This window comes from Amycolatopsis minnesotensis (assembly GCF_039529815.1).
Classification (GTDB): Bacteria; Actinomycetota; Actinomycetes; order Mycobacteriales; family Pseudonocardiaceae; genus Amycolatopsis; species Amycolatopsis minnesotensis.
On record NZ_BAAANN010000021.1, the window covers coordinates 1 to 57,671 of the forward strand.

General features: G+C 70.6%; 45 protein-coding genes and 1 pseudogene (1 of these 46 running past the window's edge). 29 read left to right on the top strand and 17 right to left on the bottom strand.

From position 1 onward, the window contains the following. The 5 genes and pseudogenes from ABD256_RS25020 to ABD256_RS25040 all read left to right on the top strand — a co-directional run. Positions 1-3,505 (top strand): amino acid adenylation domain-containing protein (locus ABD256_RS25020; protein WP_344423585.1); only part of this gene is annotated, 3,505 nt, incomplete at its 5' end. A gap of 4 nt (positions 3,506-3,509) precedes the next feature. Continuing rightward, positions 3,510-4,811 (top strand): serine hydrolase domain-containing protein, encoded by a 1,302-nt coding sequence (locus tag ABD256_RS25025; protein WP_344423589.1) that lies wholly within the window; start codon positions 3,510-3,512, stop codon positions 4,809-4,811. A gap of 288 nt (positions 4,812-5,099) precedes the next feature. Continuing rightward, positions 5,100-5,708 carry a CGNR zinc finger domain-containing protein gene (locus tag ABD256_RS25030; protein WP_344423592.1) on the top strand — a complete coding sequence of 203 codons (609 nt, stop codon included), beginning with the start codon at positions 5,100-5,102 and terminating at the stop codon, positions 5,706-5,708. Then, positions 5,678-5,881 (top strand): ATP-binding protein, encoded by a 204-nt coding sequence (locus ABD256_RS25035; protein WP_344423595.1) that lies wholly within the window; start codon positions 5,678-5,680, stop codon positions 5,879-5,881. The genes ABD256_RS25030 and ABD256_RS25035 overlap by 31 nt, the downstream gene beginning before the upstream one ends. 149 nt (positions 5,882-6,030) lie before the next feature. After that, positions 6,031-6,168: pseudogene (locus ABD256_RS25040) on the top strand (helix-turn-helix domain-containing protein); the annotation flags it as partial. Positions 6,169-6,348: 180 nt separating this feature from the next. Here ABD256_RS25040 and ABD256_RS25045 read toward each other — a convergent pair. The 3 genes from ABD256_RS25045 to abc-f are packed head-to-tail and all read right to left on the bottom strand — an operon-like array spanning position 6,349 to position 10,046. After that, entirely contained in the window at positions 6,349-6,735 is a 387-nt protein-coding gene (locus ABD256_RS25045) for a hypothetical protein (protein ID WP_344423598.1), read from the bottom strand. 16 nt (positions 6,736-6,751) lie between these two features. Beyond that, positions 6,752-8,392 (bottom strand): ABC-F family ATP-binding cassette domain-containing protein, encoded by a 1,641-nt coding sequence (locus tag ABD256_RS25050; RefSeq protein ID WP_344423601.1) that lies wholly within the window; start codon positions 8,390-8,392, stop codon positions 6,752-6,754. A gap of 13 nt (positions 8,393-8,405) precedes the next feature. After that, positions 8,406-10,046, bottom strand: a complete 1,641-nt coding sequence (gene abc-f / locus ABD256_RS25055) for a ribosomal protection-like ABC-F family protein (protein ID WP_344423604.1) — start codon at positions 10,044-10,046, stop codon at positions 8,406-8,408. A gap of 642 nt (positions 10,047-10,688) precedes the next feature. Between abc-f and ABD256_RS25060 the strand changes: the two genes are divergently transcribed. Continuing rightward, positions 10,689-12,995 carry an ATP-binding protein gene (locus tag ABD256_RS25060; protein WP_344423608.1) on the top strand — a complete coding sequence of 769 codons (2,307 nt, stop codon included), beginning with the start codon at positions 10,689-10,691 and terminating at the stop codon, positions 12,993-12,995. A gap of 21 nt (positions 12,996-13,016) precedes the next feature. Here ABD256_RS25060 and ABD256_RS25065 read toward each other — a convergent pair whose 3' ends face one another. Together ABD256_RS25065 and ABD256_RS25070 are read right to left on the bottom strand one after the other, a co-directional pair. Continuing rightward, positions 13,017-13,868 carry a LysR family transcriptional regulator gene (locus tag ABD256_RS25065; RefSeq protein WP_344423612.1) on the bottom strand — a complete coding sequence of 284 codons (852 nt, stop codon included), beginning with the start codon at positions 13,866-13,868 and terminating at the stop codon, positions 13,017-13,019. 36 nt (positions 13,869-13,904) lie between these two features. Next, entirely contained in the window at positions 13,905-14,633 is a 729-nt protein-coding gene (locus ABD256_RS25070; RefSeq protein WP_344423615.1) for a methyltransferase, read from the bottom strand. Between the two features lie 194 nt (positions 14,634-14,827). Here ABD256_RS25070 and ABD256_RS25075 point away from each other — a divergent pair, with 194 nt between their 5' ends. The 5 genes from ABD256_RS25075 to ABD256_RS25095 all read left to right on the top strand — a co-directional run bounded on the left by ABD256_RS25075 (position 14,828) and on the right by ABD256_RS25095 (position 19,767). Further along, positions 14,828-15,724, top strand: a complete 897-nt coding sequence (locus ABD256_RS25075) for an MBL fold metallo-hydrolase (RefSeq protein WP_344423618.1) — start codon at positions 14,828-14,830, stop codon at positions 15,722-15,724. Between the two features lie 118 nt (positions 15,725-15,842). Continuing rightward, positions 15,843-16,595, top strand: a complete 753-nt coding sequence (locus ABD256_RS25080; protein ID WP_344423621.1) for an SDR family oxidoreductase — start codon at positions 15,843-15,845, stop codon at positions 16,593-16,595. After that, on the top strand, positions 16,592-17,377 hold the full coding sequence (locus ABD256_RS25085) for an SDR family oxidoreductase (RefSeq protein ID WP_344423624.1): 786 nt from the start codon (positions 16,592-16,594) through the stop codon (positions 17,375-17,377). The genes ABD256_RS25080 and ABD256_RS25085 overlap by 4 nt, the downstream gene beginning before the upstream one ends. Positions 17,378-17,450: 73 nt before the next feature. Then, the gene (locus tag ABD256_RS25090; RefSeq protein WP_344423627.1) at positions 17,451-19,103 is read left to right on the top strand and encodes an AMP-binding protein; all 1,653 of its coding nucleotides are present in this window, start codon (positions 17,451-17,453) and stop codon (positions 19,101-19,103) included. 49 nt (positions 19,104-19,152) lie between these two features. Next, a complete protein-coding gene (locus ABD256_RS25095) occupies positions 19,153-19,767 on the top strand; it encodes a TetR/AcrR family transcriptional regulator (RefSeq protein WP_344423630.1) in 615 nt (204 codons plus the stop codon). Positions 19,768-19,858: 91 nt separating this feature from the next. Here the strand turns inward: ABD256_RS25095 and ABD256_RS25100 are convergent, their stop codons facing one another. The 9 genes from ABD256_RS25100 to ABD256_RS25140 form a co-directional block, all read right to left on the bottom strand. Next, on the bottom strand, positions 19,859-20,902 hold the full coding sequence (locus ABD256_RS25100; RefSeq protein WP_344423632.1) for a helix-turn-helix transcriptional regulator: 1,044 nt from the start codon (positions 20,900-20,902) through the stop codon (positions 19,859-19,861). 38 nt (positions 20,903-20,940) lie between these two features. Continuing rightward, the gene (locus ABD256_RS25105) at positions 20,941-22,062 is read right to left on the bottom strand and encodes an acyl-CoA dehydrogenase family protein (RefSeq protein WP_344423635.1); all 1,122 of its coding nucleotides are present in this window, start codon (positions 22,060-22,062) and stop codon (positions 20,941-20,943) included. Then, positions 22,059-23,246, bottom strand: a complete 1,188-nt coding sequence (locus tag ABD256_RS25110) for an acyl-CoA dehydrogenase family protein (protein ID WP_344423638.1) — start codon at positions 23,244-23,246, stop codon at positions 22,059-22,061. The genes ABD256_RS25105 and ABD256_RS25110 overlap by 4 nt, the downstream gene beginning before the upstream one ends. Next, on the bottom strand, positions 23,243-24,466 hold the full coding sequence (locus tag ABD256_RS25115) for an acyl-CoA dehydrogenase family protein (protein WP_344423641.1): 1,224 nt from the start codon (positions 24,464-24,466) through the stop codon (positions 23,243-23,245). Before ABD256_RS25115 ends, ABD256_RS25110 begins: the two co-directional genes overlap by 4 nt. Next, on the bottom strand, positions 24,466-25,500 hold the full coding sequence (locus ABD256_RS25120) for a phosphotransferase family protein (RefSeq protein WP_344423644.1): 1,035 nt from the start codon (positions 25,498-25,500) through the stop codon (positions 24,466-24,468). Before ABD256_RS25120 ends, ABD256_RS25115 begins: the two co-directional genes overlap by 1 nt. A 94-nt stretch (positions 25,501-25,594) precedes the next feature. Next, positions 25,595-26,047, bottom strand: a complete 453-nt coding sequence (locus ABD256_RS25125; protein WP_344423647.1) for a MaoC family dehydratase — start codon at positions 26,045-26,047, stop codon at positions 25,595-25,597. Positions 26,048-26,058: 11 nt separating this feature from the next. Continuing rightward, positions 26,059-26,820, bottom strand: a complete 762-nt coding sequence (gene fabG / locus ABD256_RS25130) for a 3-oxoacyl-ACP reductase FabG (RefSeq protein ID WP_344423650.1) — start codon at positions 26,818-26,820, stop codon at positions 26,059-26,061. Between the two features lie 193 nt (positions 26,821-27,013). Beyond that, positions 27,014-28,231, bottom strand: a complete 1,218-nt coding sequence (locus tag ABD256_RS25135; RefSeq protein WP_344423653.1) for a cytochrome P450 — start codon at positions 28,229-28,231, stop codon at positions 27,014-27,016. 25 nt (positions 28,232-28,256) lie between these two features. Continuing rightward, positions 28,257-29,987, bottom strand: a complete 1,731-nt coding sequence (locus tag ABD256_RS25140) for a non-ribosomal peptide synthetase (RefSeq protein ID WP_344423656.1) — start codon at positions 29,985-29,987, stop codon at positions 28,257-28,259. Between the two features lie 244 nt (positions 29,988-30,231). Between ABD256_RS25140 and ABD256_RS25145 the strand changes: the two genes are divergently transcribed. Genes ABD256_RS25145 through ABD256_RS25185 form a run of 9 tightly spaced genes read left to right on the top strand, consistent with a single transcriptional unit; the run spans position 30,232 to position 41,492 of the window. Further along, entirely contained in the window at positions 30,232-31,179 is a 948-nt protein-coding gene (locus ABD256_RS25145) for a GHMP family kinase ATP-binding protein (RefSeq protein ID WP_344423659.1), read from the top strand. After that, positions 31,172-32,218, top strand: a complete 1,047-nt coding sequence (locus ABD256_RS25150) for a pyridoxal-phosphate dependent enzyme (RefSeq protein WP_344423663.1) — start codon at positions 31,172-31,174, stop codon at positions 32,216-32,218. Before ABD256_RS25145 ends, ABD256_RS25150 begins: the two co-directional genes overlap by 8 nt. Beyond that, the gene (locus tag ABD256_RS25155) at positions 32,215-33,414 is read left to right on the top strand and encodes an ATP-grasp domain-containing protein (RefSeq protein ID WP_344423666.1); all 1,200 of its coding nucleotides are present in this window, start codon (positions 32,215-32,217) and stop codon (positions 33,412-33,414) included. The genes ABD256_RS25150 and ABD256_RS25155 overlap by 4 nt, the downstream gene beginning before the upstream one ends. Next, positions 33,411-34,625: an MFS transporter gene (locus ABD256_RS25160; RefSeq protein WP_344423669.1), complete on the top strand. Its 1,215-nt coding sequence runs from the start codon at positions 33,411-33,413 to the stop codon at positions 34,623-34,625. Before ABD256_RS25155 ends, ABD256_RS25160 begins: the two co-directional genes overlap by 4 nt. Positions 34,626-34,641: 16 nt before the next feature. Continuing rightward, complete coding sequence (locus ABD256_RS25165) at positions 34,642-35,913, top strand: ATP-grasp domain-containing protein (RefSeq protein ID WP_344423672.1); 1,272 nt, start codon at positions 34,642-34,644, stop codon at positions 35,911-35,913. A gap of 33 nt (positions 35,914-35,946) precedes the next feature. Beyond that, complete coding sequence (locus ABD256_RS25170) at positions 35,947-36,399, top strand: cobalamin B12-binding domain-containing protein (RefSeq protein ID WP_344423674.1); 453 nt, start codon at positions 35,947-35,949, stop codon at positions 36,397-36,399. Next, positions 36,396-39,500, top strand: a complete 3,105-nt coding sequence (locus ABD256_RS25175) for an FAD/NAD(P)-binding protein (protein ID WP_344423677.1) — start codon at positions 36,396-36,398, stop codon at positions 39,498-39,500. The genes ABD256_RS25170 and ABD256_RS25175 overlap by 4 nt, the downstream gene beginning before the upstream one ends. Then, a complete protein-coding gene (locus ABD256_RS25180; protein ID WP_344423679.1) occupies positions 39,497-41,137 on the top strand; it encodes an AMP-binding protein in 1,641 nt (546 codons plus the stop codon). The genes ABD256_RS25175 and ABD256_RS25180 overlap by 4 nt, the downstream gene beginning before the upstream one ends. Continuing rightward, positions 41,130-41,492 (top strand): cupin domain-containing protein, encoded by a 363-nt coding sequence (locus ABD256_RS25185; protein WP_344423682.1) that lies wholly within the window; start codon positions 41,130-41,132, stop codon positions 41,490-41,492. Before ABD256_RS25180 ends, ABD256_RS25185 begins: the two co-directional genes overlap by 8 nt. Positions 41,493-42,018: 526 nt before the next feature. Here the strand turns inward: ABD256_RS25185 and ABD256_RS25190 are convergent. Together ABD256_RS25190 and ABD256_RS25195 are read right to left on the bottom strand one after the other, a co-directional pair. Beyond that, positions 42,019-42,726, bottom strand: a complete 708-nt coding sequence (locus ABD256_RS25190) for a DUF998 domain-containing protein (protein ID WP_344423684.1) — start codon at positions 42,724-42,726, stop codon at positions 42,019-42,021. A 150-nt stretch (positions 42,727-42,876) separates the two neighbouring features. Beyond that, positions 42,877-44,085, bottom strand: a complete 1,209-nt coding sequence (locus ABD256_RS25195) for an ROK family transcriptional regulator (protein ID WP_344423687.1) — start codon at positions 44,083-44,085, stop codon at positions 42,877-42,879. A gap of 106 nt (positions 44,086-44,191) precedes the next feature. Between ABD256_RS25195 and ABD256_RS25200 the strand changes: the two genes are divergently transcribed. The 7 genes from ABD256_RS25200 to ABD256_RS25230 all read left to right on the top strand — a co-directional run bounded on the left by ABD256_RS25200 (position 44,192) and on the right by ABD256_RS25230 (position 55,264). After that, complete coding sequence (locus ABD256_RS25200) at positions 44,192-45,661, top strand: APC family permease (RefSeq protein WP_425546518.1); 1,470 nt, start codon at positions 44,192-44,194, stop codon at positions 45,659-45,661. Continuing rightward, positions 45,658-48,570 carry a glycoside hydrolase family 2 protein gene (locus ABD256_RS25205; protein WP_344423690.1) on the top strand — a complete coding sequence of 971 codons (2,913 nt, stop codon included), beginning with the start codon at positions 45,658-45,660 and terminating at the stop codon, positions 48,568-48,570. Before ABD256_RS25200 ends, ABD256_RS25205 begins: the two co-directional genes overlap by 4 nt. Next, entirely contained in the window at positions 48,567-49,463 is an 897-nt protein-coding gene (locus ABD256_RS25210) for an ROK family protein (RefSeq protein ID WP_344423693.1), read from the top strand. Before ABD256_RS25205 ends, ABD256_RS25210 begins: the two co-directional genes overlap by 4 nt. A gap of 181 nt (positions 49,464-49,644) precedes the next feature. Further along, entirely contained in the window at positions 49,645-50,220 is a 576-nt protein-coding gene (gene idi / locus ABD256_RS25215) for an isopentenyl-diphosphate Delta-isomerase (protein ID WP_344423696.1), read from the top strand. A 276-nt stretch (positions 50,221-50,496) separates the two neighbouring features. Then, complete coding sequence (locus tag ABD256_RS25220) at positions 50,497-51,420, top strand: hypothetical protein (protein WP_344423699.1); 924 nt, start codon at positions 50,497-50,499, stop codon at positions 51,418-51,420. A 35-nt stretch (positions 51,421-51,455) separates the two neighbouring features. Then, positions 51,456-53,690 carry a heavy metal translocating P-type ATPase gene (locus ABD256_RS25225; RefSeq protein ID WP_344423702.1) on the top strand — a complete coding sequence of 745 codons (2,235 nt, stop codon included), beginning with the start codon at positions 51,456-51,458 and terminating at the stop codon, positions 53,688-53,690. 47 nt (positions 53,691-53,737) lie between these two features. Beyond that, the gene (locus tag ABD256_RS25230) at positions 53,738-55,264 is read left to right on the top strand and encodes a CYTH and CHAD domain-containing protein (protein ID WP_344423705.1); all 1,527 of its coding nucleotides are present in this window, start codon (positions 53,738-53,740) and stop codon (positions 55,262-55,264) included. A gap of 45 nt (positions 55,265-55,309) precedes the next feature. Here ABD256_RS25230 and ABD256_RS25235 read toward each other — a convergent pair whose 3' ends face one another. Beyond that, positions 55,310-55,435, bottom strand: coding sequence for a hypothetical protein (locus tag ABD256_RS25235; RefSeq protein WP_344423708.1), 126 nt, complete (start codon positions 55,433-55,435; stop codon positions 55,310-55,312). Between the two features lie 111 nt (positions 55,436-55,546). Between ABD256_RS25235 and ABD256_RS25240 the strand changes: the two genes are divergently transcribed. Both ABD256_RS25240 and ABD256_RS25245 read left to right on the top strand, forming a co-directional pair. Continuing rightward, positions 55,547-56,998: a DNA polymerase ligase N-terminal domain-containing protein gene (locus tag ABD256_RS25240; protein ID WP_344423711.1), complete on the top strand. Its 1,452-nt coding sequence runs from the start codon at positions 55,547-55,549 to the stop codon at positions 56,996-56,998. A gap of 176 nt (positions 56,999-57,174) precedes the next feature. Beyond that, positions 57,175-57,671: the 5' portion of a response regulator gene (locus tag ABD256_RS25245; RefSeq protein WP_344423714.1), read on the top strand. 163 nt of this gene lie beyond the right edge of the window; 497 of the gene's 660 nt are visible here — the first part of the coding sequence; its start codon is at positions 57,175-57,177; its stop codon lies beyond the right edge, outside the window.

Below are 57,671 nucleotides of genomic sequence, written 5' to 3' on the forward strand. Positions count from 1 at the left end.
CGACACCACCCCCTTCGAACGCATCGTCGACACCGCCACCCCCCACCGAGACCCCAGCCGCAACCCCCTCACCGAAGCCATGATCGTCCTCGACAACGTGGCGTCGCCGGAGTTTTCCCTTCCCGGGCTGGAAGTCGAGGAGCTGACGCCGCCCGCCGACGTGAGCACCCACGACCTGCAGGTCGAGTTCGCCCCGCAGGGCGGTGGCCTGGTGGCGCGGATCTCGTACAGCACCGCGCTGTTCAACAGGTCCACAGTGGAACGGATGGCGGATAACCTGGTGGTGCTGCTCGATTCCGTCGCCAGGGAGCCGGATCGCGAACTGCGGACGCTGCCGAACGCCATCGCGGGCCAACGGGATCTCGCGCTGGGCTGGAGCGGGACTTCGTCGGCCGTGGCTCCGGTGCGGACCTTGCCCGAGCTGTTCGCCGACCAGGTCCGGCGCTCGCCGGACGCGGCCGCGGTGGTCTTCGAGGGCAGGTCGGTGACCTACCGCGAACTCGACGAACGCGCGAACCGGATCGCCAACCGCCTCGTCGCCGCCGGAGTGCGTCCCGACGACCTGGTCGGGATCTGCCTCGATCGCGGGATCGAACTGGTGGCGAGCATGCTCGCGGTGCTGAAGTCCGGTGGCGCCTACCTGCCGCTCGACCCCACCAACCCCGCCGAGCGGCTGGCCTACCTGCTCGACGACGCCGATGTGGTGCTGGTGCTCACCGACGAGCGACTTCGGACACGACTGCCCTCGCGAGCTTCGCAGGTGCTCTGCGTCGACGCCGAGCGGATCGCTGACGAACCGAGCGCGGCACCGGCTCCGAGGCTGGCGGCGGCGAACCTGGCGTACGTCATCTACACCTCCGGTTCGACGGGGCGGCCCAAGGGCGTACCGGTGACGCACGGCAACGTGGCGCGGCTACTGGCCTCGGTGGAAGGGGACCTGGGGTTCGGGCCCGGTGACGTGTGGACGCTGTTCCACTCCTACGCCTTCGACTTCTCGGTGCTGGAGACCTGGGGCGCGCTGCTGTCGGGCGGCACGCTGGTGGTGGTGCCGTGGGAGACCAGCCGCTCGCCGAAGGACTTCCTCGCGCTACTGGTCGCGGAACGCGTGACCGTGCTGAACCAGACGCCGTCCGCCTTCTACCCGCTGGTGCAGGCGGATCGGGAAGATCCCGAACTCGGCGCCAAGCTCGCGCTGCGGCGCGTGGTGCTCAGCGGGGAGGCGTTGGACTTCGCCAGGCTCGGCGACTGGTACGAGCGGCACGACGGCTCCGCTCCGGTGCTGGTCAACATGTACGGCATCACCGAGACCACGGTCGTCACCTCCCAGCTCGCCCTCGACGAAACCTCGGGCAGGGCCGACGCCGGCTCTCTGATCGGTGCGCCGATCGACGGAATGCGGCTCTACGTAATGGATTCCGCGCTGCGACTCGCGCCGATCGGGGCGCCGGGGGAGCTGTACGTGGCAGGGCCCGGCCTCGCCCGTGGCTACCTCGGCCGGCCTGAGCTGACGGCGCACCGGTTCGTGGCGAACCCGTTCGCGGAGGGCGGTGACCGCCTCTACCGGTCCGGCGACTTGGCGCGCTGGCGCCAGGACGGCACGCTGGAGTACCTCGGCCGTGCGGACGACCAGGTCAAGATCCGCGGGTTCCGCATCGAACTGGGCGAGGTGTCCGCGGTACTGGCGGAGCAGCCGGATATCGGGGACGCGGCGGCGGTGGTGCGCGAGGACATGCCGGGGGACAAACGCCTGGTGTGCTACGCCACGGCGGCCGCCGGAGCCGAACCCGATGTCGTGGCGCTGCGCGCCCGGCTCGGGGAGTTGCTGCCGTCCTACGCGGTGCCGTCGGCGATCGTGGTGCTGGCCGAGCTGCCGCTCACCGCGAACGGCAAGCTCGACCGGCGCGCACTCCCCGCGCCGGACGGTCCGATCGCGGGCACGCCGTACGAGGCTCCCGACGGTGAAGCCGAAGCCGCGCTCGCCGAGGTGTGGGCGAGCGTGCTCGGGGTGCCGAGGGTGGGCAGGTGGGACAACTTCTTCGACCTCGGCGGCGATTCCATCCTCAGCATCCAGATGGTCACGCAGGCGCGGCGGGCCGGGTTCCTGATGTCCACCAAGGACCTGTTCCTGCATCCGAGCGTCAGCCGGCTCGCCGCGGTCGTCGAGACCGCGGCGGAGTCCGAAGAGGACACCGCGCCGGTCGTCGGAGCGGTTTCGCTGACGCCGATCCAGTGCGAGTACTTCGAGTCGGATCCCGTTGTCCCGCAGCACTTCAACCAGTCGGTCCTGATCGAGCTCGCCGAGGGCGCCGACTTCGGCCACCTCGGCAAGGCGCTGGACGCGGTGCTGGCCCAGCACGACATGCTCCGGGCCCGGTACCGGCGGGAAGACGGCGAATGGCGGCAACGGATCGATCCGGCCGAGGAAGCGGATCTGCTCACGCGGCACGATCTGTCCTCAGTGGACGACTCCGAGCTGGTCGCGACGATGGACGCGCTGGCGGCGCGGGCCGATGCGAGCTTCGCGCTGGCGGAGGGGCCGCTGGTCCGGGCGCTGCTGTTCGATCGGGGCGATCGCCGGGCGTGGCTGTTCGTCACGGTCCACCACCTGGTGGTGGACGGGGTGTCGTGGCAGATCCTGCTCGACGATCTGGACCGGGCCTACCGGCAGCTCGCGGCGGGGGAACCGACGGCGCTCGGCCCGAAGACCACGTCGTTCCAGACATGGGCGTCCCGGTTGGCCCGTCACGTCGCCGAAGGCGGTTTCGCCGGGGAGGTGGCCTTTTGGACGGAGGTCGCCGACCGCGCCACAGCTCCCGTCGACGCCCCGCGCCTCGCCGGTTCCGTCGGTGAGCTGTCGGTTTCCCTGACCGAGGCCGAAACGGAGGCTCTGCTGCGGTTGGCGCCATCGGCGTTCCGCACGCGCGTCAACGACGTTCTGCTCACCGCGCTTTCCTGGGCGCTGGGCAGGTGGGCCGACGAGGACGTGCTCATCGATCTGGAAGGGCACGGGCGGGAAGCGCTGTTCGACGAGGTCGACCTGTCACGGACGGTGGGCTGGTTCACCGCGAAGTACCCGGTCGCGCTTGAGGTGCCGGCGGCGGCGGAACCGGATTGGCAGGCCACCGTTAAGTCCGTGCGGCGCCAGCTCCGCCGGGTGCCCGGCAACGGCATCGGCTACGGCGCGCTGCGCTTTCTCGCCGGTGCCCTCCCGGCGCACCCGCGGCCGCGAGTGCTGTTCAACTACAACGGACAGCTCGACAACACGATGAGCGCTGGCGCGCTGTACCACGCCTTCCACGAACCCATCGGCAGGGCGAAGGACGCCGCGGAGCCGTTGTCGCACCCGCTGGAGATCGTCGGTTCGGTGCGCGCGGGCACCATGACATTCGCGTGGCTGTATTCGGCCGAGGTCTACGACCGGCAGGCCGTCGAGCGGGCCGCGGACGAGTTCCGCGGCGCGCTGCGCGCGATCGCACGCCACCTCGATCCCGCGCTGGAGGGGTGAACCGATGCCGTACGAGGATCTTGAGGCGCTGCTCGCCGGTTTGGCCGCGAAGCACCAGGTGCCCGGTGCGCAACTGGTGGTGCGCACCGCCGAGGGGGTCGTCGCGGTCGAGACCGGCGAGCGGGCGAGCGGTTCCGGGGACGTGGTCACTGCGTCGACGGCGTTCCCGATCGGCTCGATCACCAAGGCGTTCACCGCCGCGCTGGTGATGGTCCTGGTCGGCGACGGTGACATCGAGCTCGACGCACCGCTCGCCGAAACATTGCCATGGCTGGACTCCACGATCACGGCACGCCAGGTGCTCAGCCACACCAGCGGTCTCGCGGCGAACTCGGACCTGGCGGGGCCGCACGACGGGCCGCGCGCCCGGTGGGTCGGCAGGCACTGCCGCGCAGCGGATCTGGCCCACCGCCCCGGAACCGTGTTCTCCTATTCCGGTGACGGATACGTCCTGCTCGGCCACCTCGTCGAGGAGGTCACCGGGATGTCGTGGTGGGAGGCGCTCGACGCGATCCTGCTCCGGCCGCTCGGGATCACCGCGGGGTCCATTGTGGAGGACGGGCCGAGGGCGCGAGACGTGGCGAGCGGGCACACCGTCCAAAGCAGACTCGGGCGGGTGCTTCCCGTCGTCGGCGGTACCCTGCCGTCGATGTCCGCGCCGGAAGGCGCGCTCGCCCTCTCGGCGTCGGACCTCGTCACGTTCGCCCGCATGCACCTCGGCGACCCCGAGCTGCCGCGCCCGCTCGCCTCGGATGCGCTCGCCACGATGCGCCAGGACCAGACGGGGCATACGAGCGTGGGGCCGTACGGCATGGCCGACGGGTGGGGCCTCGGGTGGGGGCTGTACCGCCGGGACGGCGTCGAATGGTTCGGTCACGACGGCACGATCGACGGCACGTCCAGTCATCTGCGGTGCGCACCCGGCGACGGCACGGTGGTGGCGCTGACCACGAACGCGAGCAGCGGCGCGGCACTGTGGGACGACCTCGCCGAACACCTCTCCGTGGGGAGCCGCTCGCTGTCGAAGCTCGACGACGAGGGACCACCGGTGCCCGCGCCGCCCGACTGCGCGGGCCGGTACGTCAACGGCGCGCTGGAGTTCACCATCGACCACCGAGACGACGGGCTGTACCTGCTGATCGGCGGCGAACCGCAGTCGAAGGTGACCACCTTCGGCGGCCTGACCTTCACGCTGCACGACCTCAACGGGGGCGCGCCGCAGGTCGGCCGCTTCCTGCGAAGCACGGTGGACGGCCGCGTCGACCTGATCCAATGCCTTGGCCGCTTGGCGACCCGCGTCCCTTGAGCGAAGCCATTCCTCCGGTGACTTCCTTCGCGCCCGTCGCATGACGTCGTCGTCGCCGTACGTCGGCGGTGCCCACCAGCGCGCCGGGCGGGATCGGCTGGTCGTCGGTGTCTCATCGACCTCCTCTTCGGTGTCGTGGTCACCTTCGAAAGGTGCTTGCCTTCGGCGGCGAAACCGTGTCATCGGTATTCATAACCTGACAAGATGGTGACATATTAATGAGATCTGACGGCATGGCCGCGACGCCCTGGAATGCGGGCGCTATTCGTCACCTGTCAAACTGGTGGGATGGAGCACGCCTTTCCCTGTGGCAACCTCGCGCTGGACTTCGCGGGGTCACTCCGCGCCAGGCGCAACGCGGACCCGCGCGAGATGCTGCGCACGGCGCGAAGCCTCGACGCCTGGTTCCGCGAGTCGGGGGTGACCGACGTCGAGCCGAGAAGCGCTCCCGGCGATCTCGTCACGGCGGTGGCGCTGCGGGAGGCGATCTACGACCTGGTCCGCGCGCGCCTGGTCGGCGAGCGGGCCGATCCCGGATCGGTGGCCGTGGTCAACGAGACGGCGGCCCGGCCACCGGTGGTTCCCCGGCTCGTGCTGGGCGGGCGGGAGCTGACCGCCACGGCGGACCAAGCGCTGTCGTCCGTCGCGCGGGTGGCGGTCGAGGTGCTCGGCGGCACCGACGCCGAGCTGCTCAAGGAATGCGGCCGCCCGGAATGCACCCAGGTCTACCTCGACCTCTCACGGGGTTTTCGCCGCGAGTGGTGCGCGATGGCGACCTGCGGGAACAAGATGAAGGCGCTGGCGCATCGCGCGCGCCAGCGCGGCAACCCGACCATCGAGCCCTCGCGCCTCGGCACCCGGTGGGCGTGCCGCGCTACGGCAGGGAAGCCGAGCTGAAGGAACTCGCCGAACTCGTCGGCGGACCGGCTGGCCGCACCGCTGTCCTGGTGCGGGGTGCGGCCGGGATCGGGAAGTCGGCGCTCGTCGAAGCGGCGGTTTCGGCGGCGCCGGTCGCGGGGCCGCGCGCGCTGAAGACGACCGGGGCCGAGGCCGAGCGGAACCTTGCCTAGTTGCGGGACGCGGGACTCGCCCCGATCGTGCTCGGGTCGTTCGCGCGCGGCTGCTCAGCGACGCTGCGGGAAACCGCTCGCGCTGACCGACCTGCCGTCGGCCGTGGCCGATCTCGACCGGCTCGATCCCGTCCTGCCGCTGCCCGAACGCGGAGGGCCTGACGAACAAGGAGATCGGGCAACGGCTCTACCTGTTCCACCGGACCGTCGGCACCCGTCTACACCGGATCTTCCCGAAGCTGGGTGTGAGTTCGCTGGCCGATCCTGTGGATGTGCTGGAAAGGTGACGTGTTCTTTGCTTCTGCTGTGGTTGGTTCGTCGTGTTGGGCTGCGGTCTACTGACGGCTTTCGACGGGAAGCGCGGCTTCGTTGGCTGGGTGGCGGTCCGGCTCGATCGCGGGTGCTGATTTCGGTGGCGTGGCGCGATTTCCTTGTTTGTCCATTGTGGACTTGTTGGCTCCGGGTAACTATTCAGGTCGGGTGAGAGGTGGCAGGAAAGGTGACCGCCTTGTCCGTTCTGTGGGGAACTGTCGCTGGTGACCAACGACGCGACCGGCACCGAGGAGCGGCAGTTTCACTCGGCGCGCCGAAGGCGTGCCTGAAACCTTCACCGTGCCCGCCAAACACGTGAGCGCCAGGGGCGAATCGACCGACCAGACTGCCCTGCGGGTCAAGGGCTCCACGGTCCGTCCAGTGCGATGCCTGCGTCCGCGGCGATCCGCGCCCGTGAGCGCAGCGCGTTCCCGCAGCGCGTCGAGATCGACGCCGACCAGTACGCCGCCGCGGTTGACGACCTTTCCGGCGACGAGCACGGTGTTCACCAGGCCGCGCTGCACGCCGAGTGCGGTGCGCATGGTCGAAAACTGTCCGTTATGGACAGTCATCGGCGCTGGTGCGGAACGAAAGCACGCGCCCGTTCTCGACGCGCACTTCGGCTCCCCGCCACCGTGAGCGCAGCCAGCGGTCATGGCTGGCGAGCACGACCGAGCCCGGCCCGCTACCCAGTGCGTCTTCCAGCTCGTCGCACAACCGCGGGGACAGGTGGTTGGTGGGCTCGTCGAGCAGCAGGAGGTCGGGAGGCCGCGCCACGAGCAGTGCCAGCGCGAGCCGCCGCCGCTGGCCGACCGACAGGTCCGCGACCGGCTTGTCCAGGTCCCACGCGTGCAGCAAGCCCAGCGACGCCAACGGGACGGCTTCCGCCCGTTCCGCGCCGAGCGCGGAGTCGTAGGTTTCCCGCGCGGTGCGGGACGGCTCGCCGAACGCGGTGTCCTGGTCCAGCAACCCGATCCGGAGCCGAGGGCGGCGCCGCACACCGGCCGGATCGAGCCTGCCTGCCAGCACGAGCAGCAGCGTGGACTTGCCTGCGCCGTTCGGCCCGGTGACGAGCAGCCGCCCGGTGGCGCGCACGTCGAAGCGTTCGACCGCGAGCCGTCCCGGCAGGTCGACCTCGCGCAGGGACACCAGTATCCCGTCGGCGGCCCGGCCCGCGAGCGCGTCCGGGCGGAACCGCAACGGTCGCGGGGGAGCGGGAACCTGGCGGCGTTCCAGGTCTTCGAGCCTGCGCGCGGTGCTGCGCACGCGGCGCGCGATCTGGTTCTGCACCCTGCCGCCCGCGTGCCCGTACCCCATCTTTTCGTTGTCGCGCTTGGCTCGGTTCGGCGCGACCCCGTGCGTGGCCACGCCGAGAGCGTCGCGCAGCGCGGTGAGCTCCTCCTGCTCTTCGTCGTGGCGACGCTGCCAGCGCTCCCGTTCGGCGCGCTGGTAAGTCAGGTAGTCGCGGTAGGTGCCGCCGTACCGGACCGGGCCGTCGAGCGCGGGGTCGAGGTCGACGAGGTTCGTGCACACCGCGTCGAGGAACGCGCGGTCGTGGCTCGCCACCACGACCGTTCCCGGCAGGCCGCGCAACTGCTCTTCCAGGAAGGCGGCCGCGTCGTCGTCGAGGTGGTTGGTCGGTTCGTCCAGTACCAGCGCGGACGGGCGGCGGATCAGCAGCGCGGAGAGCGCGAACCTGCCGCGCTGGCCGCCCGACAGCGAGGAAAGGGTGCGATCGTGGTCGAGCGCGCCGAGCCCGAGCCCGGCCAGCACGATCCCGGCCCTGCGGTCGGCATCCCACGCACCGTGCCGCTGCGCGTGCTCCAGCCGCTCGGCGTACTCGGCGAGCAGGCCGCCGTCCTCCGGTTCCTCCGCGAGCGAGGCGGCGAGCCGGTCCAGCTCGGCGAGGTCCCGGCGCGCCTCGGCCAGTGCGTCGTCGATCACCTCGGCGACGGTGGCCTCGGGATCGAAGGGCATTTCCTGGTGCAGGTAGCCGAGATCCGGCGGACGTTCGACGGTGCCGCGATCGGGCTGGTCCGCGCCGGCGAGCAGTCGCACCAAAGTGGACTTCCCGGCACCGTTCTCCCCGATCAGGCCGATCCGGTGGCCGGGAGCCGCGGTGAGGGAAACGCCGTCGAGCACCCGCCGGTCACCGAGCACGCGCACGAGGTCGTGCGCGATCAGGGCTGCTTCAACCATGTCAGCCCCGGTTTCAGCGCGCCGGGACGGGCGCCGCCGTCTCCAGCAGTTTGCCGTCTTCGAGGCTGAGCCAGCGATCGATCCTGATCTCGGCGAGGAACCGTTCGTCGTGGCTGATCACGACGAACGCGCCCTGGAACGCGTCGAGCGCGCTCTCCAGCTGTGCCGCGCTGACCAGGTCGAGGTTGTTCGTCGGCTCGTCGAGCAGCAACAGCTGCGGCGCGGGCTCGGCGAACAGGATGCAGGCCAGCGTGGCGCGCAGCCGCTCGCCGCCGGAGAGGACGCCGACCGGGAGATGCACCCGCGAGCCGCGGAACAGGAAGCGGGCCAACAGGTTCATCCGCTGTTCCGGCGGCATCGCGGGGGCGGACGCGGCCAGGTTCTCCGCCACGCTGCGGTCGCCGTCGAGCAGGTCGAGCCGCTGGGACAGGTAGGCGATCCGGCCGTCGGCCCTGGTGACGTTGCCGCCGCCCGGTTCCAGCTCGCCGTGGACGATCCGCAGCAGGGTGGATTTCCCGGCACCGTTGGGCCCGGTCAGCGCGATCCGTTCGGGGCCGCGGATGGCCAGGCTCGCGCCGTCACCGCTGAACAGCGCGCGTTCGCCGTAGCTCATCCGCATCCGCTCGCCGAGGAACAGCGTCCGTCCGGACGGCACGGCGGTGCGGGGGAGGTCGAGCGCGATCTTCTGTTCGCTGCGCAGCGCTCGCTCCGCCTGGTCGAGCTTGGTCTTCGCCGCGCTGACCCGGGCCGCGTGCGTCCCGTCGGCCTTCGCGGCCGACTCCTGCGCGTTGCGCTTCATCGTCCCGGCGAAGATCTTCGGCAGTCCCGCGTTCCCGAGGTTCTTCGAGGCGTTGCTCGCCCGGCGGGCCGCGCGCTCACGGGCTTGCTGCATCTCGCGCTTCTCGCGCTTGACCTCCTGCTCGGCGTTGCGGATGTTCTTCTCCGCCACCTCGCGCGCGGCTTCGACGGCCTGCTCGTACTCGGTGAAGTTTCCGCCGTAGAACCGGACTTCACCGCTTTCGAGCTCGGCGATGCGGTCCATCCGGTCGAGCAGCGCGCGGTCGTGGCTCACCACGAGCAGGCAGCCGTGCCAGTCGTCGAGCACGGCGTAGAGCTTGCGGCGCGCGTCGAGGTCGAGGTTGTTGGTCGGCTCGTCCAGCAGCAGCACGTCGGGCCGTTTGAGCAGCTGCGCCGCGAGGCCGAGGGAGACGATCTGGCCGCCGCTGAGGGTGTCCAGCCCGCGGTCGAGATCGAGTTCGCCGAGCCCGAGCCGGTCAAGCTGGGCGCGGGTGCGTTCCTCGACGTCCCAGTCGGTGCCGATGGTGGTGAAGTGCTCCTCGTCGGTGTCACCGGACTCGACGGCCGTCAGCGCGCGCAGGATCGCGTCGACGCCGAGTACCTCCGCGACGGTCAGGTCTCCGGTCAGCGGCAGGTCCTGTGGCAGGTAGCCGAGCACGCCGTCGGTGGTGACGCTGCCGGACGAGGGGCGCAGTTCCCCGGCGAGGAGCTTGAGCAGGGTCGTCTTCCCCGCCCCGTTCGGTGCGACGAGCCCGGTGCGGCCACCGGGGACGCTGAAGGACAACCGGTCGAAGACGGGGGTGTCGTCGGGCCAGGAGAAGGACAGGCTGGAGACGACGACGCAGGTGTCGGACATGAAGGAGGACCTCGGATGTGGTGCGGGCAGGGCAATGCCCTGGAGCGGAAGGAGCGGACGACAACGCGGCCACGACGGCGACGCCGCATGACGGCGTACCGGTGGCCTGCTACCTCCGGGGCTCACCCGGAGATGTCGTCTTCACCTGCCACGTCGAGTCTCCTTCGAACGGCTCTCTGCATTCCGACGATAGCAGCCCATCGGCGCCGGAGGTGCAGGGTATTCCGGGAGTCACACGGCCGGGTGTGGGACGGGGCGGCGAATTTTTATGGAAAGACGGATACTGACACTCCCTGAAAAGGTTATGAATAACTGTCTTGACTGGTTACGAACAATCTGTGAATCGCCGCAGGCGAAGAACGCCGGTGAGGGGAGTGGCCATGAGTTCCAGACGCGCGTTCGGCTCGGCAGGGTGGTGGTGCCCTCCCTCCGCGGGCACGGCGCGACCCGGTTCCGCCGTTCTCGAAGCGGTCCGGCTCTGACCGCGTTGCTCCGGATGGGCTAACGTCTTCGTTCCCGGCCTGTTGTCCACATCGGACGGAAGGCGCCCGCGCCGCAACCGGCGTGCCGCGGGCTCGTTGGTAACGGAGGTGGTCCGGGGCAGTGACCGCGGCGAACGGTGCGGTGGGAGAGAGGGCGCGCATGGCGGGCAGGGGCGGTTCGCTCGCGGCGCGGCCGGGAGAACCGGCCGAAGCGACCAGCTATGTCGGCCGGAGCGCGGAGACCGAGGAGGCCCGCCGCCTGCTCGGGATCGCCTCGGTGGTGACGTTGACCGGCCCCGGCGGGGTCGGCAAGACCAGGCTGGCCTGGCGCGTCGCCGACGCCTGCCACGCGGCGTTCTCCGGCGCGGTCGCGTTCGTGTCGCTGGCCGAACTGCGCGAGCCCGCCTTGCTGGTGCCCACGGTGGCCAACGCGCTCGGCTTCGGCGACCGGTCGGTGAAGCCGGCCGTCGACGTGGTCGTCGAGGCGTTGCGGACACGCAAGCTGTTGCTGGTGCTGGACAACTGCGAGCACCTGGTGGACGACTGCGCTTGGTTCGCCGACACGATCGCCCGCGCCTGTCCCGAGGTGCGGGTGCTGGCGACCAGCAGGCAGTCGCTCGGGGTGGCGGGCGAGCGGATCCTGCCGGTGCCGCCGCTGGCGGTGCCGGAGGAAGGGGAGTCGCTGGAACGAGCGCGGGGCTACGACGCGGTGCGGCTGTTCGTGGACAGGGCGAGCGCGGTGGTGCCGTCCTTCCGGCTCACCGAGGACGACGCCGAGCACCTCATCCGGCTGTGCCGCAGGCTCGACGGGCTGCCGCTGGCGATCGAACTGGCCGCCGTGCGGTCGCGGGCGCTGTCCCCGCGCCAGCTGGCCGACCGCCTCGACCGCCGGTTCACGGTCCTGTCCGGGGGACACCGCGGCACGCCGGGCCGTCACGAGACGATGCGCGCGCTGATCGACTGGAGCCACGACCTGTGCACGGCGCCCGAACGGCTGCTGTGGGCGCGCGCGTCGGTGTTCTCGGGCAGTTTCGACCTGGACGCGGCGGAGCGCGTGTGCGACGGCGGGGACCTGCCGACCGACGAGGTGCTGGAAGTGGTCGACGGGCTGCTGGACAAGTCGATCCTGCTGCGCGAGGAGCACGCCGGCAGCGTCCGCTACCGGATGCTGGAGTCGGTGCGCGAGTACGGCGCCGACCGGCTGCGCGCCGCCGGCGAGCTGGCCGCCGTCCGGCTGCGGCACCGGGACTGGGTCGCCGAGCTGGCAGGCCGGTACGCCGCGGAGTGGCTGGAGACCGACCAGCTCGGCTGGATGGGGCGCCTGCGCCACGAGCACGCGAACCTCCGCGCCGCGCTCGACTACTGCGCCGAAGAGCCCGCGGAAGCCGTCGTCGGCCTGCGGATTCTCCGCGACGTCAAGGAGTTCTGGATCGTGCGCGGCCTGAACACCGAGGGCCGGATGTGGTTGCGGAGACTGGACGAGGCCGCCCCGCCGGGGGTGCCGGAGCGGGCACACGCGTGGTGGCTCTTCGCGTTCCTGGCCGTGGTGCAGGGCGATCCCGCCGCGTACCAGTCCGCAGTGGACAGTGCGACCGCGGAAGCGGAGGCGGCAGGCGACGACCACGCGCTCGCCTACGTGCACCACGTGCGGGCCTACGCGGCGTTGATCGGGGACGAGATGCCCGAGGCGGTGCGGCTGTTCGGCAAGGCCATCGAGATGTTCCGCGAGCACGGTGACGAAGGCGCGCGGTTGTGGTCGAGCTACAACTACGGCCTCGCGATCGCGCTGGCGGGCGACATGGACCGCGGCCGTGCGGTGCTGACCGAATGCGTCGAGACCTGCGTGCGACGGGGTGAGGTCTTCTGGCGCGGCTGGGCACTGTGGTCACGCGCCGCCGCCGAGTACCTCCGGGGTGATCTCGGGGTGGCCCGCGAGTGCTGCGAGGAGGTGCTCCGGCTGCACAACCAGGTCGACGACCGCGTGGTCATCGGGTTCACGCTCACCGTGCTGGCGGGCTGCGAGGCACGCACCGGCAGGCCGAACCGGGCCGCGATCCTGCAGGGCGCGGCGATGAGCGTCTGGCAGACGCTGGGCGCGTGGCCGACGCGCTACCGGGCCTTCGTCGAGCCGCGCCAGGCCGACACCGACGCGGTGATCGGCGCGCTCGGCTGGGACGCCGCCGCCAAGGAGTTCACCACGGGCGCCGCGATGCCGATCGATGCCGCCATCGCCTACGCACTCGGCGAGCAGGACGACGTCGCTCCGGCGCGGCTGCCCGGCGTTCTCACCAAGCGGCAGGCGGAGATCGCGCACCTGGTCGCCGAAGGGCTCACGAACCAGGAGATCGCCGACCGGCTCGTGATCGCCCGCCGCACCGTGGAGAGCCACGTCGACCACATCCTCACCAGGCTCGACTGCGCCAACCGCGCGCAGATCGCGACCTGGGTGGCCCGGGCGAAGTCCTGAGGCGGGCTGGGCCGAGGAGGATCACCGCGCGGCCAAACGGATGAAGGAGCGGACGAGCGGATCGGTGCTGGTGGTGTTCCAGGCGACGACGAGGCGGCTGGGCGGCACGTCGGCGAGCGGCACCGCGACGAGTCCGGCCGGCATCGTGTGGGAAAGGGGAGTCAGCCCGACGATTCCGTTCCAGAGCGCGGCCTGTACGCATTCCTGGACGGTGCGGATCACCGGGCCGTGGTGCGGTTCGCCGCCGGGCCGCGTGCCGTTCCAGTAGGCCCGCCACCGGGAATCGGTTCCTTCCGGAAGCTGGAACCACGGGCGGTCGGCGAGGTCGTGGACGCGGAGGGAGTCTTTGCCCGCGAGCGGATCGTCCGCGCGCAGGACCGCCCCGACGGGATCGGTGCGCAGTACGTGGGTGCCGATCCCGGTGTCGTCGAAGGGGGTGCGCGTGAGCGCGACGTCGACGAGCCCGGCACGGAGTCCCGCGGTCGGGTCGGTGAAATCGCCTTCGCGGACCCGGACGTCGATTCCGGGGTGGTGCCGGCGGAACGCGGTGACGAGACCGCTGCCGACGTGTTCGACGCTGTCGGCGAGCGTGCCGATGGTGATGCTGGTGGCGCCGGACGCGGCGGCGACCCTGGCGCGTGCCACCTCGGCCTGTTCCAGCAGGGCGCGCGCCTCGTCGTGGAGCGCACTTCCGGCGGTGGTGAGGGTGACCCCGGTGGCCGACCGGTGCAGCAGCACGGCGCCGAGCTCGGTTTCCAGTTGCTTGATGGCGCGGCTCAGCGGTGGCTGGGTCATGTGCAGCCGGGCCGCGGCGCGCCCGAAGTGGCGTTCTTCGGCGACGGCAACGAAGTAGCGCAGTGAGCGTAGGTCCATCAGCGGCGACGATACCCGCGCGGTATCAGTGCCGGATCACGACAAGCGGTACACGAAGAAGTTGACCCCCATGCCCGCGACGAGCCTGCTGCTCTGCGCCACCACTTCCTGGCGGAATCCTTCGGTGTCGATGAGCTGCTGGAGGTAGGCAAGATCCCCGGCGTTGCCGAAGAAGATGATCAGGCGGCCGTTCTCGGCCATGTACTGGCGAACCTCGCGGAAGAACCTGGTCAACGCGCTGTAGTTCTCGTCGGCGGTGGCGGCTTCCAGCATCGTGCGAGGCGTGAACCAGCGGAACGGCGGATTGAATATGATCAGGTCGAACACGCCTTCGACGGAACTGAATATGTCGCTGTGCCGGACCTCGAAATGGTCGGCGACGTTGTTCCGGACGGCGTTGTCCATCGCGTTTTCCAGCGCGTCGGGGTTGATGTCCACGGCCAGTACCTCCGCCGCCCTGGTGGCGGCGATGACGGCGTTGACACCGCATCCGGTGCCCATTTCCAGCACCCGGTCGTCGCTCTTGACCTCCGCCAGCACCGCCTCGCCGAGCAGTTCGGAGAGCGGGCCGATCCTCTTCACCTCCGGCGGCACCACGAAGGTCAGCCCGAGCAGCGAAGAGGTCTCGGTGTCCGCGGCCTTGGTCATGCTCACCATGTCCTCGTGCAGGTGCCGCATGCGTTCGGCGCGCTCTTCGGACATCAGCGGCCGGTAGACCCCGGCGCTCGCCTCGGTGACCTCGCCCTGAGCGTGATTTGATCTCATGGCGCCACAGTGAAGCACCCCCGGCTAGAGGTGACTTCGAGGCGGGATGGCCGGGTTCCGGCAGGCACCCGTGGTCCGTCAGCGGCGACGATACCCGCGCGGTATCGGGCCCGCGGAACAGGTGTTGGACGCGCCGGCGTGCGCCGCGATGGACTGGCGCGGACGGATTGTCCCTGCGGTCGAAGGTGGGTGTCATGGTGGAACTGGTGTCGCGCGAGCCGGTGGTGCGGGCGGAAGAGGCGCGGGAGCTGGCCGGTGATCTGGTGGTGCTCCCGAACCGGGGGGTGGACCTGGTGCCCAATATCGGGGTCATCGGCGGCACGCGTGCCGTGCTGGTGGTCGACACCGGGATGGGGCCGGGCAACGGTGACGCCGTGTTCGAGTTCGTGGCCGACTACGCGCGTGGCCGCGAGATCTACCTGACCACGACCCACTTCCACCCCGAGCACGCCTTCGGTGCGCAGTCCTTCAGCGGCGCGGCGACCTTCCTGGTCAACCGCGCGCAGGCGGACGACCTGGCCGCGAAGGGGGCGGGCTACCTCGACATGTTCAGGGGACTCGGGGAACCGGTGGCACGGCAGCTCGAAGGGGTCGAACTGGTGACCCCGGACCTCGTCTACGACGATTCCCACGAGCTCGACCTCGGCGGCCGGGTCGTACGGCTGCGGGCCACCGGCCGGGCGCACAGCAGGGGCGACCAGGTGATCACGGTTCCCGACGCGGGCGTGCTCTTCACCGGAGACCTCGTGGAGACCGGGCAGTTCGCGATCTTCCCGTGGTTCCCGCCGCACGACACCGACGTGTCCGGCATCCGGTGGATCGAGGTGCTGCGGAAGCTGGCCGACGAACACCCGCGCATCGTCGTGCCCGGTCACGGCGATACCGGCGGGCACGGCCTGCTGGCCGACGTCCGCGACTACCTCGCACTGCTGCGCGACGAGACCTGGGTGCGCCGGGACTCGGCCATGGGCCGGGAAGAAGTCGTCGAGGAGGTCACGGCGCTGATGCTCGAGCGGCACCCGGAATGGGCGGGACGGGAATGGATCGAGCCCGGTGTCGGCTGCCTCTGCGCCGAGCACGCACAGCGGTGAAGCGTGAACGGTGCGGCGTGCCTGTTTGAGGCAGGGACAGGCTCGCTCGGAGCGGATCGCGCATAATGGCGGTGAGCGAACGCTTAGTATGTCACCGCCGACAGAGAGGGCCGCATCAGTGAACTCGTTGAAGGACCGGGTCGCCATCGTGACCGGCGCCAGCAGGGGCATCGGCCTCGGCGTCGCCAAGGAACTCGTCTCCCGCGGCGCGAAGGTGTGCATCACCGCGCGCAAGCCGGAGCCGCTCGCCGAGGCGGTCGCCGAGCTGGGTGGTGCCGGCGTCGCCGTCGCGGTGGCGGGGAAGGCCGACGACCCCGCGCACCAGGACGAGGCCGTCGCGACCGCGATCGAGCGGTTCGGCAGTCTCGACCTGCTGGTGAACAACGCCGGGATCAACCCGGTCTACGGCCCGGTGATCGACGTCGACGAAGGGGCCGCCGCGAAGACCATGGCCGTCAACGTGCTGGCGCCGCTCGCGTGGACGAAGAAGGCACGGGACGCGTGGATGGGCGAGCACGGCGGCGCGATCGTCAACGTGGCTTCGATCGCGGGCCTGCGCGCCTCGCCGGGTATCGGCATGTACGGGGTCACCAAGGCCGCGCTGATCCGGCTGACCGTCGAGCTGGCGACCGAACTCGGCCCGAAGATCCGCCTCAACGCGGTCGCGCCCGCCGTGGTGAAGACCTCGTTCGCCACCGCGCTGTACGAGGGCAGGGAAGACGAGGTCGCGGCGGCGTACCCGCTCAAACGCCTCGGCGTGCCCGAGGACATCGCGGGCGCGGTGGCGTTCCTGCTCTCCGAGGAGTCGAGCTGGATCACCGGCCAGACGCTGGTGCTCGACGGCGGCGTTTCGCTCGGCGGTGGCCTGTGACCACGACCGAGCTGAAGGACGCAGGCGTCGTCGTCACCGGCGGGGGCGGCGGGATCGGCGCCGCGCTGGCCAGGCGGTTCCACGCCGAGGGTGCGCGCGTGCTCGTCGCGGACCTGGACGAGAAGTCGGTGACCTCGGTGGCCGGAGAGATCGGTGGCGCCGCCTTCGTCGGTGACGTCGCGAGCGAGGAAGGCGTGCGCCGTCTCGTCGACACCGCGACCGCGGAGCTCGGCGCGATCGACGTGTTCTGCGCCAACGCGGGCATCGCGCCGGAAGGTGGCCCCGAGGCGCCGCCTTCGGTGTGGCAGGCGGCGTGGGACGTCAACGTGATGGCGCACGTTCGCGCGGCGGACCTGCTCCTGCCGGGCTGGCTCGAGCGCGGTCGCGGGCATTTCGTCGCGACGGTGTCCGCGGCCGGGATACTGACGAGCCTCGGCTCCGCGCCGTACTCGGTCACCAAGCACGGCGCGCTCGCGTTCGCCGAGTGGCTGAGCGCGACCTACCGCCACCGCGGCATCACCGTGCAGGCGGTGTGCCCGCAGGGCGTGCGGACGAACATGCTCGCCGGCACCGGCAAGGCGGGCGAACTCCTGATGGGGGCGTCGGCGATCGAACCGGAGCAGGTGTCCGACGCGCTGTTCACCGCGATGGCCGAGAACCGGTTCCTGGTGCTCCCGCATCCCGAGGTGGCGGACTACTACGCGGCCCGCGCCACGCAGACCGACCGCTGGCTCGGCGGGATGAACAAGCTGCAGCGCAAGGTGGAGGAGCTGGAGGGCTGAGCCCTTGACGACGGCGGCGGGGCGCCATAGCGTGCACATACCGACTGGTCGGTCCGTTCGCTGAGGAGCGTGGATGAGCTGGTACGAAACGAAACCCTGGCTCGCGCAGTACGACGAGCTGATGCTCGCCGCGCCGCCGATCGAGGCGACCACCCTGCTCGCCACGTTCCGCTCCGCCGTCGCCGGCGCTCCCGATCGGGCGGCGATCGCCTACTTCGACGGCTCGCTGACCTATCGCGAGGTGGACGAGTTGTCCGACGGCGTGGCGGAGTACCTCCACTCGGCGGGCTTCGCGTCCGGTGACCGGCTCGCGCTGGTGCTGCAGAACATCCCGCAGTTCGTGCTGGCGCTGCTCGGGGCGTGGAAGGCGGGCGGGGTCGCCGTCCCGGTGAACCCGATGTACCGCGAGCGCGAGCTGACCCACGTGTTCACCGACGCGGGAGTGCGCGCGGTGGTGTGCTCGCCGCGTGCCTGGCGCGACCGGATCGCGGCGGTCGCGGCCGAGGCGGGCGTGCCGATCGGGCTGGTCGCGAGCGAACGGGACTTCCAGACCAGGAACGACGAACGCGTGCTCGGAAACCCGGCCCGCGTTTCCGCCGAAGGCGCGCGCGACCTGCTCGACGTCGCGCGGGAGGCGCACGGCGAGGTGCCGGACCCCGGCCTTTCCGGTGACGACGTCGCGCTCATCAGCTACACCTCGGGCACCAGCGGCACGCCGAAGGGCGCGACCAACACGCATCGCAACATCGCGGTGAACGCCGCGTCGCTCGGCACGTTCTCCGGCATCGGCGAGGGCAGGGCGATTTTCGCGCTGGCCCCGCTCTTCCACATCACCGGCATGGTGTGCGAGCTGGCCACCGCGATCGACCTGGCGGGCACGCTGGTGCTGGCGTACCGGTTCGAGGCGGGCGTGGTGCTCGACGCGTTCCGGGAAACCCGCCCGGTCTATACGGTCGGCCCGTCGACGGCGTACCTGGCGTTGATGGCCCATCCCGACGCGACGCGCGAGCACTTCGCTTCGTTCGAACTGCTCTACTCGGGCGGAGCGGCGCTACCGCCCGCGGTGGTGGAGGCGTTCCGCGAGAAGTTCGGCAAGTACATCCGCAACGGGTACGGCCTGACCGAGACGACGGCGGGCTGCGTCTCGGTGCCGGGGTCGCGGGAAGCGCCGATCGACCCGGCCTCGGGCACGATCTCGATCGGGCTGCCGGTGCCGGGGACGATCGTGCGGATCGTGCGCGACGACGGCGGCGAGGCACCGCAGGGGGAGCCTGGCGAGATCGTCGTCGAGGGCCCGACCGTGGTCCCCGGTTACTGGAACCTCGCCGAGGCCACCGAAAAGAGCATGCCGGGCGGGCGGCTGCACACCGGTGACATCGGGTTCATGGACGACGGCGGCTGGGTCTACGTGGTGGACCGCAAGAAGGACATGATCAACGCCGCCGGGTTCAAGGTGTGGCCGCGCGAGGTCGAGGACGTGCTCTACACCCACCAGCACGTGCGCGAGGCCGCGGTCGTCGGCGTCCCCGACGAGTACCGCGGTGAGACCGTCAAGGCATATGTCAGCGCGCGCCCCGGCACGAGTCCCGATCCCGACGAGCTGATCGCCCACTGCCGCGCCCGGCTCGCCGCCTACAAGAGCCCGCGGTCCGTCGAAGTGCTCGATGAACTGCCGAAAACCGCGAGCGGGAAGATCCTGCGCCGTGAGCTGCGGGCGAGGGGATGAGCGGCACGGGCTAGCCTGGACGTCCGAGAAGGGGAAGGGGAGGGTCGCGATGACCAGGGCCACCGCGCGCAAAGCGGAAGCGGAACCCGATGCCACCGTGCCGAGACGGCTGCTGTCGGTCGCGACGAAGCTGTTCGCCAAGAAGGGGTTCGACCGCACCTCGGTGCAGGAGATCGTGGAGGCGGCGGGCGTCACCAAGGGCGCCATGTACCACTACTTCGACTCGAAGGACGACCTGCTCTACGAGATCTACGGGCGGGTGCTGCGCGCGCAGACCGAACAGCTCGAAAAGGTCGCGGTGACCGAGGCGCCGCTGCGGGAGCGGTTGCGCACCGCGTCGACCGACGTGGTGGTCAGCACGATCGCGAACCTCGACGACAACAAGGTCTTCTGGCAGTCGATGCACCAGCTCAGCCAGGACAAGCAGCGCACGGTGCGGGCCGAGCGGCGGAAGTACCACGAACGGTTCCGCGGGCTCATCGAAGAGGGCCAGCGGTCGGGGGAGTTCCGCGCGGACAAGCCCGCGGACATCATCATCGACTTCTTCTTCGGTTCGGTGCACCACCTCGGCAGCTGGTACCGGCGCAGTGGCTCGCTGTCGGCGCGCGAGATCGGCGAGCACTACGCAGATCTGCTTCTCGCTTCGCTGCGGCCGGAGTCCTGAGCGCGGGCGAAGGTGAGCGTGCGCGGGTCGACCGCCGGCACGCGGAAGAACGGACCGTCCACAAGGGAGTACCCCGCCGCGCGCAGTGCCGTCACGAGCACAGGCTCGGGTTCGAACACCGCGACGATGATTCGCGACCGGCCGCGGGCGCGCCGCTCTTTTCCCGGACCCGGTAGGCATCGGCGAGGGAGGTCACCGTCTCCCGCATCAGCTCGCGGAGCGAAGCCGGGCCGAGCACCTCGACGTCCGCGCCGAGCCGGAGGAAGTCCGACACCGCGCGGGCCTCGGACTCGATCGGGACGACGGCGTGCAGCCATCCGGTGCCGGTCGCCGTCCCGGTGTGGTCCACGGCGCGGACGACCGCGGCGTCCAGCAGATCGGGCAGTGCGCGCACCGCCGACGGCGCCAGCAGGATCTCGGCCTTGCCGGTGTGCCGCCTGCGGTCGAAGTCGGCGAGGTAGCCGCCCCAGTACCGGGCGAGGTCGAACCCGTCCGGCCGCTCGAACGGCTCGTCGAGCACTTCGAGTGCGCCGATCTGGGACACCCGGTAGGTGCGGATCGACGCTTCGCGCGCCGCGACGAGGTACCAGCGGCCTCCCTTGAGCACCAAGCCGTACGGGTCGAGGGTGCGCGTGACCTCCTGCGGCGCCTGCCACCGGCGGTAGCGCACCCGCACGCGCCGCCGGTCCCACGCCGCGCTCGCCGCCGCCGTGAGGTACGGGGTGTGCTCGCCGTCGGAGTACCAGCCGGGCGCGTCCAGGTGGAAGCAGTCCTCGATCCGCCCCGCGCGGTCGCGCAGCGCACGGGGGAGCGCGGCGGTGAGCTTGAGCCTGGCAGCCCCGACCACCGAACCGAGCCCCAGCTCCGCCGCCGCGCCGGGAAGCCCGGTGAGGAACAGCGCCTCGGCCTCCTCGGTGGTCAACCCGGTCAGCTTCGTGCGGTACCCGTCGAGCAGCTGGTACCCGCCGGCGTGCCCGGCGTCCCCGTACAGCGGGACGCCGGCGGCGTGCAGCGAGTCGACGTCGCGGTAGATCGTGCGGACCGACACCTCCAGCTCGTCGGCCAGTTCGCGCGCGGTCATCCGCCCGCGGGTCTGCAGGATCAGGAGCAGCGAAAGCAGCCGGGAAGCGCGCACGGGCCCGGTCTACCACCGGCCACCGACAGTCCCGCCGCCTACGCGGGCAGGTTCACCAGCCTTCCGAGCCGCGCGCGGTGCTTGCCCGCGGTGCCCAGCGCCAGCTCGTCGCTCTTGGCGCGCTTGAGGTACAGGTGCACCGGGTGCTCCCAGGTCATGCCGATCCCGGCGTGCAGCTGGAGCGCTTCCTCCGCGGCGTGCAGCGCGATCGGGGAGCAGCGCGCCGCCGCGACGGCCACCGCCACCTCGGTGTCCTCGTGGCCGCCCGCGAGGGTGTCCGCCGCGTACCTCGCCGCCGCCCTCGCGCTGACGAGTTCGAGGTACAGCGTGGCGAGCCGGTGCTTGAGCGCCTGGAAGGAGCCGACCGGCCTGCCGAACTGGTAGCGGCCCTTGACGTAGGCGACCGTCTCGGTGAGGCACCAGTCGGTGATCCCGACCTGCTCCGAGGCGAGCACGCCCGCGCCGACGGTCAGCGCGTGCCGGAGCGCGGCCGGCGCGGTGCCCGCGTCCGCGACCCGTGCCGCCGGTGCGGCGTCGAGCACCACGTCCGAGATCCGGCGGGTGAGGTCGAGCGAGACCAGCTCGGTCACGACGGCCGCCGTCGCGTCCACTGTGTACAGTCCGGGCCCGTCGGGGCCGACGGCCGGCACCACGAACACCTCGGCGACCGAGGCGTCGGCGACCGCACCGACGCGGCCGGACAGCGTGCCGTCGGCGTTGACCGCCACCGCGGCGGGGAAGTCCGCACCGGGCGCGGTGGTCAGCGGAACCGCGAGCGTGCCGATCACGGTTCCGCTCGCGAGCCTGCCGAGCACCTCGGCGGCGGCCGGGCCCGCCGCGAGCAACGCCGAGGTGGCGAGCACCGCGCTGCCGAGGAAGGGCACCGGCGCCACGCTGCGTCCCAGCTCCTCGGCCACCAGCGCGGTTTCCCGCGCCGACGCGCCGTGCCCGCCGAGGTCCTCCGGCACCATGAGGCCGGCCGCGCCCAGCTCCGCGGCGAGCGTGTGCCACAGCTTGAGGTCGTACGGCTCGGCCGACTCCGTCCTGGCGATCAGCGCGGACGGCTCGGCGCGATCGGTCAGCAGGTCGCGCACGCTGGCACGAAGATCTTCCTCGACGTCCGAATACAGCAGATCGGGCGAAGCAGCGCGCTCGCTCATTTCGGCAGGTCCTTCCAGGCGACGTCCTTGTCGACCCGCGGCTCGGACGGCAGCCCCAGCACGCGCTCGGCGACGATGTTCCGCAGCACCTCGGAGGTGCCGCCCTCGATCGAATTCCCCTTCGCGCGCAGGTACCGGTAACCGGGACCGCGCGCGGCGAAGTCGATGTGCACGGGCCTGCGCATGGTCCAGTCGTCGTAGCCGAGCCCCCGTTCGGCCTGCAGCTCGACCTCCAGCCCGGACAGCGCCTGGTTCAGCTCGGCGAACGCCAGCTTCATCGCGGAGCCCTCCGGCCCCGGCTGGCCCGCCGCGAGCTGCTGGCGAAGGCGGCCACCCGCCAGCCCCAGCGTCTCGGCCTCTACCCACAGCTTCAGCAGCCGGTCGTGCAGTTCGGGGGTCCGCAGCTCAGGGTGCTCCCGCCAGGCCTCCGCGACCGGGCCGAGCAGCCCGCCCTCGCGGGGCATCGGTGTCCCGCCGATCGCGACGCGCTCGTTCATCAGCGTGGTCTGCGCGACCTTCCAGCCTTCGCCGACCGCGCCGAGCCGCTGCGAGTCCGGGATGCGGACCTCGCTGAGGAAGACCTCGTTGAACTCCGCCTCGCCGGTGATCTGCCGCAGCGGCCTGACCTCCACGCCCGGCGCGGACATGTCGCAGACGAAGTACGTCATGCCCTGGTGCTTCGGCAGGCCGGGATCGGTGCGGGTGACCAGGATCGCGAACCTGGCCAGGTGCGCGCCCGATGTCCAGACCTTCTGCCCGGTGACCACCCAGTCTTCCCCGTCGCGGACCGCCCTGGTGCCGAGCGCGGCGAGGTCGGATCCGGCGCCGGGCTCGCTGAAGAGCTGGCACCACACCTCCTCGCCTGTCCACAGTGGACGGAGATAGCGGCGGTGGTGCTCCGGCGTGCCGAAGCGCAGGATGGTCGGCGCGGCCATGCCGAGCCCGATCACGATCTGGCGTGGCGAGTTGTCCGGTGCGCCTGCCTCGGCGAGTTCGGCGTCCACAACGGACTGAAGCGAGCGCGGCGCGTCGAGCCCGCCGAGCCCGGCGGGGAAGTGCACCCAGGCGAGGCCAGCGTCGAACCGGGCGCGCAGGAAGTCGAGGCGCGCCACGGTCTTCGGGTCGTTTTCGGCGAGCAGCGCGCGGACTCGCGTGCGCAGGTCGTCGGCGGTCGGTGCGGTCACCGTGCGGCCTCCGTCCGGTACTTCTTCAGTTCGCGGTGCGCCAGCGAGCGCTTGTGCACCTCGTCCGGCCCGTCCGCGAGGCGCAGCATGCGCGCGGCCATCCAGAGCTGCGCCAGCGGGAAGTCCTGGCTGACCCCGCCCGCACCGTGCGCCTGGATCGCCTTGTCGAGGATCCACTCGACGGCCGACGGCGTGGAGATCTTGATCGCCTGGATCTCGGTGTGCGCGCCCCTGTTGCCGACGGTGTCCATCAGCCACGCCGTCTTGAGCACCAGCAGGCGCTGCAGCTCGATGCGCACGCGGGCCTCGGCGATCCAGTCCTGGACGACACCCTGCTCCGCGATCGGCTTGCCGAACGTGGAGCGCGACAGCGTGCGGGTGCACATCAGCTCCAGCGCGCGCTCGGCCATCCCGATCAGGCGCATGCAGTGGTGGATGCGCCCGGCGCCGAGCCTCGCCTGCGCGATGGCGAACCCGCTGCCCTCCTCGGCGATCAGGTTCTCGGCGGGCACGCGGACGTTCTCGAACAGCACCTCGGCGTGGCCGCCGTGGTCGCCGTCGGTGAAGCCGAACACCTTCATGCCCCGCTTCACGGTCAGCCCAGGCGTGTCCCGGGGGACCAGGATCATGCTCTGCTGCTGGTGCGCCGCCGCCTGCTCGTCGGTCTTGCCCATCACGATGAAGATCCGGCAGTCGGGGCTCATCGCGCCGGAGATGTACCACTTGCGCCCGTCGATGACGTACTCGTCGCCGTCACGCCGGATGCTGGTGGAGATGTTGCGCGCGTCCGAGGACGCGACTTCGGGCTCGGTCATCGCGAACGCGGACCGGATCTCGCCGTCGAGCAGCGGCCGCAGCCACTGCTCGCGCTGCTGCTCCGAGCCGAACATGGCGAGCACTTCCATGTTCCCGGTGTCCGGCGCGGCGCAGTTCAGCGCGGTCGGCGCGAGACTGGGGCTGCGTCCGGTGATCTCGGCGAGCGGCGCGTACTGCAGGTTCGTCAGCCCGGCACCGTGCTCACCGGGGAGGAAGAAGTTCCAGAGGCCGCGCTTGCGGGCTTCGGCCTTGAGCTCCTCGACGACCGGCACCGACGCCCACGGGTCCTCGCGCTGTTCGAGCTGTTCTTCGAACACCGGCTCGGCGGGGTAGACGTGGGAGTCCATGAACTCGAGGAGGCTTTCGCGCAGCTCTTCGGTCTTGGCGTCGTAGGCGAAGTCCATCAGCGGTCCTCTTTCAAGATCTCGTTGCCGTGCCGGATGAGCGGGATGACCCCGTCGCCTGCGCGTTCGAAGCCTTCGCCGACGGTTTGGCCCTTGGTGAACCGGAAGTAGATGCCCTCGAGGATGACCGCGAGCTTGAAGAACGCGAAGCCGACGTACCAGTTGAGCGCGGACACGTCGCGGCCCGACCGGCTGGCGTACCTGGCGACCACCTCGTCGGGGCTCGGATAGCCGGGCGCCGTCGTCGCGTTCGAGACGAAGTCGAGGTTCAGCGCGCTCCGCTCCGCGTAGGCGACCATGAGCGCGAGGTCGGTGAGCGGATCGCCGAGGGTGGACATCTCCCAGTCCAGCACCGCGGTGATCCGGTCGCCGCCGCCGGCCTCGGCGACGAGCACGTTGTCCAGCCGGTAGTCGCCGTGGACGATCGACGGCCTGCCCGAGCGGGGGAGCGCGCCCGCGAGCCGGTCGTGCAGCTCGTCGGCACCGGGCAGGTCCCGGCTGCGCGAGCCGTCGAGCTGCTTCTTCCATCGCCGGAGCTGGCGTTCGAGGAACCCGTCCGGACGGCCGAAATCGCCGAGTCCAGCCGAATCCGGGTCGACCTCGTGCAGTGCGACGAGGGTGTCCACGAGCGAGTCCGCGATGGCACGCGTGCGCTCCGCCCCGAGCGGGACGAGTTCGCCGGCGGTGCGGTACGGGGTGCCCTCGACGAACTCCATCACGTAGAACGGCGCGCCGAGCACGTCGGGGTCTTCGCACAGGAGAAGGGTTTCCGGCACCGGGACCGCGGTGGGGCCGAGCCCGGTGATCACCCGGTGCTCGCGCTTCATGTCGTGCGCGGTGGGCAGCACGTGCCCGAGCGGCGGGCGCCGCACCACCCATCGCGTCGCGCCGTCGCTCACCACGTAGGTGAGGTTCGATCGGCCGCCCTGGACCACTTCGGCGGTCAGCTCACCGGTGACGAGGCCGGGCAGCCGTTCGCCGAGACACCTGCGCAGGCTGCCGAGCGCGAGGCCGGGCGGGTCGTTGCTGGTCAAGATCGAGCCTCCTCTTCCGTTGCGGTCACGATACCGACTGGTCGGTATGTCGTACAGACCCCACGGCGCGCCGCGCCGCGGGGCCGGCACGACATCAGCCGATCAGGCGAACCACGGTTTCCGCTACGCAGGCCGGTTTCCCCTCGCCCTCGATCTCGATCGTCCACTTCACCACGGCCTGCTTCCCGCCTGCCACGTCGGTGACCTCGACCAGTTCGGCGCCGGCGCGCACCTTCGAACCGACCTTCACCGGCTGGGGGAACCGCACCTTGTTCAGCCCGTAGTTCACCCCCATGGTGAGGTTGTCGACCCGGTAGATCTCGGGGCCGAACATCGGCAGCAGCGACAGCGTCAGGTACCCGTGCGCGATGGTGGTGCCGAACGGTCCCTTCGCCGCGCGCTCGGTGTCGAGGTGGATCCACTGGTGGTCGTCGGTCGCGTCGGCGAACAGCCGCACGCGCTCCTGCGTGATCGTGTGCCAGTCGCTGAAGCCGAGGTGCTCGCCGACCGCGCCGGCGAACTCGTCCAGTCCGGAAAAGACCCGCATCTCCGCCTCCCTCAGTCCTTCGGGCCGCCGGCCACGTACACGACCTGGCCCGAGATGAACCCGGCCCCCTCGCTGACCAGGAACGACGCGAGGTTCGCGATATCGGCCGGCTCGCCGACCCTGCGCACCGGGATCTGCTCGGCGGCGGCCTTCTTGAAGTCCTCGAAGGACATCCCGACCCGCTCGGCGGTCGCCGCGGTCATGTCCGTCGCGATGAATCCCGGCGCGATCGCGTTCGCGGTGACCCCGAACTTGCCGAGTTCGATCGCGAGCGTCTTCGTGAAGCCCTGCATACCCGCCTTGGCCGCGGAGTAGTTGACCTGGCCGCGGTTGCCCAGCGCGGAGGTGCTGGACAGGTTGACGATCCGGCCCCACTTCTGCTCGGTCTGGTACTTCTGCACCGCGCGGGTCATCAGGAACGAGCCGCGCAGGTGCACGCCGAGCACCGAGTCCCAGTCCTGCTCGGTCATCTTGAAGATGAGGTTGTCGCGCGTGATGCCCGCGTTGTTGATCAGCACGGTCGGCGGGCCGAGCTCGTCGGCGACCTTCGACACCGCGGCGTCGACTTCGCCCGCGTCGCTCACGTCGAGCTTGACGCCGATCGCGCGCCCGCCGTCGGCGACGATCGCTTCGGCGCCCTTCCGCACCCCGTCTTCGTCGAGGTCGAGCAGGCCGACCGCGAAACCGTCGGCGGCGAGCCTGCGCGCGACCGCCGCGCCGATCCCCCTTCCGGCTCCGGTGACGATCGCGACGCGCGAATGGGTTCCGGTCACAGCGTTTCTCCCTCGTCGTTGAGATAAGCGAGCCCTGAGTCTCCGAAACCGGGGACTCGTCCCCAATCTTCGCACCTGCGACTGCCTGCTCAAACAGGGGTGGACGGCGTGATCTCCGCGACACACCGGCTCCGCTCGGTGACTGCCTGTCACTGACCGTCGTGCACCGGGCGGCGCTGCGGCCCGTCACTGTTCAGCTCGGTCCAGCGACTCGCTTCCGCGATCGGCTCGGCCGCTGGATGCCGTGCAGCCGGACCGGGAGGGTCCGGAATCCGTTGACGACGATGGAGTCCAGTCTCGCGGCCGTGCCGTCCGGCTGGAGGTGGCGCACCTGGCGGACCAGCTCCCGCAACACGGTGCTGATCTCCAGCCTGGCCAGCTGGACGCCCACGCAGTGGTGCGGTCCGGATCCCAGTGCCAGGTGCCGGTTCGGCTTCCGGGTCACGTCGAAGACGTCCGGCTCGGCGAATTCGGCCGGATCGCGGTTGGCGGCGGGAAGCCACAGCACGACCCGGTCGCCGGCGGCGACCCGTTGCCCGCCCAGCTCGGTGTTCCGGCGGGCGGTGCGCACGAGGTGTGTGGCACTGGAGGTCCATCGCAGGACCTCCTCGACAGCAGTCGGGATCACCTGGTCGAAGCCGTTCCGCAACCTGGCCCACTGGTCCGGGTGGTCCATCAGCGCCCGGATACCACCGGACATGGCGAGCCGGACGTTCTCCGTGCCGCCGACCAAGAGGTTGTCGCAGTTGAGCACCACCTCGTCGAGCGGCAGTGGCTCTCCGTCGACTTCCACCCCGGCGAGCACGCTGACCAGGTCGTTGCCCGGCCGGTCGCGGCGTTTTGCCGCGAGCGTGCCGAAATACTCGAGAATCTCCAGATGGGCGATGCTGCGGGCGACCGCCGTCCCGGCGCAGAAGGCGTCCATGGACCAGCTGGTGAGCGCGTCCCGGTCGGGGGCGGGGACGTCCAGGAAGGTCCACACGACTTGGAGTGGCAGCTCGGCGGCGATCTCCGTGACGAAGTCGACGTGAGACTTCGCGACCGCCGCTGCCACCACGGTCCGTGCGGCGGCGGCCAGCGAATTCGTGAGCGGGCGCAGGTTGCGCGGCGCGAACCACGACGCCACCGCACGGCGCAGGGCCGTATGCCTCGGCGGGTCGGACAGGGCAAGGGTCCGGCCGCTGCCCGGATCAGGCCCCTGCGCGAGCGGCCGGAGCAGGATCCCGGAGGAGGTGGTGAACGCGTCGGCTTCGCGCAGCACCGCCTTGACGTCGGCATATCCGGTCAGCGACCAGAATCCGCCGAACGCGTCGGTGTGTTGCCACACCACCGGTTCTCGCTCGCGCATCCGCCGCCAGAGCTCGAAAGGACTGCCTGCCTCGTAGGTCTTCCCTTCGACAAGAGCCTGCACGTTCGCCCCTTCATCGGACAGCGGCTCAGAGACTCCTGAGCAGGTTCACCTGTTGGTCGATGGTGCCGCACCGGTAGACCTTTCCCACCGGTACCGGCTTTCCCGCGATCTCGGCCAGTACACGGGAAAGTTCGAGCACGGAGATCGAGTTCCCGCCGAGATCGAAGAAGTTGACGCTTTCGTGGCGCTGTACGGGAATACCGAGCACGGTTTCCCACGCTCGGGCTATCCGCACCGGAAGGTCGCTTTCGGACCGGGCGGCGGGCACGGTCCTCTTGGTGCGCACCGAATTCAGCAACGCGCCGCGGTCCACCTTGTCGCGGGCCGTGCGCGGCAGCGCGTCCCGGAACTCGAGCCGATCGGGAACATGGCTGGTCCCGAATGCTGCTTCGATGGTGCTCCGGATGTCCATCTCGTCGAGTCGCGCGTGCGGTTTCCCGACCAGGAAGGCGTGGCAGAGCGCGGCTTCGCTGTCATAGGCCAGCGCTGCCGCCTGGACGCCAGGGTACTGCCCCAGCGCCTGCTCGACGGTGTCCAGATTGATCCGGACGCCCCGTACCTTTGCCTGATTGTCCAGCCTGCCGAGGAATTCGAGTTCGCCGCCGGCCGTCCACCGCCCGATGTCGCCGGTGAGGTAGGTGCGGCCGGCGCCTTCGCGATCGACGAACTTCTGGCGCGTCTCGGCCGCGTCGCCGACGTAACCGAGCGCCACCCCCGGACCGGAGATGGCGATCTGCCCGGCCTCGCCATCGGCGACCTCGCCCAGGTTTTCGTCGACGAGACGGATCGACGTTCCGGGGATCGGCACCCCGATGGTCGACGGGCCGGGCCGGTGGTACTTCCGGTAGGTCGACCACACCGTGCACTCGGTGGGCCCGTACTCGTTGATCAGCGGGACAGCGGGGCAGGTGGCGAAATGGTGCCGCAGCACGGACTGCGGCAGCCTCTCCCCGGCGCAGATCGCCACCCGCAGCGAGCGGGCCCGCTCGGGCCGGGCGTCCACGGCGTGGAGGAACGCGGCGTGGAAGCTCGGCACGGTCAGGGTGTGCGTGACCCGGTGACGTTCGACCAGTGTCGTCAGTGCCGTGGGATCCCGGCGTTCCTCCTCGGTGGCGATGACGAGACAGCCGCCTGCCGCGAGAGTGCCCCAGGTGCCCGCGACGGAGGAGTCGAAGAAGAACGGTGACAGCAGGAGGAAGCAGGGTGTGCCGAACTCCTGGTACACGGTGAGCCGCGCCTGGTTCGAGCTCGCCAAGTTCCGCTGAGTGACCGAAACGCCCTTCGGGAGCCCGGTGCTTCCCGAGGTGTGCAGGACGTAGGCTTCGTCCGCCAGATCGCCGTCAGCGCCGGGTCCATCGAGGCCGCCGGGCTCCGGGACGGTCCGGGGATCCAGGACGAGCCGAACACCCGTCGACGTCAGAACGTGCCGCCGCAGGCGCTCCGGGGAGTTCGGGTCGAGCAGCACGAACGCGCGGCCGGACAGGTGTACCGCGAGGAGGTAGGCCGGTGTCAACACCGTGCGGTGGCCGAGGACGGCGATCCGTCCTGGTGCGGCCTTCCGTAGCCCTCGGCAGATCCGACCGGCCGCGGCAAGGAGTTCACGGTAGGTGAGCCGGTCGGTTCCGCAGACCACTGCCACGCGTTCACCGTGTCTCCGGCCCGCCGCGGCGACGGTGTCGCAAACCCGTTCCCGCGGCGGTCGCAGGTGCGGCCCGTCGCCGTGGCCCACCGCACGCGATCGATGTTCACTCTTCATGAACCGCCCTCGGGTGGATTTTCTCGGCTGTTATTGCATTCGCCAGGTAACGCTAACGGTGCGCGATGAAATCCCGATTAAGGCGATCGCGGCGTAAGTCCTGCGCCGTTTTGGCCGTGGCCGGTTTCATGGGGATTTCATGGCGTTCTCCTAATCTCGCCACTGGCGCGTCAGCCGCCCACGGCAGTGCTCAGCCTTGGGCGCTCAGAACGTGGTCGCCACCGACAGATTGGGGATCGCCCGCGTGTTTCCGCTGAGAGAACAGGCAGCTCCGGACCGGCAGGCGACCACGGCGCTGAGGACCTCCGAGGCAGGCGGCCCGCGCTCCCGGTACTTCTCCGGGATATGTCACGGCACGCTCGGGGAACTGTGGCAGGGTCCGGTTCGTCATCGGGGACGCGACGAGATAGGGATCGTCACGCTCCCGATCCCGCTCTACAGCCGGGCCACCTACGTGACCTCGCCCGTGCCCGCCGTTTCCGAAGCGCCGACCCCGAAACGGGCGGCGGCGATCCGCGAGTTCCAGCGGAAATACCAGGTCACCCTCCCGCCGGGGCGGTGGATGTTCGACTCGCAGTTGCAGACCTCCAAGGGAATGGCCAGTTCCACGGCGGATATCGTGGCAACGGTCCGCTGCCTGTTCAACTTGCACGCGATCGAGTACGACGAAACCGCGTTGCGCGGGATACTCCGCGGCATTGAGCGGTCGGATCCCGTTTTCCTGGACGAGCACGCTCTTTACCTCAGCGGTAAGCAGGAGATCGTCCGGACGTTCCCGGCGGCGCTGGCCTTCACGGTCTGTTACGTCGTCCTCGACGCACAGGTCGACACCGAGGTGTTCACCAGCGCGAAGCTGGGGCGAAGCTACCAGCGCAACCGCCGGGAGTACGAAAGGTCCCTGTCGTCAGTGCTTTCCGCGCTGGAGACCGGGGATCACCGGGCGGTGGCGGCACAGGCCACGCGGAGTGCCGCTCTCGCCCAGGCCTATCTGCATCACCCGATCATCGACGAGCTGATCGAGAACCGGCGAGGTCTCAGTGCGCTCGGTGTCACTCGCGCCCACACCGGAGCGATCGCGGCCCTGCTCTACCCCGCGGAAGTCGAGCGGTCACGCATGGAGCAGGCGTGTGCCTTCTTCCACGAACGAAAACTGTCCTGCGCTTTCACCCGAGGGGGACTTCCACTTGTATGAGCACATCGCCGACGCGCTGACGCTTCCCGCGCTCATAAACTATCGCGAAAACCGCTACGTGCTGCGTTTCGAGTCCATGAAGGTCGCGTCCGCGCTCGCCGCGGTCGAGGAGCTGCTGTCCACGGGAACGGTCGACGCGGGAACCACCCTCGTGGACAGCTCCAGCGGAATCTACGCGTACGCGCTGGCACTGGCCTGCCACAAGCACAATCTGAACTGCCACATCGTCGGATCGACCACCATCGACGCGACCCTCAAGGCGCAACTGCGCATACTCGGTGCCACCCTCGAACAGGTCAAGCCGTCGGCATCGATGAAACTGGACCAGAGCCTTCGGGTCGCCCGCATCCAGGAGTACCTCGCCGAGCACCCCACCGCCCATTGGATGCGGCAGTACCACGACCGGGTCCACTACCTCGGTTATCAGTCCATCGCCAGGACTATCGCCGGCGAGATATCGGCCAGCCGGGTGAACCTGATCGGCGGAGTCGGTTCCGGCGCGTCGACCGGCGGCCTCGCCGAGGTGCTGCGCAAGGAGGTCGACCTGGTGCGCGTGACCGGTATCCAGCCGTTCGGCAGCATATCCTTCGGCAGCGAGGCCGTTTCCGACCCCAGCATCCTGATCGCCGGGATCGGGAGCGCCATCCCGTTCGGCAACATCAGCTACGAGGCCTTCGACCGGATCGACTGGGTGAGCTTCGACTGCGCCCGTTCCGGGGCGATCCGCCTCCTCGAGGACACCGGGATCTTCGCCGGGCTGTCGACCGGGGCGGGGTATGCGGTGGCCCACGACGTCGGCCTGCACGAACCGGACGTGCCGCTGGTACTGGTCGCCGCCGATACCGGGCACCGGTACCTGGACGCGGTCTACGCTCCCGGACTTCCCGCGCCGCTCCCGCTCGAATCCTTGCGGCCCAACCAGATCGCCGAGTTCACCGACCTCGCGCTTCCGTGGTCCACAATGGACTGGAAGCGGCGGCCGTTCACCCCGGCGGCTCCGGGCGCTCCGGCGGCTCCGGGTGACGAGGTGACGGCATGACGATCGCGATGCTGGAAGCGCTCACCTTCGGGATGGGCCTGCTCGCCGACGCGGCGGACGAACTCGGGCACGAGCTCATCCTGCTGACCAGGGATCGCTCGGTGTACCGGTACGAGCTGCCCGGCGAGCCGCGCATCCGGGTCATCGACGTGGACACCTTCGATGTCGACGCGGTGCTGGCCGCGCTGAAGCCCGTGCACGACCTGGCCGGGGTCGTGGTCAACACCGACACCTGGACCGAAACCGGAGCGCAGGTCTGTCACCGGCTCGGCTTACCCGGCCGCACAACGGGATTCGCCGGCAGGATTCGGGACAAGGCGACGGTGCGCGAGACCCTGATCAAGGTGGGCCTGAGCAATTCGCAGTGCTTCCGGCTGACCCGCGAAGAGGTCGCGCTCGGACGCGATCCCCGCGAAATCCGGTACCCGTGCGTGCTCAAGGACGTTCGCGGCACGGGCAGCGCGGGTGCGTTCCTGGTGCGCTCGGCGGAGGACCTCGACCGGCTGCGGACGAGGATCGCCGGAGGCGGACCGGAGAGGTACGTACTGGAGAGCCTGCACCGAGGACCGCTCTACAGCGCGGAGACCATCACTTACGGCGGGCGCACCCACCTGCTGGGCGTCACCAACCGGACCGTCTCCGACGAGCCATGGGTCCGTGAGGAAGGCATCTCCTTCCCCGTCCGGTTCGACTCGCCGTGGGAACGCCGGGTCGGCGAGTGGATCAGCCGGGTGCACGCCGCGGTCGGCGTGGAGGACGGCCTGTGCCACAACGAGTTCATCGCCACCAGCGGAGGGTTCGAGGTGGTCGAGATCAACCCCAGGCTCGCCGGTGCGCAGGTCGGCCGCGCGATCACCGAGGCGTTCGGGCGCAACGTGTACCGCACCGTGCTCGAATTCGGCATCGGCCGGAAGCCCGGCTGGCTGGCTGAACGGCGCGAACTGCGCTGCGGATACGCGCAGTCGCTGCGGTACGCGCCGGCGGTGGGCACGATCGCCGACATCACGATGGACGACCTCTCGACCTTCCCCGGCGACGTCCAGTGGTGGCCGACGAAGTACGCCGGAGACCGCATCGACACCACGGAGAACCAGTCCGCGTCCGTCGGCGTGCTCACCGCGCGCGGTGAGACCGCTGACGAGGCACTGGACCGGGTACTGGCGGCGGGCCGGACGGTCCGGACGTGGATGGTATGACAGCGCGGCAGGAGAGGATCGGCACGCCGGCTCCCGGGCAGTGGTTCTCCGCGGCGGCAGGGGTTCTCCTGCTCGGGTCGTTCGTGTCGAGCCTGTCCGCGTTCCTGGTGGCTCCCTATCTCGCCACCCAGCTCTCCGCCGAGGCCGGCCTGTCTCCCGCGACGGTCGGCGTGCTGCTCGGGACGTCCTACTGGTTCCTGCGCGGGTCCAGCCTGTTCGCCGGCCCCGTCGTCGCGCGTTTCGGCTACCGCAAGGTCATGCTCTACGGCGGGGCACTGCGCATTCCCGGTTATGCGCTGCTCGTCTCGCACTCGCTGGTCGCCGTCACCATCGGGCTGGTGCTCGTCGGCATCGGCGGCGGGCTGTACTTCCCGACGTCCAAGGCGTTGCTGCTGCGGATCGTGCCGGAGCAGCACCAGCTCCGGGCGCTGTCGGTGCGCAACATGACGGCCAACACCGGGGTCGCGGTGGGGCCGTTGCTCGGCTGGCTCACCATCCAGTCCGCCGGTCCGGCCACGTTGTTCCTGGCCACCAGCGGCGCGTTCGCCCTGCTTGCGGTACTCGTGTGCGCGCTGCCCGACCCGGTACGCCCCTCGGCGCCCGCGGCCACGGTGCGGCGGTCGCTGCTGAGCACCGCACTGCTCGGCGTGGTGGTGCTGTCGTTCTTCCTCGGCGGGCTGCTGATCCAGCTGGAGTCGATCGTGCCGATCCGGATCTCCGGCGCCGGGCTGGCCGGTCTGGTCGGCATCGTCTTCGCCACCAACGCCGTCACGGTGGTGGCCGCACAGCAACCGGTGGTCCGGTTCCTGCAACGGTTCGGCACCACCGCTTCGGTGCTCGCCGGTTTCGGCCTCTTCGGCTCCGGGCTCGCGTTGTTCGCCGTCGGGGAATTCCGCGTCCCGGTGTGGATCGGCGGGACGGTCCTGTTCAGCGTCGGCGAGGTCCTCCTCGGCCTGGTCGTGGACGATCAGGTCCGCCGGTTCCCCGAGGGCGTGACCACCTCGGTCTACGGCATGGCCGGTGTGCTGGACGCCTTCGGCGGGCTGGGCCTCGGCTACCTCGGTGGCGCACTGATCGGAGCCGCACGCGCTCCCGCCGACGAATCGCTGGTGTTCCTGGCCATGGGCATCGCGGTGATCCTCATCGGCGCGGTGCTCGCGCCGCTGCTCGGGCGGGCCCGCCCGAGCGCGATGCCGACAACTTCCCGCTGAGAAAGGACAACACGCCATGACCGAGCACGACGTGATCATCCTCATCGGACCGTCCTCGCCGACGCTCACCCATGCCGAGCGCCTCGGCCTGGACTGCCTGGTGATCGACGCGCCGCCGAACCTGGCGCTGCTGCCGCAGTCCACCACGGCGACCCCGCTCGACCTGGACACCCTGCTCACCGATCCGATGGCGAAGCCGGCCACCCCGCCCCAGTCCACCGGAACGACCTTGCTCGGCATCGACTACTGGCGGTGGCCCGCCGCCACCTTCGTCGATCTGGTCAAGGCGCTGTACCCGGATCGGCACTGCCTCGGCGCGTTGTCGCTGACCGATCGCGGGCAACTGCTCAGCGCGGAGGTCAACCACCTCCTCGGTGCGCCCGACAACCCGCTGGACGCGGTCCAGGCGGTGGTGGGCAAGGACTTCATGCGAGCCGCGCTGGCCGGGGAACCCGGGTTGGCGATCGGTTACCAGCTCGCGCGGGACGAGCCCGAGGCCGCCGAGGCGATCGACCGGCTCGGGCTGCCGGTGATCGCGAAGCCGACCGTCGGCGCGGGCAGCCTCGGTGTGCTGAAGGTCAGCCGCCGCGAGGAACTGTCCGCGTTGCGCTATCCGGTGCTGTTCGAGGAACTGCTCGTCGGCACCCAGTACTCGGTGGAGGCCTTCTCGGTGGACGGCGAGCACCACGTGCTGAGCATCACCAAGACGATGCTCGGAGAATCGGGTACCGGCAAGGAGTTCATCGTCTACGGCCATGTGCTGCCCGCACCGCTGCCGACGGAGACCGAACAGGCTGTCGCCGACAGCCTGAAGTCCACCTTGGACACTTTGGGCATCGTCACCGGGTTGACGCACACCGAGGTGATGGTGACCGCGGACGGCGTCAGGCCGATCGAGAGCCACACCCGCAACGGTGGCCAGCACATCGTGGACATGATCCGGATGACCACTGGGTTCGACCCGATCCAGGCCGCGGTGCGGCAGCGGGCCGGCCTCGACGTGACCCGGCTGCTGGCCGCGCGCACGCGGCGCGGGACGGCCGTCATGCGCCACCTCGAGGCCGAACCGGGCACGGTCGTCTCGCTGCGGGGCGAAGACCTCGCCCGGTACCAGCGGCACATCGTCGACGTGCGCATCGGGACCGCGGTCGGCGAGGTCGTCTGCCGGACCCGTTACTCCAGTGACCAGGTCGGTTACGTCCTCGCGTACGCGCCAACCGCCGAGGAAGCCATTGCCGCGGCGAGGAACGCCGCCCAGCTCGTCGAGATTGTCGTCCGCGCGGACTGACCAGAACTCGCCCGCGCTCGTCGAGGAGAACCCATGACACAATCCCCGGTGCAGCGGCCGAGTGTGCTGCTGTCCTCCGTCTCGTCGGATTCGCACACCTGGAACCTGGTGTACCTGGCGCTGTTGCTGGAGGAGAACGGTTACGCGGTCACCAATCTGGGCTCCTGCGTGCCCGACGACCTGCTGATCGCCAGCGCGCGCGAGCTGGCGCCCGCCGCGATCGTGATCAGCTCCGTCAACGGGCACGGCCGCATCGACGGGGCCAGGGTGATCCGGAAGATCCGCGCCGCCCCGGACATCGCGTCCCTGCCCGTGGTGATCGGGGGCAAGCTCGGCATCGGCGCGGCGGGGGAGGAGCAGACGCAGGACCTCCTGGACGCGGGCTTCACGCTGGTGTTCGGCGACGCCGACGCGCACGAGCTGAGCACGGCACTGGCCGGCCTGGTCGGCGTGCCCGCTCAACGGGACCCGGGGGTCGCGGCGTGAACCCCGCCGATATCCACGGCTACGTCATGGCGGCCGCGGCGAGCGGCGAACTGGTCGTGCAACCCAGGATGGGCATGGGCGAGCCGGGCCAGATGGCCGAGGGCCTGCGGGCGGTGGCCGCGGCGGATGCGCGCACGGTGGGAACCATCACGCTCGACAGCTACACCCGCGTCGGCGACCACGAGGGCGCCCGGCGGGCACTGCTGGACGGCGAGCGGCTCAACGGGTTTCCGCTCGTCGCCCATGGCGCCGAGCTGACCCGGCAGGTGGTCGCGGCGGTGCGGGGACGGGTGCCGGTGCAGGTCCGGCACGGCTGCGCCGATCCGGAGCGGATCTTCGAGGCGATGGTCGAGGCCGGCTTGTCGATCAGCGAAGGCGGGCCGGTGTCCTACTGCCTGCCCTACAGCCGCACCCCGCTGGCCGAAGCCGTTCGCGCGTGGTCGCGGGCCAGCGACCGCCTGGTGGCCGACGCCGGTGCGCGAGGCATGCGCCCCCATCTGGAGACCTTCGGCGGCTGCCTGTTCGGTCAGCTCTGCCCGCCCTCGCTGCTGATCGCGGCCAGCGTCCTCGAAGCGATGTTCTTCGTCCAGCACGGGGTGCGCAGCGTGTCGCTGAGCTACGCGCAGCAGACCAACGCCACCCAGGACATCGAGGCGGTGGCCGCGCTGCGGCACCTGGCGGGCGAACTGCTCGCGGTGGACGTGGACCGGCACCTCGTGCTCTACACGTACATGGGTGTCTTCCCGCGCACCGAGGCGGGTGCGTCGCGCATCCTGGACCGCAGCGCCGAGATCGCGGTCCGGGGAGGGGCCGAGCGCCTGATCGTCAAGACCGCCGCGGAGGCGCACCGGATCCCCACCGTGGCCGAGAACGTGTCGGCACTGGTGCGCTCCGCACGGGTGGCCGAGCGCGACAGCGATCTCCCGCGGGCTGATCAGGTCGACTACGGCACCGTGCTCGGCGAGGCGCGGGCGCTGATCGAAGCGGTGCTGGAGCGTGGGGACGACATCGGAGAAGGCCTGGTGCGGTCCTTCGCCGACGGCACCCTGGACGTGCCCTATTGCATCCACGAGGACAACCACGGCCAAGCACAGGGTGGCATCGGAGAGGACGGGCGCCTGTACTGGGCGCGGACCGGGAAAATGCCGCTGCCGGCGGCTTCGCGGGCGTCCGGCCGGATTTCCTCCGGTCAGTTGCTCAGGATGTTGCGGTTCACCGCCGAGAGCTATGACGTCGGGCCCGGGTACACGGTGGCGGTGGTCGGGTCCGGCCCTCGCGGCTTGGCGGTGCTCGAGCGATTGGCCGTCCGGCTGGCCGAGCGGCCGCCGGGCGGCCCGGTCCTGTTGTGCCTGCTCGATTCGGCGGCTGTGGGCACCGGGCGGGTGTGGCGCACCGACCAGCCGGTCTGGTCGCTGATGAACACCGTGGCGGGCGAGGTCACGATGTTCTCCGGCCCGGCCGACGAAGGGATGCCTCGTGCCGGAGCCGGCCCGACGCTCGCGCAGTGGTGGCAGCGGACCGACCCGGAGTACCCGGGGCCCGACAGCTTCGCGCCGCGACCGACCTACGGCCGGTACCTGGAGTTCGCGCTCGACGCCATCGAGGCGTCCCTGCCGGAACGGGTCCGCTTGCGGCGGATTCGATCGGAGGTGCGGGGAATGGTCAAGTCGGCGGATGCCTACACCCTGACGCTGGCGCACGGGGAGCAGGTGAGGGCGGACCGCGTCGTGCTGGCCACCGGCCACGTGCCACCGGAGCTGGCCGGTCCTCGACGGCGGCTGGCGGATTTCGCCGCGACCAGGCCAAACCTGGCCTATCTGCACGGGAATTCCAGTACCGACATGCCACTGGACGCGATCGCCCCCGGAGCCGACGTCGGCGTCATCGGGCTCGGTCTGTCCTTCTACGACGTGATGGTGTCGCTGAGCATCGGCAGAGGTGGCCGGTTCGCCGGCGACGGGCACGGACTGCGCTACCTGCCCAGCGGCCGGGAGCCCCGGCTGATCGCGGGCTCCCGCGGTGGGGTGCCGATGCCCGCGCGTGGCCGCAACCAGAAAGGGGCGGAGCACTCCTACTCGCCGCGCGTGTTCACCATGGAGCTGGTCTCGTCGTTGCGCAGCAAGGGAAAACTGGACTTCCGCTCGCAACTGCTGCCTTGGCTGCTGGCCGAAGCGGAGCTCGTGTACTACCGGACCGCGCTCACCGCGAGGTTCGGCGCTGACGTGGCCGCGCGTTTCGGCAGGCACGCGGTCGAAGCGATCGAGCAGGCGGGCCGGCCGCACCCCGTGCTGCACCAGGTGGCCGGCCGGTTCGGCTTGGGCTGCCTGCCGCGGCTGGACCTGGAGTCGATGGCACGTCCCTTCGCGGGCCGGGAGTTCGCGGGCCGGGCGGAGTTCGACGGCGCCGTGACCGAAGCGCTGCGGGAGGACCTGCGGCAGGCCGAGCTAGGCAACGTCGACGGCCCGCTCAAGGCGGCGTTGGACGTGTTCCGGGACGTTCGCGGTGTCCTGCGCGCGGCGGTCGACTTCGGCGGCCTGACCGCGCGGTCCCACGAGGAGGACTTCCTCGGCTGGTTCTGCCCGATCATGTCCCTGCTGACCGTCGGCCCGCCCCGGCTGCGATCCCGCCAGGCGCTGGCCCTGATGGAGGCGGGGCTGCTGCGCGTGATCGGCCCCGACGCGCGCTTCGACGTCGATCCGGCGCAGGGCCGGTTCGCGGTGAGCTCGCCACGGGTGCGGGGAGCGAAGGTCGCGGTGGACGTGCTCGTCGATGCTCGAGTGCCCGGCCCCGATCTGCGCCGGGACCGGTCTCCGTTGATCAGCGGCCTGCGCGAGGCGGGGCTGCTGACCAGTTTCGTCAACGAGGGGCGATTCGAAACCGGTGGTGTGGCGGTGTCCGAGAGCCCGTTCCACCCCATCGGCCGTGACGGCCAGGCGGACACCGGTATGCACGTGCTCGGCATTCCCACGGAGTACACCCGCTGGTTCACGCAGGTCGGCAGCGGGCGCCCCGGGCGGTGGAGCGAGTTCACCCGTGACGCCGACGCGATCGCCGCGCACCTCGTGCCCGCCGTGCGCCCGGCCGGGGCCGACACGAGGTGAGCGGCTACTGGCGGTTCCGCAAAACCGGGGCGCACCAAGAGTTCCGCGCGGCACGGGACCTGTTGCTGGCGCATCGGCTCGACCACGCCGCGGCCACCGCCGAGTTCCGGTGGCCGCGGCCTGCCGAGTTCAACTGGGCCCTGGAATGGTTCGACGTCATCGCCGAGCGCAATCACCGGCCGGCACTGGCCCTGCTGGACGGGCTGGGCGGCGTTCGGGAGACCAGCTTCGCGGACCTGTCGGCGCGGTCGGACGCGGTCGCGGTGTGGCTGCGCGGGCTCGGTGTACGTCGGGGTGATCGCGTCCTGATCGTGCTCGGTCAGCAGGTCGAGCTGTGGGAGTGCCTGTTGGCCTGCATGAAGCTCGGCGCGGTGGTCATCCCCACCTACACGAGCCTCACTCCCGCCGAGGCCCTCGACCGGGTCCGGCGCGGGCGGGTTCGTCACGTGGTGTGCTGGGCCTCGCTGACCCACTTGTTCGATCAGGATGGCCCGGGCGGGCGGATCGCGGTCGGCGGTGCGGTGGCTGGCTGGACCGACTACCGGGGCAGCCTCGGCTCGCATGAGCGGTTCGTCCCGGATGGCCCCACCCCCAGCGGCGATCTCGCGTTCGCCTACTTCACCTCGGGCACCACCTCCGCGCCGAAGCTGGTGGCGCACAACCACGTCAGCTACCCGGTCGGGCACCTCACCGGGATGTACTGGAGCGGGTTGCTGCCGGGGGACCGCCACCTCAACGTGTCCGCGCCCGGCTGGGCCAAGCACTCCTGGAGCAGCTTCTTCGTGCCGTGGAACGCTGAGGCCACCGTGCTCGCGGTGGCGGGAAGCGACATCCCGGTCGCCGAGCTCCCGCGGCTGCTGGCCGAGCACGGGGCGAACTCGTTCTGCGCCCCGCCGAGCACTTGGCGGGCGATGCGAGGGCATCTCGGCTCGGCCGCGCCCCGGCTGCGCGAGGCCACCAGCGCGGGCGAGCCCCTGGACGCGACGTTGGCCGAGCGGGTCGAACGCGCCTGGGGCGTCGCGGTGCGGGACGGGTACGGCCAGACCGAGACCACCTGCCTGGCGGGTACCTGTCCGGGAATGCGGCAGCGTCCCGGCTGGCTCGGGCTGCCGATGCCCGGGTATCTGCTCACCCTCCGAGATCCGGACACCGCCACGCCGGGCGAGAGCGGCGAGGTCTGCGTGGAGCTGGCCGGAGCGCCGGTCGGTTTGGCCGTGGGGTACCTCGGCCGGGAAGAACGTCCGTTCGACGGCACGTACTACCGCACCGGCGACCTTGGAGAACGCGACGAGCACGGCTATCTCCGGATCGCGGGCCGGCTCGACGACGTGTTCAAGTCCGCTGGGCACCGCGTGTCCCCGTACGAGCTGGAGGCGGCACTGCGCCGCCATCCGGCCGTGGCGGAGGCCGTGGTCCTTCCCCGGCCCGATCCGGTGGCCGGCCTGGTGCCGCACGCCGTGGTCGTTGCCGCCGAGGGCGTCGTGCCTGGCGAGGAGCTCGCCAGCGCACTGCTGCTCCACCTGAGCGAGCGGATCCGCTCGGTGCGGTTCGTCCGCTGCCTGCCACGCACGGCCTCGGGCAAAGTGCGCCGCGCTGAATTGGTGAACGACCACGAACAGGAGACCGGAAATGCGTGATGTGCTGGTACTACGCGAGATTCTCACCCAGGTCGGCCTCGATCAGGTGGAATGGGAGACCTGGAGCCAGCCCGGCCGGGCCGGTGCGGAGATCCATCCCCTGTATTCGTGCGATCCGGCGACCGCGTTCCTGGTCCGTTTCGGTCCGGACTCGCACGGAGACCGGCACGAGCACCTCGGCCATGAGCTGATGCTCGTGCTGCAGGGGGAACTGCGCAACGACAACGGAGACCGCTACACCGTTGGCGATCTGATCGTCGAGGCCCCGAACAGCACCCACCGGGTGTCCTCCGAGACCGGATGCGTGTTGCTGGTCGTCCGGGAAGGGCCGACGGTCCCGGTGACCGGGTCCTGATCGCCGACCCGGGCCTCTCGCGCGGTGTGCGGCAAAAGTGGTCTCGAAACGGAGTATGTGTCTGCCCGGTGTCACCGGTGCCGGAGAGTCCGCCGCCGAGGTCGCAGTGCGAGTAGCGCGCCCACCCGGTCGATCAGCCGGGCCTCGTCGAGCGTGCCGTCGACCTCGGCGGCGGTTCGCCGATGCGGAAAATGGCGTGCTTGATCGAATTGCCCCGGCAATTCCGGCCGCCCTCTTTCCGGGCTCGCCGTGGTTACCGCGCGGACGTTTCCTGTCGCGGCCAGGTGCCGGCACCGTCGGTCGTGTTTCGCTTCCGGGTAAGTGGGTCCTCTTGCCGGGCAACGGTTCCAGAGTCGCCACGGGCCGGAAGGCAGCCCAGCAGCAGTGCCGCGGCGACCGCGCCGAGGAGCACGTGGCCGACTGCGGCACACAGCCCGCACAGTGCGATCCACAGCGCTATCTTCATAAACGGAGTGTAGGGCCGCGTGCTATTGATCGTCGCGAAATTTAGGAAAGGCTTAGGATTTCAATTCGGTATTTTCCCGCCGTGTCCGGCGCGGGCCGGTTCGAGCCGGGGGATCGGGCGGGTCAGGAGCGGCACCGCCAGCGTCGCGACGGCGAACAGCCCGGTCAGCGCCATGCCCCGCTCGACGAGCCCGGCCGGGATGATCACCCACCACGGATCGCCGCCGGCGGCCATGATGCCGACGCCGACGAGGATGACGCCGAACCAGCCGAGCGAGGCGAGTGCCAGCCCCGTCGAGATCCGCCGCCACGCCTTGGCATTCACGAAGACGATCCGCGCCGCGAAGAGCACCGCGAGCGGGAGCGCCACGAACCCGACGACGCTGGCCACGCGGTGCACCTCGCTGCCCGCGGTCGGGCCGACCGACCAGTCGCGCTTCGGGAACGCCACGATCAGCAGCAGGCTCGCCACCCAGACACCGCCGAGCGCGGTCGCCATCGAGCGCACCGGGAGCAGCCGCTGGCGGATCAGCCCGGCGAACGCGGCGGCCGAGCCGAACGCCACCAGCAGCACGGCGAGGTCGAAGACCCACTTGTTGGAGGTGAGCCCGTACTCGCTGATCGTCCGGCGGATCGGGCTGATGCCGTTGGTCGGCGGCACGAACTGCAGGAGCAGCACGAGCGCGGCACCCGCGAACAGGCCGGAGAGCCCGAGCGAGGGGAACACCAATGCCAGCGGGCCGCGGCGGTTCGTCGGCGAGGTGGTCATGGCACCCGATTCTAGGAGCGGGACCTGAGAATCCACTGTGGACGAGCGATCGCCGGGATTACGGCGACGGCGAGCACCGTGGACTCGTCATCGACGGGCCGGTGCCCGGGGCGCGCGAGTTCGCCGCCGCCACGCGCCGCGTGTGACGCCTCAGCCCGCCTGGCCCCGCCGGTCGAACACCACGTCGCGCGCGGTGCGCAGCGCGGTCGCGATCGCGCCGGTGAGGGCGGCCTCCTCGCCGAGTTCGCCGGGCACGATCTTCGGGCGCATCGGCGTCACCCTGCCCATCGCCCGTTCGAGCGGCACGGCGAGCAGGTCGTGGTTCTTGCCGATACCGCCCGCGACGACCACCAGTTCGGGATCGATCACCGCGGCGACCGCGGACACCACGAACGCCAGCCGGTTGGCCTCCTCCTCGACGACCTCGAGGGCGGCCTCGTCGCCGTGCCGCGCCGCTTCGAAGACGTCCTTCGCGGTGCGGATCTTGGTGAGCCCGGTGCGCGTCGCGTGCTCGACGACCGAATGCGCGGCCGCCGCCGATTCCAGCATGCCCTGGCGCTGCTTGGCGTAGTCGACGTCCGGCATGCCGCCACCGGACGGCCAGCCGAACGGCAGGTACCCGATCTCGCCCGCGGCGCCGTGCGCGCCGCGGTAGAGCCTGCCGTCGAGGATGATGCCCATCCCGATCCCGGTGCCGACGGTGACGCACACCGAGGCGTCGACCCCGCGCGCGGCGCCGGACTCGTGCTCGCCGACCGCCGAGAGGTTCGCGTCGTTTTCGACGGTCATCTCGGTGCCGAGCACCGACTCCAGTTCCTTCAGCAGGCCCTTGCGTTCCCAGCCGGGCAGGTTCGGCGCCTGCTGCAGGGTCGCGGAGCCGGCGTCGGGCACGCCGGGGGTGCCGACGACGGTCGAGACCACGTCGCCGATCCGGATGCCAGCCTGCTCGAACGCGTTCTCGGCACCCTCGTGCACGATGCGCATCAGCGCGCTCGCGGACCGGGCCCGGTTGCGCTCGTCGATCCTGGCCACCACGGCACCGGACAGGTCCGCGACGGCGACCCTGATCAGGCCGCGGCCGATGTCGATGCCGAGCACGTGACCCGCGGACGGATCCACCTCGTACACCACGGCCGACCTGCCTGGCCCGGCCAGCGTGCGGCCCGCGGTGCGGACCAGCCCGTGCTGTTCGAGATCGAGCAGCGCCTGCCCGACGGTGGGCTTGGAAAGCCCGGTGTCCGTGGCGATCTGCGGCCGGGTGGCCGGGCCCGCCGTGCGCAGCCGTTCGAGCACGGCTCGCTGGTTCAGTCCGCGCATGTTCGCCGGAGTACCGACCTGCGGGGACCTGTCCGCGCTCATCGTGCCTCTTTCCTGGATACGAGTTGCCACCAGTTTACGGGTGAACTCTTCCGTCGGCGGGCAACCCATGTTAAGAAACTTTATTAACTATTGACGGAGGTGTGCTGTGAGTTCACCCACCCGATCGGGTGGTGCCGGAGCTGGAGGCCCCGGCACCCGGTCCGCCGGTCTCCTGCGGCAGATCGGCCCACTGCAGGCGACGGCCATCAACATGACACAGATGTGCGGGATCGGCCCGTTCATCACCATGCCGGGCATGGTCGCCGCGATGGGCGGCCCGCAGGCCATGTTCGGCTGGATCGTCGGCGCGATCGTGGTGATCGCGGACGGCCTCATCTGGGCCGAGCTCGGCGCGGCGATGCCCGGCGCCGGTGGCACCTACATCTACCTGCGCGAGGCGTTCCAGTACCGCACCGGCCGCCTGATGCCGTTCCTGTTCGTGTGGAGCGCGGTGCTGTTCATTCCGCTCATCATGTCCTCGGGCATCATCGGGCTGGTCCAGTACCTCGGCTACCTGATCCCCGGCGTCGTCGACTCCGGCGGCGCGACGACCGTGCTCGGGAAGGTCATCGGGATCGGCGTCGTCGCCGTGATCATGCTGTTGCTGCTGCGCAAGATCGGGCAGATCACGAAGTTCACCATGGTGCTCTTCGGCGTCATGCTGTTCGCCATGCTCGCCACCATCGTGGCGGCGTTCTCGCACTTCGACGCGGCGCAGGCGTTCGCGTTCACGCCGGGCGCGTTCAGCTTCTCCGGCGGCGCCTTCTGGATGGGCCTCGGCGCCGGGCTCGTGATCGCCGTCTACGACTACCTCGGCTACAACACCGTCGCCTACCTCGGCGCCGAGGTGCGCAACCCCGGCCGGACGCTGCCGAGGGCGATCATCTTCTCGATCGTCGGCATCATGTCGCTGTACTTCCTGTTCCAGGTCGGCGTGCTCGGCGCGCTGCCGCTCGACCAGGTCCAGAGCGCCAGCTCGCTCGGTTCGATGGTGCTCGAACAGGCGTGGGGCACCGGCGTGTCGAAGGTGATCACCGTCTTCATCGTGATCGCCGCCATCGGCTCGGTCTTCGCCGGTCTGCTCGGCGGTTCGCGGGTGCCTTACGAGGCCGCGCGCGACAAGGTGTTCCTGCCGGTGTTCGGCAAGCTCCACCCGAAGTTGAACCTGCCCACCGCCGGCGTCCTCACCATGGGCGTGCTGACCATGGCCGGTTCGCTGTTTTCGCTGACCGACGTGATCAGTGCGGCGGTCAGCACGCTCGTGCTCATCCAGTCGCTCGCCCAGGTGGCCGCGATCGTCGTGCTGCGGCGCCGTCAGCCGCACCTCGCGCGCCCGTACCGCCAGTGGCTGTACCCGTTGCCGACGATCATCGCGCTCGCCGGGTTCGTCTACCTGTACTACTCGTCGACCGAACTGTCGCTGTGGCTGTCGATCGGCTGGATCGTGTTCGGCGTCGCGGCGTTCCTCGGGTGGGCGAAGGCGGAGCGCACGTGGCCCTTCGGGCCGAAGGAAATCCGCGAGGCCTACTCGGCGGAGAAGACTGCCGGACAGAAGACGGAGGAGACCCCCGCATGAGGAAGTCTGCCGCACGCGCGCTGACCTTCACCGCGGCCGCGTTGCTCGTACCGGGACTGGTGACCGTGTCGGCAGCCGCCGACGACGAGAAGGCGCGCCCGGCGTCGGCCGAACCGGTCACGCTCGGCACCGGCGGCTGGCAGGTGCAGAGCACCGCGCTCGCGAAGCAGCCGGGGGAGCAGGTGTCCAGCCCCGGCTTCGCGACGAAGGGCTGGCTGCCGGTCAAACCGGACGACGCGGGCGCGCCGGGCACCGAGATCAACGCACTGGTGCAGAACGGCGAATGCCCCGACGTCTTCACCGGCGAGAACATGCGCAAGTGCTTCGGGTACCTGCCGGAGCTGGGCCCGGTGACGGTGCCGAGGTTCGCGGTGCCGTGGTGGTTCCGCACCGATTTCAGCCCGGAGATCAAGGCGGGCCAGTCGGCCAAGCTGACCATCCCCGGCGTCGTCGGCGAAGGCGACGTGTGGGTCAACGGCAAGCTCGTGGCGAGCAAGGACATCGTCAGCGGTGCCTACGCCGCCCAGACCTTCGACGTGTCGAAGCTGGTGCACCCCGGCAAGAACTCGCTCGCGATCAAGATGTACCCGAACAACCCGAAGAAGATGTTCACCCTCGACCAGGTCGACTGGGGCCAGATCCCGCCGGACAACAACACCGGCATCCAGTTCCCGGTGACCCTGCAGGTCTCCGACGCGCTGACGGGCTCGAACGCCCACGTGACGCAGAAGAACGCGCCCGACCTGAGCAGTTCCGCGCTGACCGTCAAGACCGACGTCACGAACAACGCGGATTCCGCGCAGACGGCCGAGGTCAGCGCCACGGTGACGCCGCCAGCGGGCGGGGGAGCGCCGATCGAGGTGAAGCAGTCCGTCTCGGTTCCGTCGCATACCACCAAAACGGTGGAGTTCAGCCCGGCGAAGTTCGGCTCGTTGAAGATCGCCAAGCCGAAGCTGTGGTGGCCGTACTCGATGGGCGACCAACCGCTGTACGGGCTGAAGACCGCGATCGCGCAGCACGGCGCGGTGTCCACCACGGCGAACCAGACCTTCGGCATCCGCAGCGTCAGCACGCGACTGGCCGGGAAGTCGCCGCAGGCGCCGGAGGGCTCGCGGATCTTCGGCATCAACGGCAAGGAGTTCGTCTTCCGCGGCGGCGGGTACGCGCCGGACCTGTTCCTCCGCTACTCGAAGGCCGAGGTCGCGCACCACGTGGCACTGATCAAGAACCTCGGCCTCAACGGCATCCGGCTCGAGGGCCACGACATGCCGCAGGACTTCTACGACCAGATGGACCGCGCGGGAATACTGGTGATCGGCGGGTTCCTGTGCTGCGACGCGTGGCAGCCGGAGGCGGACACGAAGCTGACCGAGCGCGACTACCGGATCCTGCACGACTCGGCGGCGGGCATCGGCAGGATGGAACGGAACCACCCCAGTGTGTTCACCTACGGCTGGAGCGACAACGAGCCGGTCCCGCGCCAGGAAAGCGAAACGCTGAAGGCGTTCAAGGAGACCGGCTTCGACGTCCCGGTGACCGCGTCCGCGGAGTACAAGAGCACCCCGGCGCTCGGCCAGGCGGGGGAGAAGGAGGGTCCGTACGACTGGGTCCCGCCGACGTACTGGTACGACACCACGCATTTCGACCCGAAGGACCCGAGCCGGACGAACGTCGGCGGTTCGTGGGGCTTCGCGAGCGAGCAGAGCGCGGGCCACACGGTGCCGACGATGGACTCCGTCAAGCGGTTCCTTTCCCCGGCGGAGCAGGAAAAGCTCTGGAAGGACCCGGAGTACAACCAGTACCACGCGAATTTCGAGGCAGGCCACGGCGGGTACAAGTTCGGCACGCTGTACACCTTCGACGACGCGATGGCGAAGCGGTACGGCAAGTGGTCCGATCTCGGCTCCTACGTCAGGCAGGCGCAGGTGGCGAACTACGAGAACACCCGATCGCAGTTCGAGTCGTTCATCAACCACTCGACGGACAAGCAGAACCCGGCGACCGGCGTCGTCTACTGGCAGCTCAACAAGGGCTGGCCGACCCTGCTGTGGTCGCTGTTCAACCACGACGGTGACCAGCCCGGCGCGTACTTCGGCGCCAAGAAGGCGAACAAGCCGCTGCACGCCCTCTACGCCTACGACGACGACACGGTGACCGTGGCGAACCTCGGCGGCGAGGCGCAGCGGGGGCTTTCGGTGCAGGCGAAGGTCTACGACCTCGACGGCAAGGTGCTCGACGACCAGCAGGCCGACGGCGTTTCGCTGGCAGGGCAGCAGGTCCGCAACGCGGTGCTGAAGCCGAAGGTGCCGTCCGCGACGACGCCGCCTGCCAAGGCGAGCGTGTACTTCGTCGAACTGCTGGTGAAGCGGAACGGGCAGGTCGTCGACCGCAACACCTACTGGCACTCGACCCAGAAGGACGTCGTCGACTGGCCGAAGAGCTACGGCAACCCGCAGGCGAGCATGTCGCAGTACGCGAACCTGCAGGCGCTGCGGAACCTGCCGAAGTCCTCGGTCGGCGCACAGGCCGTCACCAGGGGAGAGCAGGGCCCGAACGGTGCCGACACCGCCACCTCGGTGACGGTGACCAACACCTCGTCCAAGCCGGTCGCGTTCTTCCTGCGCGCGGATCTGCGCCGCGGCACCGCGGAGGGCAAGGAGCAGCCAGGCGACAACCAGGTCGTCACCGCGACCTGGGACGAGAACGACATCGTGCTGTGGCCCGGCGAGTCGCAGGTGCTCACCACGCATTACGACTCGAAGCAGTTGCGCGGGGCGCGGCCGGTGGTGTCGGTGGCCGGGTGGAACACCGACCGGGTTGTAGTGGGCGCACCCACCACGGCCTACCGGGCACCGGCGTCGCAGTACGCCGCGTACCGGATGCCGCTGCCCGACGGGACGAAGGAGTGACGGAGCTGGACGTGATACTGGGGATCGATTTCGGTGGCACGAAGGTCGCGATCGGGTTGTCCGACCGCGAAGGGACGCTGCTCGCGCAGCGCCGCATCGACACCGACGCGGAGGCCGGCGCCCAGCAGGTCATCGACAGGGCGCTGGCCGCCGCCGCGGAGCTGCTCACCGGGAACGGGCACGCTTCGCCGTCGGCGATCGGCGTGGTGAGTCCCGGGATCGTGCTGCCGGACGAGATCCTGCTCGCCCCGAACGTGCCAGGCTGGCAACAGCTCCGGCTGCGCGACCTGGTGCGGGCCCGCTTCGGGGACCTGCCGGTCGCGGTCGGCACCGACGTCAAGGCGGCCGGCCTCGCCGAGGCCAGGTGGGGCGCGCTGCGGGGCGTCGACCCCGCGGTCTTCCTCTACCTCGGCACCGGCCTCGCCGCGGCGATCCTGATCGGCGGCAGGGTGCTCCCCGGTGCGAACGGGGCCGCGGGCGAGATCGGCTACAACCTGCGCGGGGTGTCGGACACCGACGGGTTCGCCAGCGGTTCGGCGCCGCTGGAGGAGGCGGTCGGCGGCAGGGGGCTCGGCAGGCGGGTCAGCGCGTTGACCGGAAAGCCGACGACTGCGGCCGAGCTGTTCGAGCTGGCGAAGCAGGACCCGGCGGCGAAGGAACTGCTCACCGACGCGCTCGACGAGCTGTCGGTGCACGTGGCGAACCTGGCGATCGCGATCGACCCGGTGCGGATCGCGGTCGGCGGCGGGCTCGTCCGGTCGGCCGACGTGGTGCTCCCGCCGTTGCGGCACCGGCTTTCCCAGGCGGTGCCGTTCCCGCCGGCGCTGGTCCCCGCCGAGTTCGACCAGGACGGCGCGCTCCGCGGCGCGATCGCACTGGCGCTCGACGCCTGAGGCCGATGACGGCCGGGTCCGCTTCGCGCGGCCCGGCCGTCTTTCACCCGGTCACGCACGGTTTCATTCGGTCGCCGAACGATCCCACTCGATGAGGTGTTGCCGTACCGAGGCCGGAGGGGCCAGGCTGGGGCCCGATCCGGCCACCATCGGAGGCGTGCCGGCAACCGAACGGGGGCCCATGGAACGCGTCGTTCTGCTCGACGAGTCCGGACAGGCGATCGGCACGGCTCCCAAGGCCACTGTGCACGACGAACGCACCCCGTTGCACCTGGCTTTCTCGTGTTACGTCTTCGACGCCGAAGGCAGGCTCCTGCTCACCAGGCGCGCGCTGAGCAAACCGACGTGGCCCGGCGTGTGGACGAACAGCTGCTGCGGGCACCCGGGGCCGGGCGAGCCGATGGCGGCGGGCGTGCTGCGCCGGTTGAAGGACGAGCTCGGCCTGAGCGTGCACCGGCTGGAACTGGTGCTGCCGAGGTTCCGGTACCGCGCGGTGATGAGCAACGGGGTCGTCGAGAACGAGCTGTGCCCGGTGTACCTCGCGTTCACCGAAGACACGCCGACCCCGGAGCCGAGCGAGGTCGAAGAGGTCGACTGGGTGGACTGGGTGCCGTTCGCGCGTTCGGTCCTCGACGGTGACCGTGCCGTCTCGCCGTGGTGCGCCGAGCAGGTACCCGCACTGGCCGCGCTCGGCGACCGGCCGACCGCGTGGCCCGTCGCCAGGCCGGACTCCCTCCCGCCCGCCGCCCGGAACTGACTTTTCCCGCCGCGCCCGCTACGGAAACCCGGAGCGGGCGCGCAGCATGCCCGAAGGTCGCAGTGCCGACGTGTGCGCGTCGATTCCGGTGCGTCGGGTGGCGGACCTCACCTTGGCCTCCACGGAAGCATCCTTCGGCGCGCCACGCCTCCGCCACCCGCCTCACCGGAAAGCCGCGTGTGCGGCTGAGCATCGTGCCTGGGTGCGGCCGTTTCCCGTATCTATACCCTGCGGGGGTATAGTATGGAGCGACAGCGGCGGACTCGAGGGAGACCGATGGGTATCAGCACGGCGGCGAAGCTCGGGGGATTCGCGGTGGTCGCGGTCGCCGTGTTCGGTGGCGCGTACGGGATCGGCACCGCGGTCGGACCGGTGGGCACCACGCCACCGGCTGCGTCATCCGCGTCATCCGCGTCATCTGCGTCATCCGGGGTACACGAGCCAGGTGGTTTGCGCGCGTCGGAGCGGGGTTACACCCTCGCGGTGAACACCACCGGTTTCGTCGAAGGCCAGCCGCGGCAGCTCGAATTCCGGATCACCGGGCCGGACGGCGCCGCGGTGACCGCGTTCGACCCGAACCACGACCGCAGGATGCACCTCATCATGGCGCGCCGCGACCTGTCCGGTTACCAGCACCTGCACCCCGCGCTCGGTGCGGACGGCGTCTGGCGGGTCCCCGCGGCGTTCGCCGACGCGGGGGAGTACCGCCTCTTCGCGGACTTCGTGCCGAGGGCGCTCAAGCAGAACCTCACCCTCGGCGCCGGCATCTCGGTTTCCGGGGATCCCCGTCCGGTCCCGCTGCCGCCGCCGTCGGACATTGCGCACGTCGACGAGTCCGGTTACGCGGTGCGCCTCAGCGGGCACCCGGTCGTCGGCGAGGCGAAGCTCGTCCTCTCGGTCAGCCGTGGCGGGACGCCGGTCACCGACCTCCAGCGGTACCTCGGTGCGTACGGCCACCTGGTGGCACTGCGCGAAGGCGATCTCGGCTACCTGCACGTCCACCCGGAGCCCTCGGCCGTCGCCGGCCCCGACATCACCTTCTCGGCCGCGTTCCCCTCGGCCGGTCGCTACCGGCTCTACCTGGACTTCCAGCACGGCGGAGTGGTTCGCACGGCGGAGTTCACCGTCACCGTCGGCGACACCGGGCCGCAGCCGCCGGCGCCGTCCAAAGCGGGCGACGGCCACGGGCACGGGCATTGAGTGGCGGGCACGACATGGCACAGCGAGGAGTTCCGATGACCGCGGTGGATGAGCAGGCGAGCGTCGAGCTGGCGATCGGCGGGATGACCTGCGCTTCCTGCGCGGCGCGGATCGAAAAGAAGCTCAACCGGATCGACGGGGTCGCGGCGACGGTCAACTACGCGACCGAGAAGGCGAAAGTGTCCTATCCGGACTCGGTCTCGCCGGAAGAGCTCGTGGAGACGGTCGCCAAGGCGGGCTACACGGCCACGCTCCCCGTGGTGTCCGAAAAGGACAGTGCGGCGGAGGATGTCGACGAGTCGCGTCCCGCGCGGGACCGGCTGCTGGTGAGCGCCGTGCTTTCGGTGCCGGTGGTCCTGTTCGCGATGATCCCGGCGCTGCAGTTCACGAACTGGCAGTGGGCCTCGCTGACACTGGCGGCGCCGGTGATCGTGTGGGGCGCGCTGCCGTTCCACCGCGCGGCGTGGACGAACCTCCGCCACGGCACCGCGACCATGGACACCCTCGTCTCGATGGGCACCCTGGCCGCGTTCGCGTGGTCGCTGTACGCGTTGTTCTTCGGCACCGCGGGCGAACCCGGCATGGTGCACCCGTTCCGGTTCACCATCGAGCGCGCCGCCGGTGACGGCAACATCTACCTCGAAGTGGCCGCGGGCGTCACCACCTTCATCCTCGCCGGACGCTACTTTGAGGCGCGGTCGAAGCGGCGCGCCGGTGCCGCGCTACGCGCGCTGCTCGATCTCGGCGCCTCCGAGGTTTCCGTGCTGCGCAACGGTTCCGAGGTTCGGGTCCCGGTCGCCGAGCTGGCGGTCGGTGACCGGTTCGTGGTGCGCCCCGGCGAGAAGATCGCCACCGACGGCGTGGTCGAGGACGGTTCGTCCGCGGTCGACGCGAGCATGCTGACCGGCGAGTCCGTGCCGGTCGAGATCGGGCCGGACGACGAAGTCGCCGGCGCCACCCTGAACGTCGGCGGCAGGCTGGTCGTGCGGGCCACGAGGATCGGCTCGGACACCCAGCTCGCGCAGATGGCGAAGCTCGTCGAAGAGGCGCAGACCGGCAAGGCGGAGATCCAGCGCCTCGCCGACCGCATCTCCGGCGTGTTCGTGCCGGTGGTGCTCGTGCTCGCGGCGGGAACGCTCGGGTTCTGGCTCGGTGCGGGCGATTCCGCCGCGGCGGCGTTCACCGCGGCGGTCGCGGTGCTGATCATCGCTTGCCCGTGCGCGCTCGGCCTCGCCACGCCCACCGCGCTGCTGGTCGGCACCGGCCGCGGCGCGCAGCTCGGGATCCTGATCAAGGGCCCGGAGGTGCTCGAATCGACGCGGCGCGTGGACACCGTGGTGCTGGACAAGACCGGCACCGTGACCACCGGCCAGATGTCCCTTGTGGACGTCGTGACCGCGGACGGCGTCGACGAGGACGAACTGGTCCGGGTCGCGGGCGCGCTCGAGGACGCCTCCGAACACCCCATCGCGAAGGCCATCGCGAACGGCGCACGCGCGCGGGGCGCGCTTCCCGGAGTCACCGGCTTCGCCAACGACGAGGGGCTCGGCGTGCACGGCGTGGTGGAAGGGCACGCGGTCGTCGTCGGCAGGCCGGCCCTGCTCGCGGACTGGTCGCTGCCGCTGCCGGAAAAGCTCGGCGCGGCAAGGGAAGCGGCCGAACGCGACGGCAGGACGGCGGTGGCCGTCGGCTGGGACGGCGCGGCGAGGGGGCTGCTCGTGGTCGCCGACCGGGTCAAGCCGACGAGCGCCGAGGCGATCACCCGGCTGCGCGCGCTGGGCCTGACCCCGATCCTGCTCACCGGGGACAGCGAAGCCGTCGCGGTGTCGGTGGCGCGCGAAGTCGGCATCGACGAGGTGATCGCCGGGGTGCTGCCGTCGGGCAAGGTCGACGTGGTCGCGCGCCTGCAGTCGGAGGGACGCGTGGTGGCGATGGTCGGTGACGGGGTCAACGACGCCGCCGCGCTGGCGAAGGCCGATCTCGGGCTCGCGATGGGCACCGGCACCGATGTCGCGATCGAGGCGAGCGACCTGACCCTGGTCCGGGGTGACCTGCGGGTGGCCGCGGACGCGATCCGGTTGTCGCGGCGGACCTTCGGCACGATCAAGGGCAACCTGTTCTGGGCCTTCGCCTACAACCTGGCGTGCATCCCGCTGGCGGCCACCGGCCTGCTGAACCCGATGATCGCGGGTGCGGTGATGGCGTTCAGCTCGGTGTTCGTGGTGACGAACAGCCTGCGCCTGCGCCGGTTCGCGCCGCTGGCGCGCTGACCGCGCGAGCGCTGCGGACTCGGGGTGGAGGGTGCGAAAATGGTGGCATGGCGTCGAAAGAAGTGCCCACGGAGACCGTGACCGAGCGCGAGCGGAAGTTCGAGGTCGGCTTGCGGAGGCCGCGCCCGGAGCTGGCCGGGGTCGGCCCGATCGCGGGCACGGCGGACCCGGTCGAGCTGACCCTCGACGCCACCTACTTCGACACCGCGGACCACCGCCTCGCGGCCGCCGGTGTCACGCTGCGCCGCAGGCGCGGCGGCTCGGACGAGGGCTGGCACCTGAAGCTCCCGGTCGGCGACGACCGCCGCGACGAGATCCGGATGCCGCTGTCGGCGAAGTCGAAGCCCCCTCGGGAGCTCCGGCGGCTGGTGGTCGCGCACACGATGGGCCACAAGCTCATCCCGGTCGCGCACCTCAGGACCGAGCGGACCGAGTGCGCGCTGCTCGACGGCGCGGGCAGGACGGTGGCGGCGCTGACCGACGACAAGGTCACCGGTGAGGCGATCGGCAAGGCCGCGCACCTCGACCGGTGGCGGGAGTGGGAGGTCGAACTCGGCGAAACCGCCGGCGAGGACCTGCTGGAGTCGATCACGGTCGCGCTGGCGAAGGACGGCGTCCACCGTTCGAAATCGTCTTCGAAGCTCGCGCGCCTGCTCGACGACCGGCTGCCGAAGACCCCGAAGCGGCGCACCAAGCTGGCGGGCGACGTCGTGCTGGCGTACCTGCGGGATCAGGTGAACGCGTTGCGGCGCAACGACATCGGGGTGCGGCGGGATGCCGAGGACGCGGTCCACCAGATGCGCGTCGCCTCCCGTCGCATCCGCGGCGCGCTCAACTCGTTCAAGCGCGTGCTCGACCGGGACGTCACGCGCGAGCTGGCCGCGGAGCTGAAATGGCTCGCGGGCGGGCTGGCCCCGGCGAGGGACACCGAGGTGCAGCACCAGTACTTCGGCGCGGCGGTCGCGGAGCTGCCCGACGAGCTGGTGCGCGGCCCGGTCCGGCCGTTCCTGTCCGCGCATTTCGCCGCCGAGGCGGAGCAGGCCCGCCGTACCGCGCTGAAGACGCTGTCCAGCGACCGGTACGAAAACCTGTTGCGGGAGCTCGACAGGCTGCTGACCGATCCGCCGTTCACCAAGCGGGCGAAGAAGCAGGCGAAGGCAGAACTACGGCACTCGGTGCGGCGGGCGGACCGGCGGCTGCGCGCGGCGGCGCGAGCGGCCGCGCGCGTGGCCGACGGGCCGGATCGCGACGCGGCTTTGCACGAGCTGAGAAAGAAGGCGAAGCAGGCGCGTTACGCCGCCGATGCGGTGCGCCCGGTTTTCGGCGCCAAGCTCGACGCGTGGCGGCGCTCGGTGAAACGCGTGCAGAGCACCCTCGGTGACCACCACGACCTCGTGGTCGCTCGCACGGTCGGGCTCGGCCTGGCCACGGCGGCCCACCGCGACGGCCACAGCACGTTCACCTTTGGTGTGCTGCACGCGCGGGGCGCCGCTGCCGCCGCCGGGCTGGACGGTGCCTTCGAGCGCCGGTGGCGTGCGGTGCGACGGGCCACGAAGCCGAAGTGGCTGTCCTGATCAGTCTTCTTCGTCGGTGAGCTCGACCACCGCTTGCTGCTCGGCCTAGTCAGCGGGGTCGGCTTCCAGCGGTGGCGCGGCCGGGGTGCTTTCCCCGGCGTCTTCGCCGTATACGTCGGTGCGCTGGTCGAGTGCGTCCGCTTCGGGCACGTCCGTGCTCGGTTCCGTCATGGCCCGGGAGTACCACCCCGTCCGCTCGGCGAAACGGGGGTGACGCGGCGAGCGACCGGGACTAACCTGCATTCGTCTCTGGGCGGCCGACCCCCACCGAGCGGAGCGAATGTGCCCGATCTGACCGAGTACCGGCGGCGGCGCGATGCCTCCCGAACCCCCGAGCCGGTACCGGACGAAGCCGACCCCTGGCCGGGTCGCGCGAAGAGCCGCGGCACGACGTTCGTCATCCAGGAGCACCACGCCAGCCAATTGCACTGGGACATGCGGCTAGAACGGGACGGCGTGCTCGTCTCGTGGGCGGTGCCGAAGGGGATGCCGGTCGAGCCCGACATCGCCAGGCTCGCGGTGCGCGTCGAGGACTACCCGCTCGAATACGCGGACTTCTCCGGCGTGATCCCGGCCGGGCAGTACGGCGCGGGCCGCACGGAGATCTGGGACCGCGGCCGGTACGACACCGTGCACTGGGACGGCGGGCGGATCGAGATCGTCCTGCGGGGGAGCCGCCTGCGCGGGACCTACGAATTCCTGCACACCGCGGAGGACGACGACCGGCACTGGCGCGTGCGCAGGCTCGACGAGGCGGAAGAAGGCTGGCAGTCGTTGCCGCTGTTCGTGCCGCCGATGACGCCGGGGCGTACCCGGATGCCGGGAGTTTCCGAGGACGGCGAGTGGTCCTACGAATTCGCCTGGGACGGCTTGCGCGCGCAGGTGCGGGTGCAGGGCGGCCGGATCGGGGTACGGGACGGGGACGGACGCGACCGCAGCGCCACCTACCCCGAACTGCGGGGGATCGGTGCCCGGCTCGGTTCGGTGGAGGCGCTGCTCGACGGTGTGATCGTCGTGCTGGCGGACGGCAGGCCGAGTGCCGTCGCACTGCACCGGCGGGCGAACGTGACGACGGCGGCCGACCTGCGGCGGATGGTGCGCCAGTGGCCCGCGGTCTACCTGGCGTTCGACCTCCTGCACCTGGCCGGGAGTTCGTGCCTGGCGCTGCCGTACCGCCGTCGTCGTGAGCTGCTGGCCGGGTTGGGCCTGGCAGGCGACCACTGGCGGGTGCCGGAGTGCTACGAAGGCGAGGGCGCGGCGGTGCTGGAAGCGAGCCGGGTGAACGGTCTCGGCGGCGTGGTCGCGAAACGGCTCGACAGCCCGTACCGGCCGGGACGCCCGAGCCAGGACTGGGCCGCGGTGCGCGGGGTGCGCGTGCAGGAGGTCGTCGTCGGCGGCTGGCGTCCCGGTGGTGGCAGCCGCGCGGAGACGGTGGGCTCGCTGCTGCTCGGCGTTCCCGCGGACGAGGGGCTGCGCTACGTCGGCAATGTGGGTTCCGGGTTCACCAGAGAGGACCTGAACGAGCTGGTGAAGACGTTGCCAGGGCTGGGAGATCCGATCTCGCCGTTCGCGGACGTGCCCGCGGACAAGGCACGGGAGGCGAGGTGGGTGCGCCCCGAGCTGGTCGGCGAGGTGGTGTTCCGCGGCTGGACGGACGCGCGCTGCCTCCGCGCGCCGAGCTGGCGCGGTCTCCGCGGTGACCTCGCCCCGGACGAGGTGGGGTTCCGTGGCTGAAAGATCCACTGTGGACGGTCACGGGGCGGTGCACGAGTCATGATGTTTGAGCCTCTTGCCGACGGGGTATAGACCAGTGTTCTCCTGCCGTCGGCGCGGTCGCGGCCCGGGGAAGGGCGCGCACTGCTACCGTCAGCCGGGAACGGCGACGGGCTGATGGGGGTGAGGACCTGCAGGTGTCGGAGCGGTCAGCCGCGGAGGGCCCGTTGATCAGGGTGGTACTGGTCGAGGACCACGACATGGTCGCCGAAGCGATCGCCTTGGCGCTCGCGGACGTCGGGGACATCGAGATCCTCGCGCGCGCGTCGTCGGTCGCCGATGCGCTCGACGCGGTCGGACGGATGCGCCCGGACGTGGTCGTCCTCGACCGGAGGCTTCCCGACGGCGACGGGATCGACGCCATTCCCGAACTGCACGCGGTGGCGCCGGGGGTCCGGGTCCTGATCCTGACCGGGGACGCGACGCCCGCCGTGGCCACCAGGGTGGTGGAGGCCGGTGGTGCCGGGCTGCTGATGAAGGCCGCGCGGCTGGCGGATCTCGCGGTCGCCGTCCGCCAGGTGTCCGCGGGCGACATGGCGTTCAGCCCCGACCTGCTCGGCCAGGTGCTCAGCAGGCTCGCCGGGCGGTCCGGCGCGGTCGGCGCCGAGCTGACCGGCCGGGAGCGGGAAACGCT

What these genes read in the sequence shown, in the direction of transcription:
- abc-f (WP_344423604.1), bottom strand. Translation starts at nt 10,046, where the DNA reads ATGTCCGACACCTGCGTCGTCGTCTCCAGCCTGTCCTTCTCCTGGCCC.
- ABD256_RS25025 (WP_344423589.1), top strand. Translation starts at nt 3,510, where the DNA reads ATGCCGTACGAGGATCTTGAGGCGCTGCTCGCCGGTTTGGCCGCGAAG.
- ABD256_RS25105 (WP_344423635.1), bottom strand. Translation starts at nt 22,062, where the DNA reads ATGAGCGAGCGCGCTGCTTCGCCCGATCTGCTGTATTCGGACGTCGAG.
- ABD256_RS25070 (WP_344423615.1), bottom strand. Translation starts at nt 14,633, where the DNA reads ATGAGATCAAATCACGCTCAGGGCGAGGTCACCGAGGCGAGCGCCGGG.
- ABD256_RS25125 (WP_344423647.1), bottom strand. Translation starts at nt 26,047, where the DNA reads ATGCGGGTCTTTTCCGGACTGGACGAGTTCGCCGGCGCGGTCGGCGAG.
- ABD256_RS25185 (WP_344423682.1), top strand. Translation starts at nt 41,130, where the DNA reads ATGCGTGATGTGCTGGTACTACGCGAGATTCTCACCCAGGTCGGCCTC.
- ABD256_RS25230 (WP_344423705.1), top strand. Translation starts at nt 53,738, where the DNA reads ATGGCGTCGAAAGAAGTGCCCACGGAGACCGTGACCGAGCGCGAGCGG.
- ABD256_RS25095 (WP_344423630.1), top strand. Translation starts at nt 19,153, where the DNA reads ATGACCAGGGCCACCGCGCGCAAAGCGGAAGCGGAACCCGATGCCACC.
- ABD256_RS25165 (WP_344423672.1), top strand. Translation starts at nt 34,642, where the DNA reads ATGACCGAGCACGACGTGATCATCCTCATCGGACCGTCCTCGCCGACG.
- ABD256_RS25220 (WP_344423699.1), top strand. Translation starts at nt 50,497, where the DNA reads ATGGGTATCAGCACGGCGGCGAAGCTCGGGGGATTCGCGGTGGTCGCG.
- ABD256_RS25030 (WP_344423592.1), top strand. Translation starts at nt 5,100, where the DNA reads ATGGAGCACGCCTTTCCCTGTGGCAACCTCGCGCTGGACTTCGCGGGG.
- ABD256_RS25065 (WP_344423612.1), bottom strand. Translation starts at nt 13,868, where the DNA reads ATGGACCTACGCTCACTGCGCTACTTCGTTGCCGTCGCCGAAGAACGC.
- ABD256_RS25170 (WP_344423674.1), top strand. Translation starts at nt 35,947, where the DNA reads ATGACACAATCCCCGGTGCAGCGGCCGAGTGTGCTGCTGTCCTCCGTC.
- ABD256_RS25225 (WP_344423702.1), top strand. Translation starts at nt 51,456, where the DNA reads ATGACCGCGGTGGATGAGCAGGCGAGCGTCGAGCTGGCGATCGGCGGG.
- ABD256_RS25235 (WP_344423708.1), bottom strand. Translation starts at nt 55,435, where the DNA reads ATGACGGAACCGAGCACGGACGTGCCCGAAGCGGACGCACTCGACCAG.
- ABD256_RS25045 (WP_344423598.1), bottom strand. Translation starts at nt 6,735, where the DNA reads ATGCGCACCGCACTCGGCGTGCAGCGCGGCCTGGTGAACACCGTGCTC.
- ABD256_RS25195 (WP_344423687.1), bottom strand. Translation starts at nt 44,085, where the DNA reads ATGAGCGCGGACAGGTCCCCGCAGGTCGGTACTCCGGCGAACATGCGC.
- ABD256_RS25050 (WP_344423601.1), bottom strand. Translation starts at nt 8,392, where the DNA reads ATGGTTGAAGCAGCCCTGATCGCGCACGACCTCGTGCGCGTGCTCGGT.
- ABD256_RS25190 (WP_344423684.1), bottom strand. Translation starts at nt 42,726, where the DNA reads ATGACCACCTCGCCGACGAACCGCCGCGGCCCGCTGGCATTGGTGTTC.
- ABD256_RS25115 (WP_344423641.1), bottom strand. Translation starts at nt 24,466, where the DNA reads ATGGACTTCGCCTACGACGCCAAGACCGAAGAGCTGCGCGAAAGCCTC.
- ABD256_RS25060 (WP_344423608.1), top strand. Translation starts at nt 10,689, where the DNA reads ATGGCGGGCAGGGGCGGTTCGCTCGCGGCGCGGCCGGGAGAACCGGCC.
- ABD256_RS25205 (WP_344423690.1), top strand. Translation starts at nt 45,658, where the DNA reads ATGAGGAAGTCTGCCGCACGCGCGCTGACCTTCACCGCGGCCGCGTTG.
- ABD256_RS25155 (WP_344423666.1), top strand. Translation starts at nt 32,215, where the DNA reads ATGACGATCGCGATGCTGGAAGCGCTCACCTTCGGGATGGGCCTGCTC.
- ABD256_RS25140 (WP_344423656.1), bottom strand. Translation starts at nt 29,987, where the DNA reads ATGAAGAGTGAACATCGATCGCGTGCGGTGGGCCACGGCGACGGGCCG.
- ABD256_RS25075 (WP_344423618.1), top strand. Translation starts at nt 14,828, where the DNA reads ATGGTGGAACTGGTGTCGCGCGAGCCGGTGGTGCGGGCGGAAGAGGCG.
- ABD256_RS25090 (WP_344423627.1), top strand. Translation starts at nt 17,451, where the DNA reads ATGAGCTGGTACGAAACGAAACCCTGGCTCGCGCAGTACGACGAGCTG.
- ABD256_RS25160 (WP_344423669.1), top strand. Translation starts at nt 33,411, where the DNA reads ATGACAGCGCGGCAGGAGAGGATCGGCACGCCGGCTCCCGGGCAGTGG.
- idi (WP_344423696.1), top strand. Translation starts at nt 49,645, where the DNA reads ATGGAACGCGTCGTTCTGCTCGACGAGTCCGGACAGGCGATCGGCACG.